Raw genomic sequence first — 57,671 nt, 5'->3', positions numbered from 1 at the left:
GCCGGCCAGCGCAACCACCTTGCGGCCGGGCGCGCGCTTTGCGCATAGCGCCTCGATCTCGTGATGCACGGGATCGGCAAGCGAGGGATCTCCCTTGACCGAGGCGCGAAACAGCGCCTCTGGCACGGCATCGTCGACCGGCAGCACGCTCAAGATCGCGTCGAGCACTGGCAGGAGATGATGGCCGTCGGCTCGGATGAGCCGGTTGGCCTGCTCTTCTGCCGGATAGTTTCCGTCGACAATGGCGATCTCGTCGCCATGGCCCATGGCGCGCAATGTCGCCAGAAGCTCCGGACCAAGCAGCGCCGGGATCCCGATCAGCATCAGGCACTCCTGGAAATTGTCGTCGAACCGATCAGGAAGCGCTCGGAGAGCGGCAGGCTGGCGCCGCCGAGCGCCCGGGCGTGGATGCCGACGGTTCCCTCGCGGACGGCCGGGAGCTTCAGGCCCTCTCCGTCGATCGTGGCGATAGCCGCGATGATGGCGTCGACCAGCCGGCGGCGCACTGCCGTCGGCATCCATCCGTCGATCACCGCTGCCTCGAAATCGATGACCGAGGATGCTGCAACGATGGCATAGGCGAGCGCCCGAGAGGCGCTGGCAATCCAGTCATCGAGTTCGGGGCCGATCTCGCCCCAGTCTTCCGGCGATGTCCACAGATGCGAAGCCTCGACGCCGCGCGCATTGAGCGCCTTTTCGAGCATGGCGATGGACGCCACATCGATCAGCTGGGTCGGCTTGCCATCCGGCCCCGGCACGGGCATCGAGCCGAGTGCTCCGGCATTGCCGGTTGGCCCGCCGAAAAGCCGGCCATTCAGCACGATGCCGCCACCGGCAAAGGCGCCGATGTAAAAATAAACGAAGTCGCGAGCAGCACCGGTCTGGCCGAAGACGAGTTCAGCGCCGCAGGCCGAAGTCGCATCGTTCTGCAGGTAAACCGGAAAATCGCACTGTGCCTGGATGTCCGCCCTGATGTCGCGATGACGCCATTCGTCCATGGCATCGCGCGGGGCGCCTGCGGTATCGGCCCAGTTCCACAATTCGAACGGCATGGCGATGCCAAGACCGGCGATGCGCTTGTCCTGCGCGGGCGTCAGCTCGCCACGCATCTTCTTCATTCCGGTGGTGACGAACTCCACCGTCTCGCGTGGCGCCGGGTAGCGGTAGGAATGCTGCAGCATCGACCGGACTTGGCCAAGGAAGTCGATCAGCACGAGTTCGGCGCTGCGGCGGCCGATCTTCAGGCCAATGAAGTAGGCGCCGTCGGGGTTGAGCGCCATCGGGATCGAGGGTTGGCCGATCTTGCCGCGCAACGGCGCCTGCCGCAGCAGGAGGCCTTCTTCCTCCAGTTCGCGCATTATGACCGAAACCGTCTGCGCCGAAAGCCCGGTCATGCGGGCGATGTCGGACTTCGCCAGGCTGCCGTGCTGGCGCACCAGCGAGAGCACCAACCGCTCGTTGTGGTCCCGCATGCCGCTCTGGTTGGTGCCACGGTGAATGAGGCTGTCATTCGCGTCGGGCGAACCGTGCCTCGCAATGGCGGTCTCCACCCTGTTCCTCCCGTCGTTTCCCGGCAATGCTTTTGAGCCAGAATGGGTGAACGAAGCGAGGCTGTCAATAATAAATAAGAGTGATTTAATTATTGACAGAGACATCGCTCTGGTGTCTGTTGGGGTGGCGTCCGCGCTGGGAGAATTTCGTTGGATGCGCTGTAGATGCCGGTTGGCCGGCATCCGGAATGGTTCCATTGGGAGGAAAGTCGTGACCAATACAAAACTTCTGAAATCGACCGTGTTTGCTGCTGCCGCGCTTGGTCTGATGGCGTTTGCGTCGTCCGCATCCGCGGCAGGTGTCGGCGCCTGCCTGATCACCAAGACCGACACCAATCCCTTCTTCGTCAAGATGAAGGAAGGCGCCACGGCGAAGGCCAAGGAGCTCGGCGTCGACCTCAAGACCTACGCCGGCAAGATCGACGGCGACAGCGAGAGCCAGGTGGCGGCGATCGAAAGCTGCATCGCCGACGGCGCCAAGGGCATTCTGATCACCGCATCCGACACCAAGGGCATCGTGCCGACCGTGAAGAAGGCGCGTGACGCCGGGCTGCTGGTGATCGCTCTCGACACGCCGCTCGATCCGATCGACGCGGCCGACGCGACCTTCGCCACGGACAATCTCGAAGCCGGCAAGCTGATCGGCGCCTGGGCCGCCGCCACGCTCGGCGACAAGGCGAAGGATGCCAAGATCGGCTTCCTCGACCTGACGCCGTCGCAGCCGACCGTGGATGTGCTGCGCGACCAGGGCTTCATGATGGGTTACGGCATCGACGTGAAAGACCCCAACAAGATCGGCGATGAGGACGATCCGCGCATCGTCGGCCACGACGTCACCAACGGCAACGAGGAAGGCGGCCGCAAGGCGATGGAAAACCTTCTGCAGAAGGACAACACCATCAACGTCATCCACACCATCAATGAGCCTGCCGCTGTCGGTGCCTACCAGGCACTCAAGGCCGTCGGCCTCGAGAAGCAGGTGCTGATCGTCTCCGTCGACGGCGGCTGCCCCGGCGTGAAGTCGGTGACCGAAGGTGTCATCGGTGCGACATCGCAGCAATATCCGCTGCAGATGGCAGCGCTCGGCATCGAGGCGATTGCCGCCTTCGCCAAGGACGGAACCAAGCCGAAGCCGACCGAAGGCAAGAACTTCTTCGACACCGGCGTCAACCTGGTGACCGACAAGCCGGCCACTGGCGTGAAGTCCATCGACACCAAGGAAGGCCTCGCCAAGTGCTGGGGCTGATGCTGGCCTGACCGACAACAGCAAAACCGAAGCGGTCGGGGCTTGATCCCCGACCGCTTAGGGTGGACGATGGTCGCATGACCGCGAACAATCCCGGCAGCAGACCGGAAAGGCGTGGACGGGCGTCAGCGCTTGGCTGAAGCCTACGGGGAGGAAACATGGCTCAAGCTCAGGAATTCGAGAAGGTTCTCTCGGGCAGCGACACAAGCGTTGCGGCTTTTGACGAGCACAAATCGGCCGTCAAGCGCATCCAGCATTTCCTGCATTCGACGCCGGCAGCGGTGCCGCTGATCGTGCTGGTTCTGGCGATCATTGTCTTCGGCATCACCATTGGCGGGCGCTTCTTTTCGTCCTACACGCTGACGCTGATCCTGCAGCAGATCGCCATTGTCGGCATTTTGGGCGCTGCCCAGACGCTGGTCATCCTGACCGCCGGCATCGATCTGTCGATTGGCGTGATCATGGTGATTTCTGCTGTGATCATGGGAAATTGCGCGGTCAGCTACGGTATGCCGAGCGTGGTCGCGGTGGCGATCGGGCTTGCCGCCGGCGCGGCCTGCGGGCTGCTCAACGGGCTGCTGGTGGCCTACATGAAGCTGCCGCCCTTCATCGTGACGCTTGGCACCTGGAACATCGTCATGGCCACGAACTTCATCTATTCGGCCAATGAGACGATCCGCGACACCGACGTCGACACCCAGGCGCCGCTGCTGCATCTCTTTGCAATGAGCTTCAAGGTCGGCACGGCGGTGCTGACGCTCGGCGTCATTGCCACGGTCGTGCTCGTGCTGATCCTGTGGTACGTGCTCAATCACACGGCATGGGGCCGCCATGTCTACGCTGTCGGCGATGATCAGGAGGCGGCGAAGCTGTCGGGCATCCAGACCAAGAAGGTGCTGGTGACGGTCTACACCCTTGCTGGGCTGATTGCCGCCTTCGCTGCCTGGGTCTCCATCGGCCGCAACGGTTCGATCTCGCCGTCAGCTGCCGTCACCGACTACAATCTGCAGGCGATCACCGCGACGGTGATCGGCGGTATTTCCCTCTTCGGCGGGCGCGGCTCGATCCTGGGCACGCTGTTCGGCGCGATGATTGTCGGCGTCGTCTCCATGGGTCTCAACATGCTGGGCGCCGATCCGCAATGGAAAGTGCTGCTTACCGGTGTGCTGATCATCGGCGCCGTGGCGATCGACCAATGGATCAGAAAGGTTTCGGCATAGTCATGACCCAGGAACCCATCCTCACCGCACGCGGTCTGGTCAAGCGCTATGGCCGCGTAACCGCGCTCGACAATGCCGACTTCGACCTCTACCCGGGTGAAATCCTTGCCGTCATCGGCGACAATGGCGCCGGCAAGTCATCGCTGATCAAGGCGATTTCCGGCGCGGCCGTGCCCGACGAAGGCGAGATCCGGCTTGAAGGCAAACCCGTCGCCTTCAAGTCGCCGATGGAGGCTCGCGAAGCCGGCATCGAGACGGTCTACCAGAACCTCGCGCTGTCGCCGGCGCTTTCCATCGCCGACAACATGTTCCTCGGTCGCGAAATCCGCAAACCGGGCTTCCTGGGACAATGGCTGCGCATGCTCGACCGTCCGGCAATGGAAAAGCGCGCCCGCGACAAGCTCACCGAACTTGGCCTGATGACCATCCAGAACATTAGCCAGGCGGTGGAGACGCTCTCGGGTGGTCAGCGCCAGGGCGTGGCGGTGGCGCGCGCCGCCGCCTTCGGCTCGAAGATGGTGATCATGGACGAGCCGACAGCAGCCCTTGGCGTCAAGGAGAGCCGCCGAGTGCTCGAGCTGATCCTCGATGTCAAGAAGCGCGGCCTGCCGATCGTGCTGATTTCGCACAACATGCCGCATGTCTTCGAGGTTGCGGATCGCATCCATATCCATCGTCTGGGCCGTCGCCTCTGCGTCATCGATCCCAAGCAATATACGATGTCCGACGCCGTCGCCTTCATGACCGGAGCGAAGGTTCCGCCGGAGGCGGCCCTAGCCGCTTGACCTGTCAAATTGGCGGCCTGAATTGTCAAATTGCCGCAGGGTAAGCTGGACAAGGCTTACCTAAATCGATTGAACATGCGGCGGTATCGGCTACCATAAGCTGGGAGGAACTATGAAAGCCGGTATGATCATGGCAACCGCACGAGAGGCAGCATGACGAGCGCGATGACATCCGAACCCCACCCGCCACTGCTCGAAAATCCTGACCCGGAGACGCTCGCAAGAGAAGTCTTGATGGCCCTCAAATACCGGGTCGGCAAGGGCACCTCCGTTGCCACGCAGCACGACTGGCTGACCGCCTCGATCAAGGTCGTGCGCGACCGCATCGTCGATCACTGGATGCAGGCGACACAGGAGGCCTACGCCCAGCAGGAAAAGCGCGTCTATTACCTGTCGCTGGAATTTCTCATCGGCCGGCTGATGCGCGATGCCTTCTCCAATCTCGGCCTGATGGACAACATGCGCAAGGCGCTGTCGTCGCTTGGGGTCGACCTCGACCTCATCGCCGCGCTCGAGCCTGACGCGGCGCTCGGCAATGGTGGTCTCGGCAGGCTCGCGGCCTGCTTCATGGAAAGCATGGCAACTGTCGACATTCCGGCGCATGGCTATGGCATCCGCTACGCCAACGGCATGTTCCGCCAGGAGATTCACGACGGCTGGCAAGTCGAACTGCCTGAGACCTGGCTTGATCACGGCAATTCCTGGGAGTTCGAACGCCGCGAACGCTCCTTCGAGGTCGGTTTCGGCGGTTCGGTGGAATCGATCACCTCGAAGGACGGCCGGCTCGAGCGCCATGTCTGGAAGCCGACCGAGCACGTCCTGGCCGTCGCCTATGACACCCCCGTCGTTGGCTGGCGGGCCAACCGCGTCAACACGCTGCGGCTGTGGTCGGGCATGCCGGTCGATCCGATCCTGCTCGACAAGTTCAATGCCGGCGACCACATCGGCGCGCTCGCCGAAAGCAACAAGGCCGATGCCTTGTCGCGCGTGCTCTATCCGGCGGATTCGCACAAGGCCGGGCAGGAGCTGAGGCTGCGGCAAGAGTACTTCTTCTCGACCGCCTCGTTGCAGGACATCCTGCAACGTCATCTCAGCCAGTATGGCGATCTGCTGTCGCTGCCCGACAAGGCGGCGATCCATCTCAACGACACCCATCCGGCCATCGCGGTGCCGGAGCTGATGCGCCTGCTGATGGACGTCCACGGCATGGACTTCGACCAGGCCTGGAGCATCACCAAGCGCACCTTCGGCTACACCAACCACACGCTGCTGCCCGAGGCGCTGGAAAGCTGGCCGGTGCCGCTGTTCGAGCGGCTTTTGCCGCGTCATATGCAGATCGTCTATGCGATCAACGCCGAGGTGCTTCTGGAGGCGCGCGCCTCCAACCAGTTCTCGGATGAGCAGATCAGCCGCATCTCGCTGATCCAGGAAAACGGCGACCGCCGGGTGCGCATGGGCAACCTGGCCTTTGTCGGTTCGCACTCGATCAACGGCGTCTCGGCGTTGCATACGGAATTGATGAAGGAGACGGTGTTTGCCGACCTCCACAGGCTTTACCCCGACCGCATCAACAACAAGACCAATGGCATCACGCCGCGGCGTTGGCTGATCCAGTGCAATCCCGGGCTGACGTCGCTCGCCCGCGAGGCGATCGGTGACCGCTTTCTCGACGACATCGACGCCATCAAGGGTCTCGATGCCTTCGCCGACGATGCCGACTTTCGCGACAAGTTCGCCGCCGTCAAGCGCGCCAACAAAGTGCGGCTGGCCAATCTCGTCGCCGACCGGCTCGGCATCAAGGTCGATCCCTCGGCGCTGTTCGATATCCAGGTCAAGCGCATCCATGAATACAAGCGCCAGCTCCTCAACATCCTCGAAGCGATCGCGCTCTATGACCAGATCCGCTCGCACCCCGAGCGTGACTGGATGCCGCGCGTAAAATTCTTCGGCGGCAAGGCGGCGCCCAGCTATCACAACGCCAAGCTGATCATCAAACTCGCCAACGACGTTGCCAAGGTCATCAACCGCGACCCGGCCGTGCGCGGTTTGCTGAAGGTGGTGTTCGTGCCGAACTACAATGTCAGCCTGGCCGAGATCCTGATGCCGGCAGCCGATCTTTCCGAGCAGATATCGACCGCTGGCATGGAAGCGTCCGGTACCGGCAACATGAAGTTCGCGCTGAACGGCGCGCTGACCATCGGCACGCTCGACGGCGCCAATGTCGAGATCAAGGAGTGCGTCGGCGACGACAACATCTTCATCTTCGGCCTGACCACGGCCGAGGTCGCCGAGCGGCGCAACAATGGCTACAACCCGCGCGCCGTGATCGAAGCATCGTCAGAGCTGGCACAAGCAGTGGCCGCTGTATCGTCGGGCGTCTTCTCGCCGGACGATCCGGAGCGTTACCGCGACTTGATCAACGGTCTCTATCAGAGCGATTGGTTCATGGTCGCCGCCGATTTCGACGCCTACGCGGCTACGCAGCGCGAAGTCGATGCCGTCTGGCGCAACAGTCCCGACTGGTATGCCAAGGCAATCCGCAACGTTGCGCGTGTCGGCTGGTTCTCCTCCGATCGCACGATCCGCCAATATGCGAAAGAAATCTGGAACGTGCCTGTCTGATGTGATTGCATGAGGCCGCGAACGATGTGGTCTCGTTGCATGTCGCCCAAAGTGCGAAGTGGTTTTGGGACAACGACATGCACAAGACAAAACATTGGTGCATGTCGCCCAAAAGTGCGCAGCGGTTTTGGGAGACATGCATAAGAACAAAGATTGGTGCCCGGGGAGGGACACTGCCTGATGAAGAAGCCGCGCGCGACCGCTGCGACAAGCGGGCCGGACGAACTGGCGGCAGCCAGCGATGTCGCGGCGATTGTTGCCGGCACGCATGGCGATCCCTTCGCGGTCCTTGGTGTCCATGAGGTCGGCAAGAGCCTGTTTGCCCGCTGCTTTGTCCCGCATGCGGAGTTCGTCACCGCCTATACGCTGACCGGCATCATCGCCGGTGAACTGTCGAGGCGCGACGACGGCGGTTTTTTCGAAGGCAAGCTGTCGATCCGCAAGCGTCAGCCGCTGCGCTATCATGCCAGGAACGCCGGCGGCGACTGGTGGCTGACTGATCCCTATTCATTCGGTCCGGTGCTTGGCCCGATGGACGACTATTACATCGCCCAAGGCTCGCACCTCAGGCTGTTCGACAAGCTCGGCGCGCATGTCATCGAGCACGAGGGCGCCACGGGCGTGCATTTCGCCGTCTGGGCTCCCAATGCGCGGCGCGTCTCGGTGGTCGGCGATTTCAACGAATGGGACGGCCGCAGGCATTCGATGCGCGACCGCCGCGACACCGGCATCTGGGAAGTGTTCATCCCCGATATCGGCGCCGCCCGGCCGTATAAATACGAGATCATCGGCCCCGATGGCGTCAGGCTGCCGCTGAAGGCCGATCCATTCGCCTTCAAGTCCGAATTGCGGCCGGCGACCGCCTCGGTGACTGCGGTGCCGCCGGCCCATCCGTGGGGCGACGAGGCCCACCGCAGTTTCTGGCGCAATGCCGATCATCGGCGCGAAGCCATCTCGATCTACGAGGTCCATGCCGGTTCCTGGCAACTTCGCGACGACGGTACGTTCCTGTCATGGGACGAACTGGCCGACCGGCTGATCCCCTATGCAGTCGAGACCGGCTTCACCCACATCGAGTTCATGCCGATCTCCGAACACCCCTATGATCCGTCGTGGGGTTATCAGACAACCGGACTCTATGCGCCGTCGGCCCGCTTCGGCGATCCGGACGGCTTTGCGCGCTTCGTCGATGGCGCCCACCGCGCCGGCGTCGGCGTCATTCTCGACTGGGTGCCGGCGCATTTTCCGGTCGACGAGCACGGCCTCGTTCATTTCGACGGCACCGCGCTCTATGAGCACGCCGATCCGCGCAAGGGCTTTCATCCCGACTGGAACACCGCGATCTACAATTTCGGCCGCCGCGAGGTGGTGTCGTTCCTCGTCAACAACGCGTTGTTCTGGGCCGAGAAATATCATGTCGACGGGCTTCGCGTCGATGCGGTCGCCTCGATGCTCTACCTCGACTATTCGCGCAAGCAGGGCGAATGGATCCCCAACGAGAAGGGCGGCCGCGAGAACCTCGAGGCGGTCAGCTTCCTGCAGAAGATGAACAAGGAGGTCTACGGCCACCATCCGGGCGTGATGACCATAGCCGAGGAATCGACCTCATGGCCGAAGGTTTCGGCACCGGTGCATGAAGGCGGGCTGGGCTTCGGCTTCAAATGGAACATGGGCTTCATGCACGATACGCTGGAGTATTTCTCCAAGGAGCCGATTTTTCGCAAGCACCACCACAATGATCTCACCTTCGGCCTGACCTACGCCTTCTCGGAGAATTTCGTGCTGCCGCTTTCGCATGACGAGGTGGTGCACGGCAAAGGCACGCTGCTCGGCAAGATGGCCGGCGACGACTGGCAGAAATTCGCGACGTTGCGCGCCTACTACGCCTTCATGTGGGGCTATCCCGGCAAGAAGCTGCTGTTCATGGGGCAGGAGTTCGCGCAGCGCCGCGAATGGAGCGAGGCACGCGCGCTCGACTGGAACCTGCTTGAGTTCCGCCCGCATCGCGGCGTCTGGCAGACGGTGCGCGATCTCAACTATCTCTACCGTTCGCGCCCGGCGCTGCATGGCCGCGATTGCGAACCGGAAGGGTTTTCCTGGCTGATCGTCGATGACAGCCAGAATTCGGTTTTTGCCTGGCTGCGCAGCGCGCCGGGCGGCAGCCCGGTGGCCGTCATCTCCAATTTCACGCCGGTGCCGCGCGACAATTATCGCGTGCCGTTGCCCACGGCCGGAAACTGGCGCGAAATCATCAACACCGACGCCGCGGAATATGGCGGTTCCGGCAAGGGCAATGGCGGCATGGTCGAGGCGCGGGCGGAGGGAGGCGGCATCTCGGCAACGATGCTTCTGCCGCCGCTGTCGACGATCATGCTCGAACTCGTTGCGGACTGACCCCCGAAACCGGGTAACATGTCGAGACTGAGTAACTTGGGAGGGTAGAAATGGCAGACTTGAAACGGACCCAGCCGCTGGCGCGCGATGCCATGGCCTATGTACTGGCCGGCGGCCGTGGCAGCCGCCTCAAGGAACTGACCGACCGACGCGCCAAGCCGGCCGTCTATTTCGGCGGCAAGACGCGCATCATCGACTTCGCGCTCTCCAACGCGCTCAATTCCGGCATTCGCCGCCTGGGCGTCGCCACCCAGTACAAGGCGCATTCGCTGATCCGCCATCTGCAGCGCGGCTGGAACTTCCTGCGGCCCGAGCGAAACGAGAGTTTCGACATCCTGCCGGCCAGCCAGCGTGTTTCGGAAACGCAGTGGTATGAGGGCACCGCCGACGCGGTTTACCAGAACATCGACATCATCGAGGCCTACGGGCCCGAATACATGGTCATCCTCGCCGGCGACCACATCTACAAGATGGACTACGAGATGATGCTTCGCCAGCACGTCGACGCCAATGCCGACGTCACCGTTGGCTGCCTCGAAGTGCCGCGCATGGAAGCCGTCGGCTTCGGCGTCATGCATGTCGACGCCAAGGACAACATCATTGCCTTCGTCGAAAAGCCCGCCGATCCGCCCGGCATTCCCGACAGGCCGGAGTTCGCCCTGGCGTCAATGGGCATCTATGTCTTCAAGACCAAGTTCCTGATGGAGCAGCTGCGCCGTGACGCGGCCGAGCCGGGTTCCAGCCGCGACTTCGGCAAGGACATCATTCCCTATATCGTCCAGCACGGTAAGGCGATCGCTCACCGCTTCGCCAAGTCCTGTGTCCGTTCGACCGCCGAGAACGAGGCCTACTGGCGCGATGTCGGAACGGTCGACGCCTATTGGGAAGCCAACATCGATTTGACCGACGTCACGCCGGAACTCGACCTCTACGACCGCGACTGGCCGATCTGGACCTACGCCGAATTGAAGCCGCCGGCAAAGTTCGTGCATGACGAGGATGGCCGCCGCGGCTCTGCCGTCTCCTCGCTTGTTTCGGGCGATTGCATCGTCTCGGGTGCTTCACTGAAGAAGAGCCTGATCTTCACCGGCGCGCGCATCAATTCCTATTCGACGCTGGAAGAAGTCGTCATGCTGCCCGACGTTCATGTCGGCCGGAACGCAAAGTTGAAGCGCGTCGTCATCGACCATGGTGTTAGGATACCGGAAGGGCTGGTGGTCGGCGAAGACCCCGTCCTCGACGCCAAGCGCTTCCGTGTTTCCGAAAAGGGCATCTGCCTGGTCACCCAGGACATGATCGACAAGCTGGCGCTTTAGAGCAATTCCAGGAAAAGTGTGAAACGGTTTTCCGTCCGGAATTGGGTCAAGACAAAAGGCTCTAGGACAGACAGGATCGGATTGTAGGCGCATGCAGGTTCTGTCGGTCACGCCCGAGATTTTTCCGCTGATCAAGACCGGCGGGCTTGCCGATGTGACCGGCGCGCTGCCCATCGCGCTGGCCGCCAAGGGCGTGACCATGCGCACGCTCATTCCCGGCTTTCCGAGCGTGATGGCGGCCTTCAAGAAAAAGAAGGCCGTTCTGCAATATCCCTTGCTGCAGGGCGCCAAGGCCTCCGTCCATTCCGTCCAGCTCGCCGGCCTCGAACTGTTCGTGCTCGACGCGCCACATCTGTTCGACCGACCCGGCGGCCCCTATGGCAATGCGAGCGGCGTCGACTGGCCCGACAATTGGCGGCGTTTTGCGGCGCTGAGCCAGGTCGGCGGCGACATCGCCGGCGGGGCCATCTCGGGGTACCAGCCCGACATCGTCCATGCCCATGACTGGCAGTCGGCGATGACGCTGGCTTACATGCGCTACGGCAAGGCGGTCGGCGTCCCCTCGATGATGACCGTGCACAACCTTGCCTTCCAGGGCCAGTTCGGCGCCGGCATCTTCGGCGAGCTTGGCTTGCCGGCGGTGGCGATGGCGCTCGACGGCGTCGAATATTATGGCGGCGTCGGTTTCCTCAAGGCCGGTCTGCAGGCAGCCTGGGCAATCACCACCGTCAGCCCGACCTATGCGCAGGAGATCCGCTCGGCGGAATTCGGCATGGGGCTCGACGGCCTCATCAACATGCGCTCCAGCGATCTCTATGGCATCGTCAACGGCATCGACACCGGCATCTGGGACCCGGAAAGCGACAAGCATCTGGTCTCCGCCTATACGGCCGCGACGCTGAAGGCGCGCGCGCCCAACAAGGCTGCCGTGGAGGACCGCTTCGGCCTTGAGCGCGACGACAGCCCGATCGTCTGCGTCGTCAGCCGCCTGACCTGGCAAAAGGGTATGGACATACTCGCAATGGTCGTCGACGGCATTGTCGCCACCGGTGCCCGGCTGGCCATCCTGGGGTCGGGCGATGCCGGCCTCGAAGGCGCGCTGCTTGCCGCCGCGGCCAGGCATCGCGGCCGTATCGGCGTCGTCGTTGGCTATGACGAAGGGCTGTCGCACATCATGCAAGGCGGTTGCGACGCCATCGTGGTTCCTTCGCGCTTCGAACCGTGCGGGCTGACGCAGCTTTACGGCCTGCGCTATGGCTGCGTGCCGGTGGTTGCCCGCACCGGCGGCCTGGCCGATACGGTCATCGATGCCAACGAGGCCGCCGTCTCGGCCGGCGTTGCGACCGGCTTCCAGTTCGCGCCCAACAATGCCGGCGCCTTGCTGCACGCCATACGCCGTCTCGTCGACGCACACGCCATTCCGGCGGTCTGGGAATCGCTGCAGCGCCAAGGCATGAAAGCCGATGTGTCGTGGGACAAGAGCGCCGAAAAATATGTCGAACTCTATCGCTTGTTGCTTTCGAAAAGGGTTGCCTGAAGCATGATACGGACCGTCCCCACCAAACCCTATTCCGATCAGAAACCCGGCACGTCGGGACTGCGCAAGAAGGTGCCGGTGTTCCAGCAGGAGCACTATGCCGAGAACTTCATCCAGTCGATCTTCGACGCGCTCGACGGGTTCAAGGGCAAGACCCTGGTGATCGGCGGCGATGGCCGCTTCTACAACCGCGAGGTCATCCAGAAGGCGATCGCCATGGCCGCCGCGAACGGTTTCGGCAAGGTGATGGTCGGGCAGGGCGGCATCCTGTCGACGCCGGCCGCCTCGCATGTCATCCGCAAATACAAGACCTTCGGCGGCATCATCCTGTCGGCCAGCCACAATCCGGGCGGCCCGCACGAGGATTTCGGCATCAAGTACAATGCCGGCAATGGCGGTCCGGCGCCAGAAAAGCTGACCGACGCGATCTTCGAAAAGACCAAGACGATTGCGAGCTTCAAGACCACCGATATCGAGGCGATCGACATCGACAAGATCGGCACGGTCAAGGCCGGCGGCATGACGGTCGAGATCATCGATCCGGTCGCCGACTATGCCGAGCTGATGGAAAGCCTGTTCGATTTCGACGCCATCCGCGCCAATTTCAAATACGGCTTTCGCATGCGCTTCGACGCCATGCACGCGGTGACCGGCCCCTACGCCAAGGAGATCCTGGAAAACCGGCTTGGCGCGCCCAACGGCACCTGCCGCAACTTCAAGCCGCTGCCCGATTTCGGGGGCCACCATCCGGACCCCAACCTCGTCCATGCCAAGCATCTCTATGACGAGATGATGGGGCCGGACGCGCCGGATTTCGGCGCCGCCTCCGACGGCGACGGCGACCGCAACCTGATCATCGGCAAGGGCATATTCGTCACGCCGTCGGATTCGGTCGCCATGCTTGCCGCCAACGCCCGCCTGGCGCCCGGCTACAGCGAAGGCCTGAAGGGCATCGCCCGTTCGATGCCGACCAGTGGCGCGGCCGATCGCGTCGCCGAAAAGCTAGGCATCGGCATCTATGAAACACCGACCGGCTGGAAATTCTTCGGCAACTTGCTCGACGCCGACATGGCGACGATCTGCGGCGAGGAAAGTGCCGGAACCGGCTCGAACCATGTCCGCGAAAAGGACGGCCTGTGGGCGGTGCTACTGTGGCTCAATATCCTCGCCGCGCGCGGTGAAAGCTGCAAGCAGATCGTCACCGAGCATTGGGCGACCTATGGCCGCAACTACTATTCGCGCCACGACTATGAGGAGGTCGAAAGTGACCGCGCCAACGCGCTGGTCGACGAACTCCGCTCCAAGCTCGGTTCATTGCCGGGGACCAAGGTGCGCGGCATGACGATCGCCAGCGCCGACGACTTTGCCTATCACGATCCGGTCGATGGTTCGACCAGCGAACACCAGGGCATAAGGGTGCTGTTCGAGGGCGGTTCGCGCGTCGTCTTCAGGCTTTCCGGCACCGGCACGTCGGGCGCGACTTTGCGCGTCTATATCGAGCGCTACGAGCCGGACACGTCGCGACACGATCTCGATACCCAGGCCGCCCTTGCCGATCTGATATCGGCGGCCGATGATATTGCAGGGATTCGCAGCCATACCGGCCGCGCCAAGCCGAGTGTCATCACTTAATGAAATCTGCGATGCCGGCCGATCAGCGGCCGCGATTTGGCGGGCTTGTTTCGGAGGGCGGCATTCGCTTTGCCGCATGGTCGCAGGCGGCCCGCCGGCTCTGGGTCTCGATTTTTGACGAGCAGGGCAACCGGGAAATCGAACGGCTTGAGCTGCAGCCGGAAGGCAACGGCGTGCACGCGCTCTTCGTCGCCGGTCTTGGCCCTGGCACCCGCTACGGGTTTCGCGCCGATGGCGACTATGCGCCTGATCGCGGCCTGTGGTTCGACCCCGAAAAAATGCTGATCGATCCCTACGCCCTCGGGATCGACAGGCCTTACGCCTATGACTGGCGGCTGACCCGGCGCCGGGGCGAGGGCCTCGATACCGCGCCGCTGATGCCAAAGGCCATTGCCGCTGCCTTGCCGAAACCCGTGCCGGCTACGCCGCCGCTGTTCCAGCCCGGCGGCCTGATCTACGAAGTGCCGGTGCGTGCCTTCACCATGCTGCATCCGGACATTCCTGAGAAGCTGCGCGGCACGGTCGCTGCTCTCGCTCATCCTGTGGTTATCGAGCACCTGCAAAGGCTTGGCGTCAGTGCTGTCGAACTGATGCCGGTGACGGCGTCGATCGATGAACGGCACCTGCCGCCGCTCGGGCTGCGAAATGCCTGGGGCTACAATCCCGTCACCTTCATGGCGCTTGATCCACGCCTTGCGCCTGGCGGCATCACGGAATTGCGGAACGCGGTCGCCGCGCTGCGGCAGGCCGGCATCGGCGTCATTCTGGATCTTGTCTTCAACCACACCGGCGAGAGCGACCGGCTCGGGCCAACGCTGTCGCTGCGCGGCTTCGACAACCAGGCCTATTACCGGCACACGCCGGACGGCAGGCTGGCCAACGACACCGGGACGGGCAACACGGTGGCATGCGACCACCCGATCGCTGGGGAGATGGTCCTCGATACGCTTCGCCATTTTGTCCGCGATGCCGGTGTCGATGGTTTCCGCTTCGACCTGGCGCCCATCCTGGGACGGGTCGAAGGGACATTCGACGCCGATGCGCCGTTGCTGAAGGCGATGGGTGAGGACGCGCTGCTGGCCGATCGCGTGCTGATCGCCGAGCCTTGGGACATCGGTCCGGATGGCTATCAGCTCGGGAATTTTCCGCCGCCTTTCCTCGAATGGAACGACAAGTATCGCGATGATATCAGGCGCTTCTGGCGCGGCGACGCCGGCATGGTCGGCGCACTGGCGACCCGGCTTGCCGGTTCGTCTGATGTGTTTGCCGCAAACGGACAAAGCGCTAGCCGCACGGTCAATTTCATCGCCGCCCATGACGGCATGACCCTGGCCGACATCGTGCGCTACGAGCGCAAGCACAACCAGGCCAATGGCGAGCAGAACCGTGACGGCCACAATGAAAACCTGTCCTGGAACAACGGCGTGGAAGGTGATGCGGACAAGCCGGCCGTAGCCATGGCGCGCCTCAACGATCAGCACGCGCTGCTCGCCACTTTGTTTGCCTCGCGGGGCACCATCATGCTGACGGCCGGCGACGAATTCGGCCGCAGCCAGCAGGGCAACAACAATGCCTATGCGCAGGACAACGCGATCACCTGGCTCGACTGGGCCGGGCGCGACCAGGCGCTGGAGCATTACACGGTCCTGCTTTCGACGCTGCGCCGAGTGGTGCCGGCATTCTCCGACACGCGCTTTCTCACGGGCCGGCCACCAACAGATTCCGACATACCGGACGTCGCATGGCTGACCGAAACAGGCGCGCCGCTCGACCAACAAAGCTGGCAGGACCCGCAGCGCCACCGCCTGGTCATGATCCTGGGCGGCGACAGCGATGACGAACGCCGTCTTGCGGTGCTCATCAACGGCGACCGCCGGGCCTGCATTTTCACCCTGCCGCCTCGCGAGGGATTTTTCTGGAAGCCGGCCATTGAAACGGCTGAGGCGGCCGACATCGAGCGGCCGGTATCGGGGCGGTCGGTGATCTTCATGATCGAATGCGCAGCTGCACAGGCCGGCACAGGGGAGAAGCGCAATGGCGGCAGGTGACCGGATCGGATGGTGGCGTGGCTGCGTCATCTATCAGATCTATCCGCGCTCCTTCCACGATACGACCGGCGACGGCAGCGGCGATCTGCGCGGCATCGCCAACCGCCTGGAGCATGTCGCCTCCCTTGGTGTCGACGCCATCTGGCTGTCGCCCTTCTTCAAGTCACCGATGGCTGACATGGGCTACGACGTGTCGGACTATTGCGCCGTCGACCCGATGTTCGGTGGCATGGAGGATTTCGATGCGCTGGTCGCCGAGGCGCATCGGCTCGGCCTGAAAGTCATCATCGACCAGGTGCTGTCGCATTCGTCCGACAAGCACGAATGGTTCGTCGAAAGCCGCGCCAGCCGCGACAACCCCAAGGCCGACTGGTATGTCTGGGCCGATACCAAGCCCGATGGCGGCGCGCCCAACAACTGGCTCTCCGTCTTCGGTGGCCCGGCCTGGGAGTGGGATTCGACCCGCCGGCAGTACTACATGCACAATTTTCTCGCTTCTCAGCCGGATTTGAATTTCCACAATCCGGAGGTCCAGGACGCGCTTCTGGAAACGGTGCGGTTCTGGCTGGAGCGTGGCGTCGACGGCTTTCGGCTCGACACGGTCAACTACTATGTCCATGACCGCTGGCTGCGCAGCAATCCACCCTTGGCATCAAGCGTCGCCGGCACCAACAGCGAGACCAACACCTACCTCTACCAGGAACATCTGTTCGACAAGACGCAGCCGGAAAACCTGGCGTTCCTCAAGCGCTTCAGGGCACTGCTCGACGAGTATGAGGACCGTGCTGCCGTCGGCGAGATCGGCGATGAAGGCCGCTCGCTGCAGACGCTCGCCGCCTACACCACCGGCGGCGACAAGCTCCATATGTGTTACACCTTTGATCTGCTTGGCCCGCAATTCTCGGCGGCGCATGTGCGTGGCTGCGTCGAAGCCTTCGAGGCAGCCGTGTCCGACGGCTGGGTGTGCTGGGCGTTTTCCAACCATGACGTGGTGCGCCACGTCAGCCGCTGGACGAGGCCGGGCAGCGATCCAGTCACGGTCGCGAGATTCTCGATCATGCTGCTCTCCTGCCTGCGCGGATCGATCTGTCTTTACGAGGGCGAGGAACTTGGCCTGGAGGAGGCGGAACTCACCTTCGAGGATCTGCGCGATCCCGTTGGCATCCGCTTCTGGCCGGGCGTCAAGGGCAGGGACGGCTGTCGCACGCCGATGGCCTGGGAGGCCGGTGCCGACAATGCGGGCTTTTCCACCGGTAAACCGTGGCTGCCGATACCGGCCAGCCATCGCGCCCGCGCGGTCGACGTCCAGAACGCCGACGCGGCCTCGGTGCTGACCTTCTATCGGACCATGCTCGCCTTGCGCAGGGGGCATCCGTCGCTGGTCGGCGGTTCGATCCGGTTTCTCGATGCGGAGGGCGAAATTCTCGCCTTCATCCGCGAAGACGGCGGTGAGAAACTTCTCTGTGTCTTCAACTTCGCCGAGGAGCCGGCGAATTGGCCGTTGCCGCCGGATACAGGAGCTGTCGTGGCTATTGATGGTGGCAGCGGGGTTTTTGAAGAGAACCAGATATCGCTGCCGGCGCTTGGCTGTTTCCTTGGTCAGCTGAACTGATTTCGCGCTTCGGCCGCTGCTGCAACGCAAGTGATCCACTTGGGCTGCAAATGCCTTATTGAACGAGAACCGCGCGCCCGCAGGTCGCACCAGTGACACGCACATCGGCCTGGCCGACGCCGACACCGAGCGCCGAAAGCACGTTGTAGAGCAGGTCGTCGACCGGCGCCGTTACGCCGTTCAGCACGGCCACGACTGCCGGCTTGACCGTTGCGAGCAGTGCGGTCAGATCGATCCCGAGACCAAGCGCATTGACCGAAAGCGACAGGTTGCCGACCAGCGATGTGGTCAGCGACTGCGATATGTTGCGGGTCGAAACGGTCTTGACCGTCTTGTTGGCGATGTCGGTCGCATTGAAGTTCAGCGTCGTCGGGCTGTTGTTGGTGATCGCGGTGGCGGCGGAACCCATCACCTGTATCAGCGGAATGTTGATCAGCAGCAGATGGAGGCTCACATCGGCGATCTCCGCGTCGGTGAACGTCTGCGGCTGACTGAAGTCGCCGAAGCCTGAACTGTTGCTGTTGGCCAGATGCAGCGAGGCGATACCCGGGTGCGCGGCGATGGAAACATTGATGCTGGAAGGCCCGGTCGGACAGGTGATGTCGGTCAGTTTGGCTTCGGCGTAAGCGACTTCCACATTGAGCGGCAGATTGACGGCCAGCAGGCTGATACCGCCGCCGATACCGGGCGTGCCGACACCGACGCTGGCGATCAGTTTGATGCGCGTCTGGGCGGTGCGCACCACGGTTCCGATGCCATCGACCGCCAGCCATGGCGAAGATTGCATCGGCTCGCCAATGGCAATGGTAAGCGCCGTGGACAGAAGCCCGGGTACGGTGGCGCCAAGATTGACCTGGGCCTGGTTGGTGCCGTTGGCCAGCACGGCGGCAGCGGTCAGCATGCCCATGGCGTTGGTGTCTAGCCCAAGGCCGGTTGGTCTTTGCCCGAGAGCCAGGCTGCCGACTGCACCGAGATCGACAAGCTTGTTGAGCGGGATCTTGCCCATGCTGGTCGATTTCGAGGCGATGGTCTGCAGCGCCAGCTTGGCCGTGTTGCCAAGCCCGGGCACGTTGGCCATGGCGGTGGCGATCTGGCCGACGGTCGCTTTCGATGCCAGCACGTCCGAATAGGTGACGCCGGTCAGGCTCAATTGTGTGGCAAGGCCGTCTATGAACGAGAGCACGCTGACATCGGCCGAGATCAACCCGTTGTAGTCCATGACGCTGAGCGAGATGTTGTCGCCGAGAAGGCCACTGAGCAGCGCGTTGAGAATGCCGCCATTGACGCTGAGCAACCTCGACCCGACCGAGAACGTCGCCTGCGGCGTCATGCTGGCGGTGGCCTCGGTGCCGATGACGGGTGAGGGGAGCAGCGAACTCGCGAAATAGCGGGCTGGGATCTTTTTCAGGGTGACACGGACGGCATTGTAGGGCGTTACGCCGGACTGGAAGCGTTGGCTGACATTGGCGGTTGATGCCGCATAGCGCCCGGGCGTGACCGACACGACGGTTTTGCCGACGGCTGGCGCGATCGTCTGTCCCGAGCCTTGAACGACGACTCCCGGCATGCCGTTGTCGGTCAGCGTGGTCACGACAGCGGTGTCGACTTTGGTGATGTTCGAGGCGGCGGTGATCGCAGCAAGGTCCACCATAGCCTGGGCTTCGCGGCGTTCGGTATAGATCGAGGCTTCGTCGATGGCCACCGCAGCCAGCGCCAGCGCAACCGGCGCGCTCAATGCGGTCATCACAGCGAAATTCGCCTGTCTGTCGGCCAGCATCAATCGGGCAAGCCGGCCGATCGCATTGCACGCCCGCAGCGGCATTCAGATGCCCCCGACCCTTATCGTTGACTGGCGCTTGATCGTGGTTCCTGGCATGGCGATGCCCGGGAAGAGGTTCCAGATCGGCAGGTTGCGGGCATCGTACTGGATGGACACCACGAACTGGCTTCCGTCGGCCGTGCTGTCGTTGGCCTGGTAGGTCAATTTGCTGGCATCCACGAAGGGATATCCGCCGGCATTGTTGGTGACGAAGCTGGCGACGAGCGTCTGGCGCTCGGTCTGGTTCAGTCCGGCAATTGCAGTGCGGGCCGCATCCGCCGCGATCTGCTGGATCGAGTTGGCGGCGCCAAAATAGATACCGTATGCAACCATTCCGAGTATCAGGAGGATGAAGATAGGCGAGAGCAAAGCGAATTCAACCGCCGAAGTACCGGATTCTTCTTGAAATTTCCGCATTACCTGGCGGATTGTTATTGATTTACTTGTCAAGGTACTCATAACTGCCACGCGTCTGAGATAGAATCGTATAGAAGGCAGCCATAATGTAACCTCTGGTTGCTTAAGAGCGCATTAACACATTCCGGCAAACTGGCGCGGCCTCAGATTCCCGGTGAAGAATGGCGTCGAGGTGAGGAAACCAAGTCAAGCTTCTGGTTTCGGCTGGTGTTTCGGCCGTCACGGCACAGCTTTCGTGCCGCCTTACTTTGGGTGACCCAGAGAGTGTGTTGAAATAAAAATTCTCCGCGTTAGTGTCTGGGGCACCAGCCGCAGGAAGGGAACCGGCGGCGCGCTCAAAGGGGTCAGACATCGGCTCCGGGGCGTCAACACTTAAGGGCGCGCCGACGGCAGCGCCGACAGGGAGAACTTCATGCTGAAAAACATGTTGAAGGCGACCGTGTTCGCCACAACGATGACGCTGGCCGCAGGCACCTTCTACACGCCGGCTTTCGCCGAGAGCGTCTATAACCGTGGTACCGCCGCCGAATCGGAATCGGTCGATCCGCACAAGACTTCGACCGTCTATGAAGCCAATGTCTTGCGCGACCTGTTCCAGGGCCTGGTCATGCAGGACCAGAAGGCCAACCTCATTCCAGGTGCCGCCGAGAGCTGGACGGTATCGGACGACGGCACCGTCTATACGTTCAAGCTGCGCAAGGACGGCCAGTGGTCGGATGGCAGCCCGGTGACGGCAGATGACTTCGTCTACGCCTTCCATCGCCTGGAAGATCCGGCGACCGGCGCCGAATATGCCTCCATGCTCTATCCCGTGAAGAACGCCGAGGAAGTCAACACCAAGAAGGGCAAGCCGGAGGACATGGGCGTCAAGGCGATCGACGCCAACACTCTGGAGGTGACGCTGAAGGCGCCGACGCCTTACTTCCTCGAGATGCTGACCCACCAGGCGACCTACCCCGTCAGCAAGGCCTCCATCGATAAGCTCGGTGCCGACTGGATCAAGCCGGGCAATCTGGTGTCCAACGGCGCCTATACGCTGGCTGAGTGGGTTCCCAACGACCACATGAAGCTGGTCAAGAATCCGAAATTCTGGGACGCCGCGAGCGTCAAGTTCGACGTGGTCAACTACATTCCGACCGAAGACCGCTCATCGGCGATGAAGCGCTTCGAGGCCGGCGAACTCGACAGCTACGACGATCTCCCGACTGAACAGCTCGCCGATCTCAAGACCAAGTTTGGCGATCAGATCCACGTCGGACCGTATCTCGGCACCTACTATTATGCGATCAAGACCGACAAGGCGCCTTGGGACAATGTCGAGCTGCGCAACGCCATCTCGATGGCGATCGATCGCGATTTCATCGCCGAAAAGGTCTGGCAGAACTCGATGCTGCCCGGTTATTCGATGGTGCCTCCCGGCATTGAAGGCTATACGCCGGCGATGGCCAAGTACGCCGACATGCCGCAGATCGACCGCGAGGACGCGGCCAAGAAGATCCTCGAAAAACTGGGCTATACGCCCGAGCATCCATTGAAGATGGAGATCCGCTACAACACCTCGGAAAACCACAAGAACACCGCGGTCGCCATCCAGGAACAGTTGAAGCCGCTCGGCGTCGACATCACGCTGCTCAACACCGACACCAAGACCCACTACTCCTTCCTCGAGCAGAAGGGCAACTATGACGTGGCGCGTGCCGCCTGGATCGCCGACTACAAGGATCCGGAAACCTTCCTCGGCATCACCCGCAAGGCCAGCGGCAACAACTATTCGGACTACAACAGCGCCGCATACGAAGCGGCCATGGACAAGGCAGCCGCTGCCGGCGGCAAGCCCGAAGAGCGCATGAAGGACCTCTCCGAGGCCGAACGCATCCTCATCGACGACGTCGGCCAGATCCCGCTGCTCTACTACAGCTACCACGACATCGTTTCCTCGAAGCTGCATGGCTTCGTCGACAACGTGATGGACGTGCATCCGTCGCGCTTCGTCAGCAAGGACTGATCCCTGGCCAAGCCGCCGCGCACTGAATGCGCGGCGGCGCTGGTTTGCCATCGCACCGGCCCGGGAACCGGAATCGCTTTTCGGCAATGTCGGTGCGAAGATTTGCAGGCTAGAGCGCAATCGTCCAGCTGGACGCGCGTTGCTCTGGATCAAGCGGGGCACCGATGCTGCGATACGTATTAAGGCGGCTGTTGACCGCCATTCCGACGCTGTTCGTCATCGTGACCATGGCGTTTTTCCTGATGCGCGTCGCGCCAGGCGGCCCTTTCAACCAGGAGCGGGGACTGAGCCCGGAGATCAGGGCCAACCTCGAAGCCCAGTTCGGCCTCAACGATCCGCTCTGGCTGCAATTTTTCCACTATCTCGGCAATCTGCTGCGCGGCAATTTCGGCCCGAGCTACAACATGCCGGATTTCACCGTCACCGAACTGTTCGCCAAGGGCCTGCCCATTTCGGTTCAACTCGGCGCGTCGGCGCTGATCCTGGCGCTGATGCTCGGTTCCGTGCTCGGCACCATCGCCGCGCTCAACCAGAACAAGCTTGGCGACTATACGGTGATTGCGCTGGCGACAGCCGGCAGCACCATCCCCACTTTCGTCATCGCGCCGGTAATCCAGCTTTTGTTCGGGCTGACCTGGAAGCTGTTGCCGATCGGTGGCTGGGGGGATGGCGCTTTCATCAACAAGGTCGGCCCGGTGCTGACGCTCGCTCTGCCGCAGATCGCCATCGTCGCCCGGCTGATGCGTGGCTCGATGATCGAATCCTTGCGATCCCATCATATCCGCACAGCCCGCGCGCTCGGCCTCTCCGACTGGTCGGTGGTGGTCAAGCACGCGTTGCGCGGCGCTATCCTGCCGATCGTCTCCTTTACCGGCCCGGCAGCCGCGGCACTGTTGACCGGCTCGGTCATCGTCGAGACGATTTTCTCCATTCCGGGCGTCGGCCGCTATTTCGTCGATGCCGCGCTCAACCGCGACTACACGCTGGTGATGGGAACAGTGGTGGTGATCGCCATCTTCACCATCGTCTTCAACCTGATCGTCGACGTCATGTACGCGGTCGTCGACCCGAGGGTGCGCTATGACTGACATTGCAGCCACGGCTCCCGCCGTCATCGGCCGCTCGCTCTGGGGGGATGCCTGGGCGCGCCTCAAGGCCAATCGGGCCGCCATGTTCAGCCTCTACTACCTTGCCGCGATTGCGGTCATCAGCGTGTTCGGGCCCTGGTTCGTGCCGCATCAGTACACCACCATCTATGCCGACTATGTGCGCATGCCGCCAAGCCTGTCGGCCTATCCGAAGGCCGAGATGATCGAGACGGCGCTCACCGAAGCGATCAAGCGCATGCGGGTCGACATCAAGGAGTGGCGGCAGGAAGGCAATCAGGTCTTCGTTACCGTCAACTCGACCAAGCCGATCGACGACCGCAATATCCGCTATCTCGATCGTTCCGACGCCTTTGACGACACCAAGATCGAGAGCAAGTCGCCCGATGGGCTCGAAGTGACGATGAGCGCCTCGGTCAAGCAGCAGTATTTCCTGTTCGGCACCGACAACACCGGCCGCGATCTGCTGTCGCGCACGCTGATGGCCGGGCGCATCTCATTGGCCATCGGTCTGCTCGCCGGCGTCGTGGCGGTGGTCATCGGCGTGGTCTATGGCGCTGCGGCCGGCTTTGCCGGCGGCAAGGTCGACGAGGTGATGATGCGCATCGTCGACGTGCTCTATTCCTTACCCTTCATCTTCTTCGTCATCATGCTGGTGGTGTTCTTCGGCCGCAACTTCGTGCTGATGTTCCTGGCCGTCGGCGCCGTGCTGTGGCTCGACATGGCCCGCATCGTGCGCGGTCAGGCGCTGTCGATCCGCCGCCAGGAATATGTCCAGGCGGCCGAAGCCATGGGCGTCGGCCAGCGCGGCATCCTCTTGCGCCACGTCATACCCAACCTGCTCGGTCCCGTGGTGATCTACATGACGCTGCTGGTGCCCCAGGTCATCATCCTGGAGAGTTTCCTGTCGTTCCTCGGGCTCGGCGTGCAGGAGCCGATGACCAGCTGGGGCGTGCTGATCTCGGTCGGCGCCAAGAACATCGGCACCGCCAACTGGCTGCTCCTGTTTCCCGCCTTCTTCCTCGTCTCGACGCTGTTCGCCCTGAATTTCGTCGGCGATGGCCTGCGCGACGCGCTCGACCCGAGGGATCGATAAACATGGGGACCGCTGAGATGGCTGCTTCCGAAACGATCCTCAGCGTCAAGGACCTGCGCGTCCGCTTCCGCACGCTCGACGGCGCGGTCGAGGCTGTGAAGGGCATCAACATCCACGTCAATGCAGGCGAAACCGTTGCCGTGGTTGGCGAATCCGGATCCGGCAAGAGCCAGACGATGATGGCGGCGATGAGCCTGCTGGCGTCGAATGGCGAAGCCACCGGCAGTGTCGACTATCGCGGCCGCAACCTTCTGACATTGAGCAAATCCGAACTAAACAAGGTCCGCGGCGCCAAGATCAGCATGATCTTCCAGGAGCCGATGACCTCGCTCGATCCGCTCTATTCGATCGGCAACCAGCTGATCGAACCGATCCGCCGGCATCGGGGCTTGAATGCCGCCGAGGCGCACGAAGAGGCGCTCAAGCTGTTGCGCCTCGTGCATATCCCCGATCCCGAGCGGCGGATGAAATCCTATCCGCACGAAATGTCGGGTGGCCAGCGCCAGCGCGTCATGATCGCCATGGCGCTTGCCAACGACCCGGACATCCTGATCGCCGACGAGCCGACGACGGCGCTCGACGTGACCATCCAGGCGCAGATCCTGATGCTTCTGGCCGAGCTGCAACGCAAGCTCGGCATGGCGATCGTCTTCATCACCCACGATCTCGGCATCGTCCGGCGCTTCGCCGATCGCGTCTATGTCATGCGCCAGGGCGAGGTCGTCGAGGAGGGGGAGGCGGAGGCCATCTTCGTCAATCCGCAGCATGCCTATACGAAAATGCTGCTGGCGGCCGAGCCGACCGGCAGCAAGGCGCCGCCGCCCGCCAATGCCCCGGTGGTGCTCGAAGGCAGGAATGTCGAAGTGACGTTCAGGATCGGCGGCGGGTTTCTTGCTGGCGAGCCGCTGATGCTGCGCGCTGTCGATCACATTTCGATCAGGCTGCAACGCAACCAGACCATCGGTATTGTCGGTGAATCCGGCTCGGGCAAATCGACGCTCGGCCGCGCCTTGCTGCGGCTGTTGCCGAGCGACGGGCTCATCCGTTTCGGCGACCGAGACATTTCCACTGCCGACCGGCAGGCGATGCGGCCGCTGCGGCGCCAGATGCAGCTCGTCTTCCAGGATCCGTTCGGCTCGCTGTCGCCGCGTATGACCGTCGGCCAAGTCATCACCGAAGGGCTTCTGGTGCATGAGCCGAACCTGTCGGGCAAGCAGCGCGATCAGCGCGCGGTCGAGGCCCTGAACGAAGTCGGCCTCGATCCCAATGCACGCAACCGATACCCGCACGAATTCTCCGGCGGACAACGGCAGCGCATCGCCATCGCCCGGGCCATGATCCTGAAGCCCAAGCTGGTGGTGCTGGACGAGCCGACCTCGGCCCTCGATCGCTCGGTGCAGAAGCAGATCGTCGAACTGCTGCGCAAGCTGCAGGCCGACCACGAACTGTCCTACCTCTTCATCAGCCACGATCTCTCGGTCGTGCGCGCCATGGCCGACTACATCATCGTCATGAAGCAAGGCAAGATCGTCGAGGAGGGGCCGACCGAGGCGATCTTCAGCAATCCGCAGCACGCCTACACACAGACGCTGATGGCCGCCGCGATCGACGTCACACGCTTCAGACTGAGCGCCTGAAGCTCAAGTTCACTGCGATGGCGAGGTGCATCTGCGTGCCCTGGCGCTGGCGAGAGCCTCTTCCTGCTGCTTAAGTCGGTCGATCCTGGCCGTTTCACGGTCGGTGACCGCGGTTTTCACGCGTGAGCCGCCCAGCAGCCAGCGCGGGACGCTTGCGTTGGCCACCTTGCCGCGGGTGACCGCGGTTTGCGAGATGTCACGAGCGATGCCTCCCAGCGCGCTGTTGAGCTCCGTGCAGCTTATGCTGTCGTATTTCGCCGGATCGACGGTTCGGCCGATCGAGGAACAGCCGGCGACGAGAAACAGCGCAATCACAAGAACGGGTGGCGAGGCTGTCGTTGAAATCAGATTCATGTCCGCACCCGGCATCGCCGCTTGATTGGCTCTATCATATGCATCGAACTACCTAGAGCCGACGGCCACCGTCGTCAAAGTTTCCGATCGCTGGGGCACCCATCGCTGAGCCGAGCCCATCGCCGCGAACACACGCCGGGTTTTCCGCAAATTCAGCAACGTTCTCGATCACTCGAAGTTGGCGTCCGTCGAGTGCTCTAAATCAATGACTGGCAAACAGGGAAAGCCCGTCCCGGCTGATGCTGGGGCGGGCTTTCCTTTTGGTCCTCGCTCTGCCCGGCAGTCGGCGATCAGTAGCCGTCGTTTTCGATCACCACGGGGTGGTGGCGATAGTGACGGTGAGTGGAAATGGAGCCCGTCACGACGACAGTGTCTGGGCGATGATGTCGGCTTACGACGACGGTGTCTCGATGATGATGCCGGCGGCCATGATCGTAGAACGCAACTTCGCCGTGGCGGCGGTGATGCAAGCGCTGACCGTCCTCGTTGATGATCCTGACGCTGTTGTGGTGTCGATGGTGGGTTCTGATAACCACATCGGCCTCGGCTGCCGAAGCTATGGCCGGCAAGCCGACGGAAAGCGCCAACGCGCACATGATCATTGTTTTCATTGTAGTTTCTCCATTTCCTGAAATTAGCCCTTCGTTTGGATAACTGCCCGCGATCACTTTGGTTCCGGCCTTCTTGGGGCCAGCCTGAAACATATGCGGCAAGTCGGAGGAACGGGTGATCGCCGCCTAGGGCTGAGAAGGGGCTGCCTCTCGCTGATGGTACTTGCAAAGAACGATGCGTCTTGACGCGTCAGTCTCGCTCACGTCGGGCAGCACAACGATCTGCCCCCAAAAATCGCAATATCTGGCTACTGCCTCCGGCAGCTCCTTACCGCTCATGCCAGAGATCGCAGCGATATCACCTTCGCTACAGTTGGTCTTTCCGGAGAGCTGCGCTGCCGCCGCTACTATCTTGCATGACCGCTCGTCGTTTGCCTGCGAGGGCGCGCAACCGCAAGCAAGTGCGATTGCTGCTGTGACAACCAATTTGCGCATGTTGGCTCCGGACCTGACCGGCATTCTGTCGCCGCCGTAACTTCAAATATGAAGCGCAGCTAATACAAAGGCAAATTCACCAAGCCATCTCTCGATTTGCCAAATGGCGGAACATTAGGCGCACCTAATTGTTCTACTACTCACAGCCGACACCCGTGTCCGCTGAAGATCAGCCGGCAAAGGTTGGTCGGCCCGCGTTCTCCGCCAGAGGCGCGGGCTTCCCCAGGCAACAGGAGAGAGATCATGAACAACATCATTTGGCTCGTTGGCGCGGTGGTCATCGTGATAGCGATATTGAGCTTCTTCGGCCTCCGATAGGTGCGACGCGAGTTCTGGCCGGTCGCCCGTTCATCGGCCCGTCGGCCTTTCGTCGACTTTCCTGTTCCTCTGAGGCTTCCGTGGGGAGGAGCGGGGGTGTTCGCATTCCGTCCCCCGGCGGCCAACCCGGCCGTAGCGCCGATGCCAAGCATGCACTAACATCCCAGCCTGACCCCGTAGGGGCTGCCCAGTGATCTGTTCAAATTGGGGACGCACCCATGACCAATCATTGCTGTGGACCGGGCTATGCTTCTCCAGCCGAGGCGATGACCGCACCTCGCGAAAAGCTGCTCTATACGATTGCCATCTACACCGGCACGGGCATTCAGAAGCCGGACTATTTGTGCACCATTGATGTCGACCCCGAGAGTTCGACCTACAGCCAAGTGATTTCACGTTTGCAAATGCCGGGGATTGGCGATGAGCTTCATCACTCGGGCTGGAATGCCTGCTCGTCGTGCCATGGCGATGCGAGCATGGAGCGGAAATATCTGATTGTGCCCGGTGTGCGCTCGTCCAATCTGCACATTGTCGATTGCGGTACCGATCCCCGCAATCCGACACTGTTCAAAGTCATAAATGGCGCTGAGATCAAAACCAGGACCAACTTGTCGGCACCGCACACGGTGCATTGCCTCGGCTCGGACATCATCGTTTCCATGCTTGGGGACGCTCAGGGCAATGCCCCGGGCGGCTATTTGCAACTCAGCAAGGAGTTCGAGATTGTCGGCCGTTGGGAAAACTCCATGGGCGGTATCAAGTTTGGTTATGATTTCTGGTACCAGCCGCGACACAACGTAATGGTCAGTTCGGAGTGGGCCGCTCCCAATACCTTCATGCCGGGTTTTGACCTGGAAGAGGTTGGCCATCTAAAATATGGCCGAGAGATCCATTTCTGGGATTTTGAGAAGAAGGAGCCGAAGCAGACATTCTATCTCGGTGAAGATGGCCTGATCCCACTGGAAGTGCGGTTCCACCACAATCCCGACAGCAGTCACGGCTTTGTTGGCGCGGCCCTTTCAGCAAATATCATCCATTGGTGGAAGGATGCGGCGGGTGATTGGCAATGGGAAAAAATTATCGATGTCGACAATGAGCCACATCCCGAATGGCCGATCCCGATTCCGGGCGTGATCTCGGTCATCCTGCTCAGCATGGACGATAGATACCTCTATTTTTGTAACTGGTTGCACGGCGACATCCGTCAGTACGACATCTCGGACCCTCACAATGCCAAGCTTACTGGACAAGTGTGGATGGGCGGACTTCTCGGCCGTGCGCCTGTGGTCAATGGGGTGAAAGTGACTGGCGGACCTCAGATGATCCAGCTCAGCCTCGACGGCAAGCGCCTGTATGTGACAACCTCGCTTTTCTCCACCTGGGACAATCAGTTCTATCCGGAAATCCGCACCAATGGCGGATGCATGCTGATGGTCAATTGCGATACGGAAAACGGCGGCATGGAAATCGATCCGCGATTTGTTGTCGATTTTGGCAAGGAACCAAATGGACCAAGCCGCTGCCATGAAACCCGTTATCCCGGCGGTGATTGCACGAGTGACATCTGGGTATGACCAGCTTCACCATCACTCTCGCCAACCAAGGCGGTGCGGCCTTTGACGTCGATCACCGCAAGCCCCTCTTGCAAAGCTTGCGCGAGCAGGGCGTGGATTTGCCCTACGGGTGCCAGTATGGCGGCTGCATAACCTGTGCGGCCAAAATAATCAGCGGCAAAGTCAATCAGCAAGCGCAGCAGGCGTTGAACAACCGCCAGATCAACAATGGCTACATAATCCTCTGCGTCGCCCGCCCTTTGAGCGACTGCACGCTGGAGGTCGGCGTTGAAAGCCACGACAAACTCTACCGCAACCCCTTCCTTGACCCCCTGGCCGCTCATGAATTGAAAGCCGATATTGCAACCCCGTTGGACGAAGAGAAATGACCCATATGAACCATGATGAGCCCTATCCGGAGGCTTATCTGCAAGGAATTCTGAAATCGGTAAAAACCATCGCGATGGTGGGGGCCAGCCCCGACAAAACCAAGTTTTCCTATGGTGTACTGCGGGTGCTGCACGAGATCGGCTACGATATGATCCCCGTCAACCCCAGTCCCGGTCTGGATGAAATTCGGGGGCTTAAGGTGTACCCGTCGCTGGCGGCCATCGACCGGCCTGTCGATATGGTCGAGGTTTTTCGCCGTTCCGAGGATCTGCTGGACGTTGCTGAGGAGGCCATCGCCATCAACGCCAAGGTTCTGTGGGGTCAGATTGGCGTGCGCGATGACGCTGCCGCTCAGTTGGCGGAGGAAGCAGGCTTGAAAGTAGTGATGAACCGCTGTCCAAAGATTGAGTTGTTCCGCCCCTTCTGGAAGCCGAAGTTGCACCTGGGAATATGATTGCGGGTCACCGAATTCCGAGGTGTCGCGGCAACCGACCTTTTCCCCTGGTCTTGGATTGAATTCTACCCAAGGTACGATGCCAGATGGGCGCTGAGATCACGCGCGTCGTCGCCAGCGCCGTCGATCAGCGCAGATTTGCGGCGGCGCAGAAACTGCATTCCCATCAGGTACAGGCCCGGATGTTCAGCAACCCCGCCGTCGTGACGGACGTAACCCTTGCGGTCGAGGACCGGCAGCTCCAGCCACGAGTAGTCCGGACGGTAGCCGGTGGCCCAAATGATCGTCCTGATCGCGCCGCTGGCGAGGTCGAGGCCGAGCGGCGGGTTGTCCTCGACATGGGTCGGCGGCGGGCGATCCGGCGGCCCGACCGTCGCGTCCAGGCCGTTGTCGCGCGCCCATTCGTCGATGAGGTCGAGCAGCCGGGCCATCTTCAGATCGGAAAGCGCGCACATGTTGCGCAACGACCCCGCAAACTGGGCCTTGCCGTCTTCGGTGATGCCGGCGAGACGACCGACGAGCCGGACCCCGAGATCGACCAGCGCATTGAGGTCGAGGGTGGTGCGGTCGGGTGTGCCGGCAAGCTGCAGCGAAGGAACCCGTCGTGCCCGCCTGATGTCGTCTACCTCGTCATAGCGCTCGTCGAGCACGCCGGCGGCGTCCATCCACCACTCCAGGTCCTTGCCGCGATAGACGCGCGGCGCCCGGATGTGCTCGCCCACCGACAGGGTCACTTGGCGCCCCGAACGCTGCAGCTCCTGAGCGATCTGGGTGCCGCTCGCCGACGCGCCCACCACCAGCACGCCACCGTTGGCGACCTGACCCGGATTGCGATAGGACTGCGCCGTCAGCATGGTGACCGACGGCGGCACGCGGATGGCGAAATCGGGCAGGCGCGCGACGTTGCACGCGCCCGACGCCAGCACCACGGTCCGGCACCGCCACTCGCCGCGATCCGTGCTCACGAGATATCCCGCCCCGTCGCTGCGAACCGAGGTGACGGTCGTGTGGGTTCTGACCGGAGCCGAGATCGCCTTGGCATAGTTCCCGAGGAAATCGATCACCTCTGGCATCGTCCGGTAGCCATCGGGGTCGTCGCCTTCGTAGCGGAAGCCCGGTAGCCGGCTCTGCCAGTTCGGGGTGAGCAACCGCAGCGAATCCCACCGCTCGGTGCGCCAGGTATGGGCAATCTCGCCGCGCTCCAGCAGCACATGGTCGATCGAACGCTCCGCGAGGCAGCGGCTCATCGCGAGCCCCGCGTGCCCTGCACCGACGATCACGGTGGTGACGGAACTAATCGCGCCCTCTCAGAGTCTACCGCTCGAAGTGCCTTTCAATTCACCACGACCGTGACGTTCGTCGGATTGGTGACAATGTCATAGACCGCCGATCGCTTCTGCGACTGAGCGACGAGAGCCTCGATGTCCTCGGGCTTGGCGTCGGCGTCGATGTTGTACTTCACCGTGATGCCGCTGAAGCCGTTGCGGACGTCGCTGTCGATGCCGAGTATGCCGGCGAGATCCATGTCGCCTTCGATTGTAGCCTTCACCGACTTCAACTGGATGTTGCGGTTCTGGGCAACCGCGGCGATGCCGGCGGTCAGGCAACTCGCCAGCCCGACCAGCACGTATTCGACAGGCGTAGCGCCCTTATCCAAGGAAGCGAAGACCTCCGGATGGTCGGCGTCGAATGCGAACGTGGTCTTGCGATGCTGGTCCTGGCCGAGACCGTAGAAGCTCTCGACTGTCGAGTGGCTGTGGGTGCCATCCTTCCATTCGCAAGCCGCACGCCACTTGAATTGCGCGGCTTCCGGGGCGTTGGAAAGCGCTTCCTTTGCGGCGAGAAGCGCCTCTACGTTAACGCCATTGTTGGCCTGTACTTCGGAAGCCATGATTATCCTCCCTACCTTGCACTGGCTCAAAAACCCGACCGATTCCACTGACCTCCTGATCAGATTTCACCATGGCCTGGCATGGTATGGGTAGCGAAGTTTTTCTTCAAGTTGTTTCCGCAGGGATACAGTCGTCCCTCGCGCACCGAGTTGCGCTTGCAGGCGAAGGAGTGCCCTGCATGTCGGTCGACGGCGACCGTGGGACTGCCACAAGGGCATGCCGCGCGTTCACGCGCCTGACCACTGTGGGCGCGGTGGATAAATAGGCGAAGCAATCTGTGGGGTATCGGGAGAAACAAATACCTAAGTATCTGTTTTTTCTGGTCGGAGTGGCAGGATTTGAACCTGCGACCCCCTCGTCCCGAACGAGGTGCGCTACCAGGCTGCGCTACACTCCGTGACCAGACCGCGGGCTTATAGCCGCCGCACTTCGTTCCTGCAAGCGGCAATGGCAGTGGTTCTGTCGCATTTCGTCGTCTTTCGTCGGGCATTCCCGGAAAGCCCGGATTTCCAACCCGGGATAAACCGGGCATAAAGCCTTGTGTGCTAGACCGCCGCCTCGATGGATCGTATTTCTGCCGTCTGGAGCTATGCTGTCTTGCCCCCAAAAATCGTTGGCGAAGCCCGCCCCAACAGCTTCGAATTCGAAACCGAGGCGCTGATCAAGGCGTCGGGTTTTCGCGAATACGACGCGCGCTGGTGGTTCGGTCATGCAGGGTCCACGCAGCCGCCGGAGCTTAATCTGATCGGAGTCCAGGCGCTCGGCATGGGGCTCGGCACGCTGATCCGCCGCCTCGGCGCCGGCCCCGACATCGTCACCGGGCACGATTTTCGTTCCTATTCGCTGTCGATCAAACTGGCGCTGGTCACGGGCCTGATGGCCACCGGTGCAAAGGTGCGGGATATCGGCCTGGCGCTGTCGCCGATGGCCTATTTCGCCCAGTTCGCGCTGGATACGCCGTCCGTCGCCATGGTCACCGCCTCGCACAACGAGAATGGCTGGACCGGCGTCAAGATGGGCGCGGCGCGGCCGCTGACCTTCGGCCCGGAGGAGATGAGCGCCCTAAAGGCGATCGTGCTGGCTGGCGACTTCGACCTCGCCGGCGGCGGTTCCTATGACTTCGTCCGAGATTTCCGTGCGACCTATCTCGATGATCTGGTCCGTGACAAGCGCATCACGCGAAAGCTGAAAGTGGTCGCCGCTTGCGGCAATGGTACCGCCGGCGCCTTTGCCCCGGAAGCGCTTCAACGCATCGGCTGCGAGGTCATCCCGCTCGATGTCGAACTCGACCACACCTTCCCGCGCTACAATCCCAATCCCGAGGACATGAAGATGCTGCATGCCATCAGGGACAAGGTGCTGGAGACGGGCGCCGATGTCGGTCTCGGCTTCGACGGCGATGGCGACCGTTGCGGTGTCGTCGACAATGAAGGCAACGAGATTTTTGCTGACAAGGTCGGCGTCATGCTCGCGCGCGATATTTCGCTGCTTCACCCGGCCTCGACCTTCGTCGTCGACGTCAAGTCGACCGGCCTGTTCAACACCGACGCGGTGCTGCGCGCCAACGGCGCGGTCACCGACTACTGGAAGACCGGCCACTCCTACATCAAGCGCCGCGTCGCCGAACTCGGCGCCGTCGCAGGCTTCGAAAAGTCAGGCCATTTCTTCTTCAATCCGCCGATCGGGCGCGGCTATGACGACGGGCTGGTCACCGCCATCGCCATCTGCCAGATGCTGGATCGCAGCCCCGCCAGTTCGATGGCCGACCTCTATCGCGCGCTGCCGCTGACCTTCGGCACGCCGACCATGTCGCCGCACTGCGCCGACGATGTGAAGTATGGTGTGGTCGAGCGGGTGGTTGCCGATTTTCAGGCGATGAAGCGCGATGGCGCGAGCTTCGCCGGCCAGAAGATCATCGATCTGATCACCGTCAACGGCGTGCGCGTGGTCGCCGAGGACGGCACTTGGGGACTGGTGCGGGCGTCGTCGAACAAGCCGGAGCTTGTCGTGGTCGTCGAAAGCCCGGTGTCGTCGCAGCGACGCCTGCAGATGTTCGAGGCCGTCGACGACGTGCTGCGCCGCAGCCCCGAAGTCGGCGCCTACAACCAGACTTTCTAAGCTTCAGGACCCGATCGCGGCGTAGCGACGCGTACTCAGCCGGCTGAAGTTAGGGCGCTCCAGTCGAACGCTCGCGCCCAGTCGGCAAAACTGTGCCAGCGGACCTCCGGGAAATCCTTGCGCAAGGCGGCGATATCGACGTCGTAGCCGACGCGGTCGAACCATTCGAACATCAGCGCCGCATCCTCGCTTTGCTGGCGCGCCACGGCGAGCGGGATTTCCTGATAGCGGATCGGGCGACCGATGGCCTCGGACAGGATTCTCGCTTGCTCTTCGCCCGACAATTCGTCCCCGGCGAAATCGAAGCGCTTGCCGAACACCTGTTCTCGCCGCTCGGCCAAGGCCGCGACGAAGCCGCCAATGTCCGCCAGCGAGACCAGTTGGAGGGCGCGTTTGGAAGGCATCGCGAAGGCATAAGTGCCCTGGCTGAGCGCGCCGATCGACCATGGCGCGACGACATTCTCCATGAAGGCGACCGGCGCGCTGATCGTGTAGGGGATACCGAGCCCGACGACATGTTTCTCGACAAGATACTTGCTTTCGAAATGCGGGATGCCGGTCTTCTTGTCGGCGTCGGCAACGGATGAATAGATCAGGTGTCCGACGCCGGCAGCCTTGGCCGCGTCGGCGGCGATGATACCCTGGCGGGTTTCCTCCTGCATGCCAGCCTCATAGCTGTTGCCCATCAGGAACATGGTCTCGACGTCTTTTGCGGCCCTGACGACAGAGGCTGCGTCAGCGAGATCGCCAGCCACGATCTCGGCGCCCACCGACGCCAGTTGCCGTGCGGCCTCACTGTCCGGCTTGCGCGTCAGGGCCTTGACGCGATGTCCCCTGGACAACAGGGCGTGCGCAACCGCGCCGCCTTGCTGGCCTGTCGCGCCGGTTACCAGAATGTTTCGTTTGCTTGCCATGGTGTGTGTTCCTTCTTGTTTGGCTGAAGCAAAGTTAGGATCTTTCACATTGATGCATAGTTAGCTATAATTGAAAAACATCGTCCCAGTTTTGGATACAATGATCGACCTCAACGATATCGTTGTGTTTGCTCGCATCGTCGAAGCCGGCAGCTTCACCGCTGCCGCGCGCCTGCTCGCCATGCCCAAGACGACGGTCAGCCGCCGCATTGCCGCGCTCGAACGCGAAGTCGGCGTCCGCCTGCTGCAGCGCACGACACGTAGCCTCAACCTGACGGATGCCGGGCGTCTATACTATGAGCAGAGCAGCCAGGGCCTGCGCGCCATCGAGGAGGCAAATCTGCGCCTGGCGGAGGCGAGGGCGGAGCCGTCGGGCACGATCCGCATTTCGGCCCCGGTCGGCTTTGGCGGCCATTTCCTGATCCGCGCCGTGGTCGACTTTCTCGCAATGTATCCGAAGACCAATGTCGAACTCCGCCTCACAGACGACAGGCTCAACCTGGTCGAGGACGGCATAGACCTCGCTTTCCGCACCGGGATGCTTCAGGATTCGACGCTGATCGCCCGCAAGCTCGGCTCCACGCACCGGCTGCTCGGCGCCAGCCCGGACTATCTCGCCCGGCACGGCACGCCGCAAAGCCCGGCGGACCTCACGCACCATCAATGCGTCATCGCAGGCGCTTCGGCCTCAGGCGCCCATTGGGTGCTGGAAGGGCCACACGGCCAGGAAACGGTCATGGTGGCAGGGCGGTTTGCCGCCAATGAAATGCAGGCGGTCGTTGCGGCCGCGCTCGCCGGCTTCGGCATCGCCCAATTGCCCCAGGCGATGGCCGAAGGGCTGATCGAGGAGGGGCGACTGCAGCGCGTTCTCGCGGATTACACGACACCGGCCGGCGGCCTGCATGCCCTCTATCCGAGCAGCCGGCACCTTTCGCCCCTGGTCAAGGCATTTATCGAGCTTGCATCCAAACGCATTTCCAAGGGCATAAACACCGCTTAAGGCTTGTGTAGTAGCACCGGCCACCAATTGCCTCCGAGCGCGAGACCCGAATGACCGAGCGGATCGTTAGTTTTGTCATGAGCGGCGGCATCGGCTCGCGGCTGTGGCCACTGTCTCGCGAGGACAACCCCAAGCAGTTCCACGATCTCTCTGGCGATGGCTCGATGCTGGCCAAGACCTTGCGTCGGCTCACGGCGAGACCGGAGGGCGAAACGCCCATCTTCCTGATCGCCTCGGAGCGTCATGCCGACCGCGTCCGTGCCGACCTTGCCGGCCTCGATCTCGCCGGCGGCGGGCCGTTGTTCGAGCCGACCGGCCGCAACACCGCCGCCGCCGTCGCGCTGGCGACGCTGCGCACGCTGTCCGAGTTCGGCGACAGCCTGGTTCTGGTGGTGCCGTCGGATCACGAGATCAACACCCCGCGCCAATTCTGGCAGAGTGTCGAAGCCGGTGCCGAGGCGGCGCGCGCCGGCCGGCTGGTGGTGTTTGGCGTCAAGCCGACGCAGCCCGAGACCGGCTATGGCTATATCGAAGTCGCGGCCGAAAGCGGCGGCACCTTCGACGTGTCGCGCTTTGTCGAAAAGCCGGACCTTGCGACGGCGCAGAGCTATCTCCAGGCCGGGAATTTCTATTGGAACACCGGCATCTTCCTGTTTCGCGCCGGCGCCATGCGCGACGCCTTCGCCGCGTTCCAACCTGACATCTGGCAGGCCACCGAAGCGGCCTACAGAGCGGCGACATCGGATCTGTCCGGTCTCTATATGCCGCTCGAACTCTATGGGGCCATCCCGTCGAACTCGATCGACTACGCCATCATGGAGCGGGCAAAAGACATCGCCATGGTGCCAGCCGGCTTCCGCTGGAACGATCTCGGCTCCTGGCAGTCGCTGCTCGATGTCGGCCCTGCCGATGACCAGGGCAATGTCGTCATCGGCGATGTCGTCGCCATTGACTGCGAGAACTCCTACATCCGCAGCGACGGCCGCTTGCTGTCCGCAATTGGCATGAAGGACGTCGCCATTGTCTCGACCACTGACGCCACCTTCGTCGCCCCGGTCAGCCACAGCCAGCACGTCAAGAAGATCGTTGAACAGCTCGAGAAATCGGGCCGGCTGGAAACCAGGTTCACGCCGGCGCATGACCGCGTCATCGAAAGCGGCGCCTGGCGGCGGCGCGTGCATCACTGGCTGTTTCAGGAGACCTTGCCGCTGTGGTCGACATCAGGCGTCGACGAACGCCATGGCGGTTTTCACGAAGCGCTCGGCCTTGATGCTTCGCCGCTGATGAAACCCAAGCGCATGCGCACCATGGCAAGGCAGGTCTATGCCTTCGCCGTCGCCAAAGCGCGCGGCTGGGACGGTCCGGCCGACCGGCTGATCAGCCACGGCATCGCGTTCATCGCCGGAAGCGGCCGCACCGACAAAGGCGGCTGGGTGCGCACGCTGAACATCGACGGCTCCGTCGCCGACGCCACCGAGGATGCCTATGATCATTCCTGCGTGCTGCTGGCTCTGGCGCATGCGCATATGTCGGGCAATCCCGACGCCTTGCGGCTCGGCGAGGAAACCTTCGCCTTTCTCGATGCGCATCTCGAGGACAGCCGTATGACCGGGTTCCTCGAGACATCGGACGGCGATGGCGAGCGTCGCTCCAACCCGCACATGCATCTGCTGGAGGCCTTTCTTGCCTGGTATCAGGCGACTGGCGACCGCGCCTATCTGCGTCGTGCCGCCCGCATCATCGACCTGTTCCGCAGTCATTTCTTCGACCCGGAAAGCTGGACACTTGGCGAGTATTTCGATGCCGAATGGAAACCGTCGGCCGGCGAGAAAGGCTCCTGGACCGAGCCTGGCCATCACTTCGAATGGGCCTCGCTGCTGGTTGATTTCGCCGGGCGCAGCGGCCAGGGCGAGCTGCGCGGCTTTGCCAGGAAACTTTATGCCTCGGCCATCGCCAACGGCCTCAACCGCGCCACCGGCCTTTCCTATGGCGCCGTCTCCAGGCAAGGCCTGCCGCTCGACCTCGTTTCACGCAGCTGGCCACAGGCCGAAGCGGTCAAGGCGGCGATTGCGCTCGACGGTGCGGGAGGGCCGGATCTCAAGCCGGAGATCGAGGCGCGGGTCGGCCGGCTGTTCCGCTGGCACATCGACCCGGCGCCGCTCGGCCTGTGGATAGACCGCATCGACGAACGCGGCCGCTCGCTGGCGACAGACGTCCCGGCCAGCATCTTCTACCATCTGGTCTGCGCGTTGACCCAGTATCTGGACAGAACGGCGGAGAAGGGGTGAGGCGTTGGAGGAGTTACGCGCATTTGTAGAGATCCCAGGCGACACAACTCTCTGGAAAACGCAGGGCATTCCTTCCCGTAGAATAAATCTCCCGTTAGATGCCGGTGGACGCTTTCGCTGGTATTATCTGATCTTCGGGATATTTGCACTATGGGCTCTATCGTCGTCTCTGAGCTCTTGTTCCTTTGCTATCCAAAACTGGGAAACGGACAATTGGCTCGACAGACTGGCGTGGGTGGCCAAGGTTCTCGGATACTTTTCCTTGGGCGTTCTTTTTGCGGGAATGTTCGCAAGGATGGTGGCCGACTCGGTGGGTTCGCTGCCGCTGCTCACTCTCACCACGGAAGCGCTGTGGGATAGGCGTCAATCAAACGAACCGATGCCATGGAGCATTATCGAGCGCATCCGGTTTCAATCCAGCAGGGGTACGGTTGTCGTTTATCTGAAACTTGCCCAACCTGTATACCTCAGGAGCGGGCTGTTTCGGATTTGGTGGCGCAATCAGAAGTGGGCTTAAATCAAATGTAATCGTGCTGATTTCAGATTTGGACAAGGATGAGGGAGATATAGCGAAGGTCATCATCGCCCTTGCCAAGAATGCCGGACCGGAATCGGGTCAATACGGGCTGGCCACATCCCCGGTCTCGACATAGATCGACTTCAGCTGCGAATAGAGTGCCAGCGCAGCGAGCGAATTCTCGCGGCCGATGCCGGACTGCTTGAAGCCGCCGAAGGGGATCTCTACCGGCGTCAGATTGTAGGCATTGATCCAGCAGGTGCCGGCCTGCAGCTCGGCGATGACGCGATGGGCGCGCGGCAGGTCGCGCGTGAAGACGCCCGCGGCAAGGCCAAACTCGGTGTCGTTGGCGCGGTCGATCACCTCGTCCTCGCCGTCGAACTTCAGCACGCTCATCACAGGCCCGAAAATCTCCTCGCGGGCGATGCGCATGGTGTCGGTGACGCCGGTGAAGACCGTTGGTTCGACGAAGAAGCCACCGTCGAACCCCTGCAGCGAAGGCACATTGCCGCCGCAGGCCAGAACTGCGCCATCCTGCTTGCCGACCGCGATATAGCCGACCACCTTCTCATGCTGCGCCTTGGAGACCAGCGGTCCCATCTGGGTTTCGGGGTCGAGCGGATCGCCGATGCGGATCTTCTTCGTCCGCTCGACAAGCCGTTCGACGAAGCGGTCGTGGATGCCGCTTTGCACGAAGACACGCGTGCCGTTGGAGCAGATCTGGCCGGTCGAATAGAAATTGCCGAGCATGGCGCCGCCGATGGCGTTCTCGATGTCGGCATCGTTGAAGACGATCAGCGGCGACTTGCCGCCAAGTTCCATCGTCGCGTGCTTCATCTTCGAACCGGCAAGCGACAGCACCTTGCGCCCGGTCGGCACCGAGCCGGTCACCGAGACCTTGGCGACGACATCATGACCGACAAGCCCGGCGCCGACATCGCCATAGCCCTGAACGACGTTGAACAGCCCATCGGGCAGGCCGGCCTCGCTATAGATTTCAGCCAGCGCGAGCGCTGACAGCGGCGTGTTTTCCGACGGCTTGAAAACCATGGCGTTGCCCATGGCCAGCGCCGGCGCTGATTTCCAGCCGGCGATCTGGATCGGGTAGTTCCAGGCGCCGATGCCGACACAGACGCCAAGCGCCTCGCGTCGGGTGTAGGCGAAAGGCCCGCCGAGGTCTATCGCCTCGCCATTGTAGGCGGCAACCGCGCCGCCGAAATATTCCAGACAGTCCGCGGCCGACGGCGCGTCCGCCACCAGTGTCTCCTGGATCGCTTTGCCGGTGTCGAGCGTCTCTATGCGAGCGAGGTCGGCGTTGCGGGCGCGCAAGATGTCGGCGGCGCGGCGCAGGATGCGTCCGCGCTCGACCGGCTTTAGCCGCGCCCAGGCAGGCTGCGCAGCACGCGCGGCCTCGACGGCGAGTTCCAGCACGTTCGGCGTCGCCGAGCGCAGCATGGCGATTGTCTCGCCGGTTGCCGGATAGATGACCGGCAGCGGCGCGCCCTGCTCATCGTCGATGTAGCGTCCGTTGACATAGTGCGATGCCGTGGGCTGGGCGCGCATGGAGGTCTCCAAATCGTCTTCGCTTGGGCGGAACGTTCGCCGGATCATGCTCTATCTGTCGGACGCCTGCCAGCGCGGATTGATCCATGGTTCCTGGTTGGACGGCGCCAGCGGCGTGCGGCCGAGAATGTGGTCGGACGCCTTCTCGCCGGTCATGATCGAAGGCGCATTGAGGTTGCCGTTGGTGACGCGCGGGAAGATCGAGGAATCGGCGACGCGCAATCCCTCGACGCCGATGACCCGGCATTCCGGATCGACGACGCTCATCATGTCGTCGGCGCGGCCCATCTTGCAGGTGCCGCAAGGATGGTAGGCGCTCTCGGCGTGATCCCGGATGAAGACATCGAGATCGTCATCCGACTGCACGTGGCTGCCCGGCGAGATTTCCTTGCCTCGGTAGCCATCGAATGCCTTCTGGCCGAAGATCTCGCGGGTCAGCCGGATGCAGTGGCGGAACTCCGTCCAGTCGTCACGGTGCGACATGTAGTTGAAGCGGATAACCGGCTTCGATTTCGGGTCCGGCGAGCGCAGCGTCACCGAGCCGCGCGACTTCGACCGCATCGGCCCGACATGCGCCTGGAAGCCGTGCGACTTCGCTGCCGCCTTGCCGTCATAGCGGACCGCCGCCGGGATGAAGTGGTACTGGATATCGGGATAGTCGACGCCGGCGCGTGAGCGCACGAAGGCGGCTGCCTCGAAATGGTTGGTGGCGCCCAGCCCGGTCTTGAAGAACAGCCACTGCGCCCCGATCAGCGCCTTCGAGAACGGATTGAGCACCGAGTTCAGCGTGATCGGCTGTGTCGACTCCTGCTGGATGTAGAGCTCCATATGGTCCTGCAGATTGCGGCCGACACCGGGCCGGTCGGCCACCACGGCAATTCTGTTTTCCCTGAGGTGCTCGGCCGGGCCGATGCCCGACAGCATCAGGATCTTGGGCGAATTGATCGACGATGCGGCGATGATCACCTCACGTCGCGCCTTAACGACCTGAATCTGTTTGTGAGCTTCGATCTCGACGCCGACGGCGCGTTGATTCTCGATGATCACCCGGCGGGCGAAACCCTTGAGCAGGCTAACATTCTTGCGGTTTAGCGCCGGCTTTAGATAGGCGCTTGCAGCCGACCAGCGGCGGCCGCCGCGAATGGTCTGCTCCATCGCCCCAAAGCCTTCCTGCTTGGAACCATTGTAGTCGTCGGTCAGTTCGAACCCGGCCTGGCGCCCCGCCTCGACGAAGGCGCCGTAAAGCGGATTGCGTCGCGAGCCGCGCTGTACATGCAATGGCCCGCCATGGCCGCGCCAGCCATCCTCGCCGCCGTCATTGTCCTCCATGCGCTTGAAGTAGGGGAGCACGTCGGCAAAGCCCCAGCCGGTCGCACCTTCTTCGGCCCAATGGTCGAAGTCGCGGGCATGGCCGCGCACATAGACCATGCCGTTGATCGAGGACGAACCGCCGATCACCTTGCCACGCGGCGTCGCCAGCACGCGGCCGCCGAGATGCGGCTCGGGTTCGCTGGCAAAGCCCCAGTCGTAGAGGCTCATATTGAGCGGGATCGACAGCGCCGACGGCATCTGGATCAGCGGCCCGACATCGGTGCCGCCGAATTCGACGACGATCACCGAATGCTTGCCGTCTTCCGACAGCCGATAGGCCATGGCCGAGCCGGCCGAGCCGGAGCCTATGATGACGAAATCCGCTTCAAGCATGGTTCATTTCAGCCCATCGTTCATATGCGTAATGAAATCGGCGAGCGAGACGTTGCCGCCAGTTGCCATCACGAGCACGGTCTTGCCCTTTACATCCACCTTGCCGCCGAGCAGCGCCGCCAGCGAGGCAGCCCCTGACGGTTCGAGCACCAGCTTCATGCGCTCGAAGGCGATCCGCATGGCGCGCCGCACCGATTGATCGTCGACGGTGATGCCACGAACACCTGCGGTCTTGACCGCCGCGAACGGAGCGTCGCCGGGCCGTCGTGACATCAACCCGTCGCAGATCGACTTCGGGCCGATCGGCATCGTCTCGATGCTGCCATGCGCCAGCGACGAGCCCATGCCGTTGAAACCTTCCGGCTCGACGCCGATGATCTCGGTGGCGGGCGACAGATAATGGAAGGCGAGCGAAACGCCGCCGATCAGTCCGCCGCCGCCGACCGAGCAGAACAAAAGGTCGGCGCTGGCGTCCTTGGCGGCAAGCTGGTCGAGCGCTTCGAGGCCGGCGCCCGCCTGACCGGCGACGATCTCCGGATCGTCGAACGGATGCAGAAGGGCCAGCCCTTCGGTCTCGGCGATCTCGCGCGCCTTGGCGGCGGCGACTTCCTCACGTGCGCGCTCGCCATGGTCGGTCAGCACGACACGGGCGCCATAACCTGCGGTGGCGTCGCGTTTGGCGACGGGTGCATCGATCGGCATGACGATGGTGACCGGAATGCCGAGTGTCTGGCCGGCCGCCGCCAGCCCTTGCGCAAAATTGCCGGAGGAATAGGCGACGACGCCTTTCTTCGCCTCGTCGGCCGAAAGCTGCTTCAGCCGCCAATAGGCGCCGCGTATCTTGAACGAGCCTGCCCATTGCAGCGATTCCGGCTTGATGAACACGCGGGCGGCGCCCGTCTCGCGCGCAAGTGCCGCCGATTCCAGCAGCGGCGTAATCTGTGTCGCCCGCGAGGTGACGGCATAGGCCTGCCTGAGATGGTCGAGGGAGGGGACGAGTAGGTCTGCCATCATTCGCCTCGTGGATACCGTTTGCTCTCCTCGAGATTGTCGAGGTTCATGTGATTGCGCATGTAGCGTTCCGACGCCTTTTGCAGCGGCTGGAAATCCCATGGGTAATAGGCGCCGTTGCGCAGCGCCGGATAGACGACCCAGCGGCGCGCCTGGCTCTCGCGCACGGCGGCGTCGAAGCCGGCCATGTCCCAGCGCGCGCGGACCTTGCTCATGAATGCCGCCACCAAGTCTGCATTGGCCGGGTCGCCGGCCAAATTGTCTCGCTCGAGCGGATCGGTCTCGAGATCAAACAGTTGCGGCGGGTCGAACTCGCAATGGACGAATTTGTATCTGCCGTCGCGGATCGCAACGAGTGGTGCGCAGGAGCCCTCCGCCGCATACTCCATCAACACAGGCGCGGCGCGCTGCCCTCCATTGGCAAGCGGCAGCAGCGACTGGCCGTCGGTCCACGGTGCGATCGCCCCGATGTCGATGCCGGCGAGGTCGCAAAGCGTCGGCGCTACATCGAGATTGGAGACGGGCGCTTCGATCAGTCCGGCGCGAACGCCCTTGCCGGCAATCATCAGCGGCACCCGCGCCGAGCCTTCGAAGAAGCTCATCTTGAACCACAGGCCGCGCTCGCCGAGCATGTCGCCATGGTCCGAGCAGAACAGGATGATGGTCTCGTCCAGCATGCGCGTTCGCTGCAGGACGTCCAGAAGCTCGCCGAGCTTGTCATCGACATAGGAGATGTTGGCGAAATAGCCGCGCCGGGAACGACGTACTTGTTCAGGGGTGATCTCGAAAGACGGATAGTCGCTGGCGTGGTACAGCCGCTGCGAATGCGTGTCCTGCTCGTCATGCGCGATGAACCCGGTTTCCGGGTCCAGCGCCTGGCAGTGTTCGTAGAGATCCCAATACTGCTTGCGGGCCACATAGGGATCGTGCGGGTGCGACAGCGAAACGGTGAGGCACCAGGGCCGATGGTTCGCATCGTCCTGCTCGCGCGAAAGCTGATAGAGTTTCTGCGTGGCCAGGAACACGACCTCGTCGTCATATTCCATCTGGTTGGTGGTCTCGGCGACGCCAGCGCCGGTCACCGAGCCCAGATTGTGATACCACCATTCGATGCGCTCGCCGGGATTGCGGTAATCCGGCGTCCAGCCGAAATCGGCCGGATAGATGTCGGTGGTCAGCCGCTCCTCGAAGCCGTGCAACTGGTCCGGTCCGACGAAATGCATCTTGCCCGACAGGCAGGTGTAGTAGCCGGCGGCGCGCAGATGATGGGCAAAGGTCGGGATCGACGAGACGAATTCAGCGGCATTGTCATAGACCCCGGTGCGAGACGGCAACTGCCCGCTCATGAACGAGGCCCGCCCTGGCGCGCAAAGTGGCGATGCGGTGTAGTTGTTGGCAAAGCGCGCCGAGCGGGCGGCCAGAGCCTTGAGATGCGGCACATGCAGGAAGTCCGCTGGCCCATCCGGGAACAACGTACCGTTGAGCTGATCGACCATGACGATCAGGAAATTGGGTCGCTTCGTTATCACTGTTTGCGCCGCTCGCCGAGTTTGGTTTCGAGATAGTCTTCGACCAGCGCGACCGCGGTCGCGGCGTTGGGCACGCCGTCCTTCAGCGCCCGCCTTATGTAGAGCCCGTCGATCAGCGCCGCGGTCGCTTCGGCGACGCGATCGGCCTCGGCTCTCGGCAAGATGCCGGTCAGCCCGCTCAACAGGTTGGAGTGCAGGCGTCGCGCATAGACCTTGAGTAGCCGGCGCAGCGCCGCCGATTTCTGCGCCTCGACATAGAAGGCGAGCCAGGCGGCGATGGTTTGCGGTTGGAACTGGAGGTCGGAGAAGTTGACGGCCACGACCGCCGAAACGCGCTCGCGCGGGCTGCCGGCGGCACCAAGGGCGCGCCGCGTGTCGATGGTCAGTTCGGCCAGGATGTGGCGCATCGTCGCCAGCAACAGTTCGTCCTTGGCGCCGAAATAATGATGGGCAAGGGCCGAGGACACGCCGGCGCGGCCGGCGATCTCGGACATGGTCACGTCGAGCGAGCCGCGTTCGCCGATCGCCGAGATCGTCGCGTCGATGAGCGCCTTGCGGCGCAGGGGTTCCATTCCGACTTTCGGCATCTCGCTAGGGTCCTTTGAAGCAGGATTATTTTTTATTGACGGGTCAATCAACAAAAAAATCGGTGGTCGCTAGCCTGCACCAAGCGATTGTCCAGTTCCGGCCCTTCCCGGCACGGGCATGATTGTTTATATTTGAACAATAAAGGCGAAGTGCGCCATGAGCCCTCATGCTAGGCTGGCGCCAAGGATGGAGACCGCCATGACCGCATGCATCGTTGGCTGGGCGCATTCGCGCTTCGGTAAGCTCGAGGGCGAGACGCTCGAAAATCTTATCGTCAAGGTGGCGACCGACGCACTCGACCATGCCGGCATCGGGCCGGACGAGGTCGACGAGATCGTGCTCGGCCACTTCAACGCCGGCTTTTCGGCGCAGGATTTCACCGCAAGCCTGGTGCTTCAGGCCGACGACCGGCTGCGCTTCAAACCGGCGACGCGCGTCGAAAACGCTTGCGCCACCGGTTCGGCGGCGGTCAGGCAGGGCATCCGTGCCATCGACGCCAACGCTGCTCGCATCGTGCTGGTGGTCGGCGCCGAGCAGATGACGACGACGCCGGGACCCGAAATCGGCAAGAACCTGCTCAAGGCTTCCTATCTGCCCGAGGATGGCGAGACGCCGGCGGGTTTCGCCGGGGTCTTCGGCAAGATCGCGCAGGCCTATTTCCAGCGCTATGGCGACCAGTCGGACGCGCTGGCGATGATTGCCGCCAAGAACCACAAGAACGGCGTCGACAATCCCTACGCGCAGATGCGCAAGGATTTCGGCTATGAGTTCTGCCGCCAGGAAAGCGAAAAGAACCCCTTCGTTGCCGGCCCGTTGAAGCGCACCGACTGCTCGCTGGTCTCCGACGGCGCCGCGGCCCTTGTCCTTGCCGACACCGCGACGGCACTGAAGATGCGCCGCGCCGTTGCCTTCCGCGCCAACGAGCATGTGCAGGACTTCCTGCCGATGTCGAAGCGCGACATCCTGACCTTCGAAGGCTGCGAACAAGCCTGGACACGTGCGCTGAAGAATGCCGGCGTGACGCTCGACGATCTGTCCTTCGTCGAGACGCATGACTGCTTCACCATCGCCGAACTGATCGAGTATGAGGCGATGGGCCTGGCCAAGCCGGGCGAGGGGGCAAAGCTCGCCATGAGCGGCGAGACCGCCAGGGATGGCCGCCTGCCCGTCAATCCGTCGGGCGGGCTGAAGGCCAAGGGCCACCCGATCGGCGCCACCGGTGTTTCCATGCATGTTCTGACCGCCATGCAGCTTGTCGGCGAAGCCGGCGGCATCCAGGTGCCGGGCGCAAAACTCGGCGGCATCTTCAACATGGGTGGCGCGGCGGTCGCCAACTACGTTTCCATTCTCGACCGGATCAGATAAACCGCCCGCATTACAGCGCCGCGCACCTTTTGAGGCGCGCAAAGGACGCTGTAACACTTTGATTCTGCGCATGACCTCGAAGATTGGTTCCGATCTTCGAGGTCATGCGCAAGCGGGAGGGTTCATGACAAATCCGGTTCTGATCGAAGTCTTGCGCGGCGCGATCGTCGAGAGCGCCCATCGCGGTGCTGTCGCGGTCTTCGATGCCGACGGCAAGCCGGTCCTGGAGATCGGCGACACCTCGAGGCCGGTGTTTCCGCGCTCCGCGGTCAAGGCGATCCAGGCATTGCCGCTGGTCGAAAGCGGCACGGCCGATGCCTATGGCTTCGGCAACCGCGAACTGGCGCTTGCCTGTGCCTCCCATTCGGGCGAGCCGGCGCATGTAGAGTTGGCGCGTTCCATGCTGGCCAGGGCCGGGCTGGACGGGACGGCGCTGGAATGCGGCGCGCATTGGCCCTCCAGTCATGACGCGGAGATTGCGATGGCCCGCGCCGGCGGTTCGCCGAACGCGCTGCACAACAACTGCTCCGGCAAGCATTCCGGCTTCCTCTGCACCTGTGTCCACGCTGGCATTGGACACCGCGGCTATGTCAAGCCGGAGCACGCCTTGCAGGAGATGGTGCGCGACGTCATGCAGGCAGTGACGGGCGCTGTCCATGGTGCCGATGAACGAGCGACCGACGGCTGCTCGATCCCGACCTACGCGGTGCCGCTCAGGAGCTTCGCCCTCGGCTTTGCCCGTATGGCCACGACAAATGGTTTTGGTCCCGAGCGAGCCAAGGCCGCAAAGCGTCTGATGACCGCCTGCATGGCAGAACCGTTCTTCGTCGCTGGCACCGGCCGTGCCGATGTCGCTCTGATGGAGGCCGCGCCCGGGCGGATTTTTGCGAAAGGCGGCGCCGAAGGTGTTCACTGTGCCGCAATTCCGGAAATTGGCCTCGGCATCGCGCTCAAATGCGATGACGGTGCCGGCCGCGCCGGCGAAGCCATGGTTGCCGCCGTCCTTGCCAGGCTGCTGCACGCGGACGAGGCTTTGGCGGCGAAGCTGCTCGAACTGGCCAACGCTCCGATTGAAAGCCGGATTGGCGCCAAGGTCGGGGCGCTGAGGCCGACAGTGGCCTTGGACTAGAAGTCCAGCATTCAGCTGACGTGATTGCGCTCGACGGTCAGGTGCGCGTAACCGCTCTTGTCCAATGATGTCAGGTCGCCTGTCGCCGGCTCGGCCCAGCGCTGGCCGACAACGGCGCCGTTCAGCGCGCCATCGATGACATTGTCCGAGATGACGGCCGTGCCGGCGCCCTCGACCACGCTGACGACGATGCCGGTTCCAGTCTTGCGGATGATGTTGCCGGTCGCCACGATATTGCGCAGGTACGGCCCCCAGCCGATCTGCATGCCATAGAGCGGTGCGTTCTCGATGACATTGTTGGAAACGGTGGTGTCGGCCTCGACGCCAATGCCGACGCCAAAGCCGGGCGCGTCAGCGGGGTAGGGACCGCTGGTCGACAGATTGCGCACGATGTTGCCCGAGCAGACACCCATGCGGCCACCTTCGTTGAAGTTGACGATCGAGATGCCGTTGGCGGCGCCGTCGACGATGTTGTTGCTGATGATGGCGCCTTCGAACGAGAATTCGGAATAGACCGCGGTCTCGCCCGAGTGCGAGCAGGTGTTGCCTGAAATCTGCAGATTGCTGGCGCTGTTGGCGCGGATTGCCGAGAAGGCGCAGTCCGAGACGATGTTGCCCGAAATGACGACATTGCCGGCCCGGAAGGCGTTGATGCCATTGCCGTTCTGCCCGGTGCCGCCACTGCGCGCCTGGATGCGCTCGACGCGGTTGCCGGTGACCATGGTGCCATCTTCCGCCGCCCGCCAGCGGTGCACCAGGATGCCGCCATTGGCGCAGTCGGAGACGGTGTTGCCCGTGATTGCCAGCCCATCAGCCTCGACCGAATAGATGCCGGCATCGGCAGCCCCTGATATGTCCGAGCGCTCGATCCGGCCCGCCGCGTGTTCCAGCGCCAATCCGTTCTTGCCGCTGCCGGTTATCTGGCAATTGTCGACAACGAGGTGCGCGACCCGGCGCAGATCGAGCAATCCTTGCGCGTAGTCGCCCATCGAGCGGTTGCTGCCATCGAAGACCAGCCCGCTGAGTTCGATATGGTCGGCCTGTTCGGCCATGAACAGGTGGCCATCACCGCCATAGACGATCCGCGTTGCGCCCGGCACGCCGGAAAGACGCACGCGGCTGGGCAGCGAGAGGTTGGACACCACATAGGTGCCGGGCGGGAGGAACACCGGCATGTCGCGGTCGTTGGCATCACGCAGGAGCTTGGCGAAGGCCTTGCTCTGATCATCGAAGGTGCCAGGTGAGACGCCAAGTTCGGTGGCGTTGATCGAACCGCGCATCGAGGCTTTCTCGATGCCGCTCAGGTTGGCAGCTGCCGCTCTGCCAAGCGAGAGGCCCAAGACGGCAAAGCCGGCGGTTCCGGTTAAAAACGTTCGTCTGTTCAACATCGGCACAGGATCCCAGCGTTCCACCCAGACACCGCAGGATTCGTGCCAGACGGTCTGTCGCTGCTTGCCAGCGCAGCGACAATGGCTTGTCGAGCAGCCTCTCCGCGCCTAAGCTCAGCGGATGAGCAGAGCTTTTACCCGAGAGGAAGACAGCGAAAACGCCATCGCCGGCATCGGCGAGCGGCCGATCAGCCAGCACCGCAACCTGGTGACGGAGACCGGCCTGGCGATGATCGAGGAGAATCTGGCCGATCTGCGCGACATATTGGCGCAGGCCGAAAGGAAGGCGGACCGCGAGCGCATTGCGGTGGTGTCGCGCGACTTGCGCTATTGGACCGCCCGGCGCGAAAACGCCGAACTGTCCGTGCCGGAGCCGGGCAGCGATCTGGTGCGCTTCGGCATGGGCGTCACGCTCGAGGGCGATGACGACAGGAAGGTGCACTGGAAAATCGTCGGCGAGGACGAGGCCGACCCGGCCAAGGGCACCATTTCCCACGTGTCGCCGATGGCCGTCGCCCTGTTCGGCAAGAAGGTCGGCGACGTGGCTGTGGTCAACGGCAAGGAATGGGAGATCGTCAAGCTCTCCGACAGTTAGTCTTCGAGCTTGACGACATGGTCGCGGAAGAAAGCCGCGGCTCCGGCTTCATCGATTTCGCCGGAAGCGACGGCCATGACGAATTCGTAAAGCGTGCCGTTGTCAGCTGTCAGAACATGGCCGTTCACAATCAAAAATGCGCCGGCGGCCACGATGGCTGTACGCTTGTTACCGTCGACAAAGGCATGATTCCTGGCAATGCCAAAGACATAGGCAGCGGCGGGATCCTCGACCGACGGGTCCCCATAGTTCGCCTTGTTTTCAGCGCGGGCGAGCGCCGATTCGAGCGCATTTTCATCTCTCAAACCTTGCGCTCCGCCGTGCCTGCGCAATTGCTCGGCATGCATCGCTTCGACCGCGCGACGTGATAGAAACTCCCAGCTCATTCGGCGAGTTTCTGTAGTGCGACCTTGTACTTGTCCATGACCTTGCGAGCTGCTTCCATCTGCCGCTCGAAACTGTCGTCCACCGCCTTGAGGACGATGTCCTTATCCGTTTCGAGAATCTGAAGCTGGTCGCCGGCTTTGAGGTTCAGACGTTCAAGCAGCTCCTTGGGCAGGATTACACCTTCGGAATTGCCGATCTTGCGAATGGTCGTGTTCATGATGGATCATCCTGTTGCAACGCCGATTATAACCAGAGCGAAGTGTTGTTGCAACAGAGATTATAACAGCTCCCGTCAGGCCTTCAGCAGACGGTCCAGCAGGCGATCCGCCGCTTCCGGAATGACCGTGCCCGGCGGGAAGATTTCCGCAGCACCGGCTTGCAGCACCGCGTCATAGTCTTGTGGCGGGATGACGCCGCCGGCGACGATCAGCATGTCGCCGCGGCCGAGCTTCTTCAGCGCATCGCCCAATTCCGGGATCAGCGTCAGATGTCCCGCCGCCAGTGAAGAGGCGCCGATGATATGAACGTCATGTGCGACCGCCAGCCTGGCGATCTCATCCGGTGTCTGGAACATCGCACCGACGGTGACGTCGAAGCCGAGATCGGCGAAGGCGGTGGCGATGACTTTCTGTCCACGGTCGTGGCCGTCCTGTCCCATCTTGGCAACGAGGATGCGCGGCTTGCCACCAGATTTCTTCTCAAAGGCTTCAAGCTTGTCCTGCAACCCTTCGACCACGGAATTGTCGCCGAGCGCCTTTCGATAGACACCGGAGATCGTCTGCACCGTAGCGACATGGCGGCCGAAGGTTCTTTCCAGGGCGAACGAGATTTCGCCGACCGTGGCATTGGCGCGCGCGGCGCGGACGGCGAACTCCAGCAGGTTTTCATTGCCTTCAGCGGCACGGGTCAGCGCATCGAGCGCGCTCTCGACCGCGCCGACATCGCGTGTGCCTTTCAGCCGCTGCAGCTTCGACAATTGCCGCGCCCTGACTTCGGCATTGTCGATCTTCAGCACGTCGACCTTGATGTCGGTCTCGGGGCGATGCGCATTGACGCCGACCAGCATCTGCTCACCGGAATCGATGCGTGCCTGCGTGCGGGCCGCCGCTTCCTCGATGCGCAGTTTGGGAATGCCTTGTTCGGTCGCCGCGGCCATGCCGCCGAGCGCCTCGATTTCTTCGATATGGGAAAGCGCGCGCGCAGCCAGATCATGCGTCAGCCGTTCGAGATAGGCCGAACCGCCCCACGGGTCGATGATGCGCGTGGTGCCGGATTCCTTCTGCAGGATCAGCTGCGTGTTGCGGGCGATCCGCGCCGAATGGTCGGTCGGCAGCGCCATCGCCTCGTCGAAGGAATTGGTGTGCAGCGACTGCGTGTGGCCCTGCGTCGCCGCCATTGCCTCGATCATGGTGCGAATGATGTTGTTGTAGGGGTCCTGCGCCGTCAGCGACCAGCCCGAGGTCTGGCAGTGTGTGCGCAGCGACAGCGACCGCTCGTCCTTGGGCGAAAAATTCTTCGCCATCAAGGTCGCCCACAGCAGGCGCGCGGCCCGCAGCTTGGCGACTTCCATGAAGAAGTTCATGCCGATCGCCCAGAAGAAGGACAGGCGCGGGGCGAAGCGGTCGATATCCAAGCCCGCCGCAACGCCGGCGCGGGCATATTCGATGCCGTCGGCGATCGTATAGGCGAGCTCCAGGTCGGCCGTCGCTCCGGCCTCCTGCATGTGATAGCCGGAGATCGAGATCGAATTGAACTTCGGCATGTTCTTCGACGTATACGAGAAGATGTCCGAAACGATCCGCATCGAGGGCTTCGGCGGATAGATGTAGGTGTTGCGGACCATGAACTCCTTCAGAATGTCGTTCTGAATGGTTCCGGCGAGATCCTTCTGCGCAACGCCCTGTTCTTCCGCCGCCACGATGTAAAGCGCCATGATCGGCAGCACCGCGCCGTTCATGGTCATCGACACCGTCATGTCGCCGAGCGGAATGCCGTCGAAGAGCTGCCGCATGTCGAGAATGGAATCGATGGCGACGCCCGCCATGCCGACATCGCCGGCGACACGCGGATGGTCGCTGTCGTAGCCGCGATGCGTGGCGAGATCGAAGGCGACCGACAGTCCTTTCTGGCCGGCGGCAAGATTGCGCCGGTAGAAAGCGTTGGACTCCTCCGCCGTCGAGAAGCCGGCATATTGCCGGATCGTCCAGGGCTGCTGGACATACATGGTCGGGTAGGGGCCGCGCACGAAGGGCGGCAGGCCGGGATAGGTGTCGAGATGTGGCAACCCCTTGAGGTCGCTTTGATTGTACAGATGCCTGGCGACAAGGCCTTCCGGCGTGATCCGCTGGCCTTTGACCTCGACGGGTGCGCGGCGTGGCGATACCCAGCCGATCTGGCTGAAATCCGGGATCAAGAGGCGGCTCCGATCGATTGGTCTATGCGGACCGGAAAAAGGGGTTCGCAGACGGCAACGCCTTCGGTGAAGGCGGGCCGCCGTTCCGCTGCCAGCGTCTCGACGGGACGTTCGCTTTTCGACGGGTAGAGCGTGGTGCCGATGATGACCCGCTCGCCAGCCTGGTAGGCTGCGTTGCGTCGCGCCGCCGCGGCGTGAACGCGCTTCTGGATATGTCCGTCCTGAAGGCTGGACAGGACGCCACCCTCGGCCTCGATCGTCTGTAGTTCCGCCCACGCCATCTCGCACAGTTCCGCGGTCAGCGCTTCGACCCCGCCGGAGCCATAGGCTGGATCGGCGACATGATCGATATGGCTCTCATGGGCCATGATCAGCTGCGCGTTGCGGGCGACGCGGCGGGCAAAACCCGCCGGCAAGCCATGCGCGATCGTGTGCGGCAGGATGGAGATCGAATCGGCGCCGCCGGATGCCGCGGCAAAGCAGGCAATCGTGGTGCGCAGGATGTTGGTTTCCGGATCCATGGCCGTCATCATGCGAAACGACGTCTCGGCATGGATATTGGCGGTGGAATTGGGGATCGAGCAGGCCTCCTGCAGCCGTGCCCAAAGCCTGCGCAGCGCCCGCACCTTGGCTACCGACAGGAACTGGTCCTGGTCGACGCTGAGCGCGAAGCCGATATGGGGTGCGGCATAGACAAGCGGCTGCCGCGCCGTCTCGAACATTCTCAGGTAGGACACGGCGGAAGCCAGCATGATGCCAAGCTCTTGCGCCTCCGTGGCGCCGGCGTTGTGGAACACGCGCCCGTCCGCCTCCAGGAGCACGCCCGGAACGCCCATCGAGAAGAAATGCGCCAGCGACTGCGGCATCGAGGCCCGTAGCGCCTCGATCGACATGCGCAGCCGGCCGGTTCCGGCGAAGATCGCCGCCGGATCGATGCCGAAGGAGAGGTTGAGCTTTGCCGGATCCGAACGGCGCTTGCTCAGGAACGCCACCAGCCAGTCGGCCACGGCGCGGCTCCACGGATGCGCATCGATACGGACCTGGATGCGGTTGAGCGGTACGCCGTCCAGCACTGTCTCCAGCGCCTGCGCCGTTCTCGGCAGGCCGTAGCCGAATGCGTTCGGCGCGCCTTCGAAGACAAGCGACAATCCCGTCGCGCCTTGGGCTACGTCTTCCAGGGCCTGGGTTCTGGCGCGCTCGATGTCCGGGTCATCGATGCGCTGGCTGACGATCCAGGGCAATTTCGGGTTTGCGCGCACGATCGGTTCCGCTGCGATGCTGCGGTCGTAGAGCGGTTCGATACGGATGTTGTCGTCGGTGTGCGAGACCAGCTTTTCCTCGAAGGATGCGCCAGCCAACGCCTTTTCCGCCAGGGCCAGCCATCGCTGGCGCTCGGCATTCTCGGGTTCAACGTCCTGGATCAAGGCTCCAGCGCCCATCCGTCTTCCTCACTTTCATGCGGCCGCACCAGCCTGGAGCAGTTCAGTCTATGGTCCACCGTCCGATATCGCAATGCAATGCGCTTTCAGGGTCGGAATTCAATCCATCAGATATAGGTAGCGTGCATGGACGAACCATGAACGATTGCCAAACACCGGCAAAATCCGCAAGCTCCAAAAAACCGATTTGGACGATTGGCCCCCACTTGGACGATTGGCCCCACTTGAACGATTGGCCCCCACTTGAACGATTGGCATTGTCGCTGTGCAAGGGCCTCACTATACCTGCGGTAAGCCCACTGGCTTAAACACATCAGTTTGCGGAGACCCGACTTATGGCTGACGACACCAGCATTTTCATCGGCGCCAGCCGCAAGCCGGACGACAGCTATCAGCGTGCCGAGCACCTGCTGCTGCAATATGGAAATCGTCACGGCCTGGTGACCGGCGCCACCGGCACAGGCAAGACCGTCAGCTTGCAGATCTTGGCCGAAGGTTTTTCCAATGCCGGCGTGCCGGTGTTCTGCGCCGACATCAAAGGCGACCTGTCCGGCATCGCCATGATGGGCACGGCACAGGATTTCCTCGTCAAGCGGGCCGAGCAGGTCAAGCTAGACCCGTATGACTTCCAGGAATTTCCGGTCATTTTCTGGGATCTGTTCGGCGAGCAGGGCCACCCGATCCGCGCCACCGTTTCCGAAATGGGGCCGTTGCTTCTGTCGCGCCTGATGAACCTGACCGAGGCACAGGAAGGCATCATGAACATCGCCTTCCGGCTGGCGGACGAGGAAGGCCTGCTGCTGCTCGACATGAAGGACCTGCAGGCGCTGCTGGCCAACATCGCCGAGCGCGCGGACGAGTTGGGTTCGCGTTACGGCAATGTGACCAAGCCTTCCGTGGGAGCCATCCAACGCACGCTGCTGGTTTTGGAGCAGCAAGGCGCGGCGCATTTCTTCGGCGAGCCGGCCTTGCGCATCGCCGACATCATGCGCACCACCCGTGACGGGCGCGGCGCCATCAGCGTGCTTGCCGCCGACAAGCTGATGATGAATCCGCGGCTCTATGCGACCTTCCTGTTGTGGCTGATGTCGGAGCTGTTCGAGGTGCTGCCTGAAGTCGGCGATCCCGACAGGCCGAAGCTGGTGTTCTTCTTCGACGAAGCGCACCTGCTTTTCGAGGACGCACCGAAAGTGCTGATCGACCGGGTCGAACAGGTGGTTCGGCTGATCCGCTCGAAGGGCGTTGGCGTCTATTTTGTCACGCAAAACCCGCTCGATGTTCCAGAAACGGTTCTCGCCCAGCTCGGCAACCGGGTGCAGCATGCGCTGCGCGCCTATACGCCGCGCGAGCAGAAGGCGGTGAAGACCGCAGCCGAGACCTTCAGGCCGAATCCCGACTTCGATTGCGCCACCGCGATCACCCAGCTTGGCACCGGCGAGGCGCTGGTCTCGACGCTCGAAACCAAGGGTGTTCCATCCATGGTGCAGCGAACGCTGATCCGCCCGCCGGCCTCGCGCCTTGGGCCGATCACCCCTGCCGAGCGGCAAAAGCTGATCCAGGAAAGCCCGGTCGCCGGCCAGTACGATCAGGTCATCGATCGCGAATCGGCTTTCGAGATGCTGCAGAAAAAGGCCAGGGAGGCGCAGGACGCCGAAGAGCAGGCGCAGCAGGCGGGAGGCGGCGGTTCGCGCTGGACCATTCCCGGCTTCGGCAATGACGACCCGGCACCGCAATCGGGTGGTAGGCGCGCACCGGCGCCGCGCCCGTCCAATCGCCAGACGGTGGCGGAAGCCGCGATCAAGTCGGTGGTGCGCTCTGTGGGTTCGTCGGTCGGCCGGGCGATCGTGCGCGGGATATTGGGAAGTTTGTCGCGGGGGCGGTAAGGAGCGGCAGCTATGCGACAGAAGCGGTCATCCACGGTTCCCGAATGACCGCAGTTGGGCCGACAACGGACCGGCCGCTTCGAGCCCGCGGATATCGAAGCGGACATTCGCGTCGACGTGGGCATGATCATGATCTGACCCAGAACAGGCCGGGAGCGAGGTCCCTTCAACGTCGACGGGCGATTTAGGTCAGATCAGACGATCCTCGTTATGACATCGATGTTGCCCCGTGTCGCTTTGGAGTAAGGACAGATCTCGTGCGCTTCATCCACCAGAAGTTGTATGACATCACGCTCCAGATCCGGCACGGCAATATCCAGTTGGACGCTGAGAAAGTGGCCGTTTTCTCCGTAGTTCAGATTCACCTCGGCCTTGATGCTCACCCCTGCAGGCAGCGCGATTTTTCGTTCGTGGGCCGCAGATGCGATTGCGCTTGCGAAGCTGGCCGACCAGCCGGCCGCGAGCAACTGCTCCGGATTGGTGCCTATGCGCGCCGATCCGGGCGCCGAAAGCCAGATGTCCAGAAGGCCGTCGGAGCTGCGCGAGGCGCCATTTTCGCGGCCGCCCGTAGTTGCGGTCCTGGCCGTGTAGACAACCCTTGCGATGCGGCTCATGGGCATTCTTTTTGCTGGCAGCGGTAACCGCCGGGGGCGGTTACCGTGAACTCGATCAGGCGTCGACCTCGACAACGGCATCAGCGAAGGCCTGCGGCGCTTCCTGGGGCAGGTTGTGCCCGATGCCTCCGGTGACAACCCGATGCGCGTATCTCCCTGAGAACATCTTGGCGTACGCGCTGGCGTCCGGATGCGGCGCCCCATTGGCGTCGCCCTCGAGCGTGACCGTCGGCACGCCGATGACTGGTGCCTGCGCGAGTCGCTCCTCAAACGCGTCATATTGCTGCTCGCCAGCGGCCAGTCCGAGCCGCCAGCGATAGTTGTGGACCACAATGGCCACGTGATCGGGATTGTCCAAGGCCGCGGCGCTGCGCTCGAATGTGGCATCGTCGAAGTTCCACTGGGGGGACGCGAGTTGCCAGATCAGCTTGGCGAAATCTCGCGTGTATTTCTCGTAGCCAGCGCGGCCGCGATCGGTGGCGAGGTAATATTGATACCACCATTGCAACTCGACCTTGGGTGGCAGCGGCAGCTTGCCGGCTTGCTGGTTGCCGATGAGGTAGCCGCTTACCGAGACCAAAGCCTTGCAGCGTTGAGGCCATAGCGCGGCAATGATGTTCGCGGTGCGGGCGCCCCAGTCGCAGCCGCCAATCGTCGCCTTTTCGATGCCCAGTGCGTCCATCAGGGCGACAATGTCGGCGGCGATCGCCGACTGCTGGCCGTTGCGAATCGTATCGTGCGACAGGAAACGAGTCGGCCCGTATCCGCGCAGGTACGGCACGATCACGCGGTGGCCTTTCGCCGCCAGCCGAGGCGCGACATTGGCATAGGTGTGGATGTCATACGGCCAGCCATGCAGCAGGATGACGGGCGGGCCGTCGGCGGGTCCAAGCTCGGCATAGCCGACGCTCAACAGGCCGGCATCGATCTGCTTCAAGGGTCCGAGGGACGCCCCAACGGGCTCTCCCGTCGCCTCTTGCGCTTGTGCCGGGCCCATCAGGCCGAACTGAGTGGCGGCGAGAGCCATCGCGGTGGCGCCAAAGAACCGTCGGCGTTCTTGGTCGATCTCATCCGGGATATTGAACGAATGCATTTGAGAACCTCTAGTGTTGTCCGGACGATCAGCCAAACGTGAAGGCAAAGACCTCCACGCCCGAGTCGAGAAACTCGATCTCGA

Annotated in this window: 45 protein-coding genes, 1 tRNA gene and 1 pseudogene (2 of these 47 cut by a window edge); 25 read left to right on the top strand and 22 right to left on the bottom strand. The window is 62.6% G+C overall.

Annotated elements, in window-relative coordinates; genetic code table 11:
- Positions 1-324, bottom strand: the 5' portion of a protein-coding gene (locus AC07FD_RS03105) for an RbsD/FucU family protein (RefSeq protein WP_095089731.1). Its footprint begins 123 nt before the window's first position; the window shows 324 of its 447 coding nt (coding positions 1-324); it begins with the start codon at positions 322-324; its stop codon lies beyond the left edge, outside the window.
- A complete protein-coding gene (locus AC07FD_RS03100) occupies positions 324-1,550 on the bottom strand; it encodes an ROK family transcriptional regulator (RefSeq protein ID WP_478348599.1) in 1,227 nt (408 codons plus the stop codon). The genes AC07FD_RS03105 and AC07FD_RS03100 overlap by 1 nt, the downstream gene beginning before the upstream one ends.
- A 268-nt stretch (positions 1,551-1,818) precedes the next feature.
- On the opposite strand from AC07FD_RS03100, the gene AC07FD_RS03095 reads away from it, so the two are divergent.
- From AC07FD_RS03095 to bglA, 10 genes are all read left to right on the top strand, one after another.
- The gene (locus AC07FD_RS03095) at positions 1,819-2,796 is read left to right on the top strand and encodes a substrate-binding domain-containing protein (protein WP_478348926.1); all 978 of its coding nucleotides are present in this window, start codon (positions 1,819-1,821) and stop codon (positions 2,794-2,796) included.
- Positions 2,797-2,954: 158 nt separating this feature from the next.
- Complete coding sequence (locus AC07FD_RS03090; protein WP_478348598.1) at positions 2,955-4,016, top strand: ABC transporter permease; 1,062 nt, start codon at positions 2,955-2,957, stop codon at positions 4,014-4,016.
- A 2-nt stretch (positions 4,017-4,018) separates the two neighbouring features.
- Positions 4,019-4,801, top strand: coding sequence for an ATP-binding cassette domain-containing protein (locus AC07FD_RS03085; protein WP_478348597.1), 783 nt, complete (start codon positions 4,019-4,021; stop codon positions 4,799-4,801).
- 153 nt (positions 4,802-4,954) lie between these two features.
- Complete coding sequence (locus AC07FD_RS03080) at positions 4,955-7,423, top strand: glycogen/starch/alpha-glucan phosphorylase (protein WP_478348596.1); 2,469 nt, start codon at positions 4,955-4,957, stop codon at positions 7,421-7,423.
- Positions 7,424-7,603: 180 nt separating this feature from the next.
- Complete coding sequence (glgB, locus tag AC07FD_RS03075; RefSeq protein WP_478348595.1) at positions 7,604-9,817, top strand: 1,4-alpha-glucan branching protein GlgB; 2,214 nt, start codon at positions 7,604-7,606, stop codon at positions 9,815-9,817.
- A gap of 50 nt (positions 9,818-9,867) precedes the next feature.
- Complete coding sequence (gene glgC / locus AC07FD_RS03070; RefSeq protein WP_478348594.1) at positions 9,868-11,133, top strand: glucose-1-phosphate adenylyltransferase; 1,266 nt, start codon at positions 9,868-9,870, stop codon at positions 11,131-11,133.
- Between the two features lie 91 nt (positions 11,134-11,224).
- The gene (glgA, locus tag AC07FD_RS03065) at positions 11,225-12,670 is read left to right on the top strand and encodes a glycogen synthase GlgA (protein ID WP_478348593.1); all 1,446 of its coding nucleotides are present in this window, start codon (positions 11,225-11,227) and stop codon (positions 12,668-12,670) included.
- A 3-nt stretch (positions 12,671-12,673) separates the two neighbouring features.
- Positions 12,674-14,302, top strand: coding sequence for an alpha-D-glucose phosphate-specific phosphoglucomutase (locus AC07FD_RS03060; protein WP_478348592.1), 1,629 nt, complete (start codon positions 12,674-12,676; stop codon positions 14,300-14,302).
- A gap of 11 nt (positions 14,303-14,313) precedes the next feature.
- Entirely contained in the window at positions 14,314-16,350 is a 2,037-nt protein-coding gene (gene glgX, locus AC07FD_RS03055) for a glycogen debranching protein GlgX (RefSeq protein ID WP_478348591.1), read from the top strand.
- A complete protein-coding gene (gene bglA / locus AC07FD_RS03050; protein ID WP_478348590.1) occupies positions 16,337-17,962 on the top strand; it encodes a beta-galactosidase BglA in 1,626 nt (541 codons plus the stop codon). The genes glgX and bglA overlap by 14 nt, the downstream gene beginning before the upstream one ends.
- Positions 17,963-18,017: 55 nt before the next feature.
- Here bglA and AC07FD_RS03045 read toward each other — a convergent pair whose 3' ends face one another.
- Together AC07FD_RS03045 and AC07FD_RS03040 are read right to left on the bottom strand one after the other, a co-directional pair.
- Entirely contained in the window at positions 18,018-19,784 is a 1,767-nt protein-coding gene (locus AC07FD_RS03045) for a hypothetical protein (RefSeq protein WP_478348589.1), read from the bottom strand.
- Complete coding sequence (locus AC07FD_RS03040; protein WP_478348588.1) at positions 19,785-20,240, bottom strand: TadE/TadG family type IV pilus assembly protein; 456 nt, start codon at positions 20,238-20,240, stop codon at positions 19,785-19,787.
- Positions 20,241-20,610: 370 nt separating this feature from the next.
- Here AC07FD_RS03040 and AC07FD_RS03035 point away from each other — a divergent pair.
- The 4 genes and pseudogenes from AC07FD_RS03035 to AC07FD_RS03020 all read left to right on the top strand — a co-directional run.
- Positions 20,611-21,951: pseudogene (locus AC07FD_RS03035) on the top strand (peptide ABC transporter substrate-binding protein); the annotation flags it as partial.
- Positions 21,952-22,367: 416 nt separating this feature from the next.
- On the top strand, positions 22,368-23,291 hold the full coding sequence (locus AC07FD_RS03030; RefSeq protein WP_478348587.1) for an ABC transporter permease subunit: 924 nt from the start codon (positions 22,368-22,370) through the stop codon (positions 23,289-23,291).
- Complete coding sequence (locus AC07FD_RS03025) at positions 23,284-24,405, top strand: ABC transporter permease (RefSeq protein WP_478348586.1); 1,122 nt, start codon at positions 23,284-23,286, stop codon at positions 24,403-24,405. Before AC07FD_RS03030 ends, AC07FD_RS03025 begins: the two co-directional genes overlap by 8 nt.
- A gap of 17 nt (positions 24,406-24,422) precedes the next feature.
- A complete protein-coding gene (locus AC07FD_RS03020; RefSeq protein ID WP_478348585.1) occupies positions 24,423-26,042 on the top strand; it encodes an ABC transporter ATP-binding protein in 1,620 nt (539 codons plus the stop codon).
- Positions 26,043-26,051: 9 nt separating this feature from the next.
- On the opposite strand, the gene AC07FD_RS03015 is transcribed toward AC07FD_RS03020, so the two are convergent.
- Complete coding sequence (locus tag AC07FD_RS03015) at positions 26,052-26,396, bottom strand: hypothetical protein (protein WP_478348584.1); 345 nt, start codon at positions 26,394-26,396, stop codon at positions 26,052-26,054.
- 260 nt (positions 26,397-26,656) lie between these two features.
- Between AC07FD_RS03015 and AC07FD_RS03010 the strand changes: the two genes are divergently transcribed.
- The 4 genes from AC07FD_RS03010 to AC07FD_RS02995 all read left to right on the top strand — a co-directional run bounded on the left by AC07FD_RS03010 (position 26,657) and on the right by AC07FD_RS02995 (position 30,157).
- Complete coding sequence (locus AC07FD_RS03010) at positions 26,657-27,028, top strand: hypothetical protein (protein ID WP_478348583.1); 372 nt, start codon at positions 26,657-26,659, stop codon at positions 27,026-27,028.
- A gap of 950 nt (positions 27,029-27,978) precedes the next feature.
- Positions 27,979-29,334, top strand: coding sequence for a selenium-binding family protein (locus AC07FD_RS03005; RefSeq protein ID WP_478348582.1), 1,356 nt, complete (start codon positions 27,979-27,981; stop codon positions 29,332-29,334).
- Complete coding sequence (locus tag AC07FD_RS03000; protein ID WP_478348581.1) at positions 29,331-29,702, top strand: 2Fe-2S iron-sulfur cluster-binding protein; 372 nt, start codon at positions 29,331-29,333, stop codon at positions 29,700-29,702. The genes AC07FD_RS03005 and AC07FD_RS03000 overlap by 4 nt, the downstream gene beginning before the upstream one ends.
- Positions 29,703-29,707: 5 nt before the next feature.
- Positions 29,708-30,157 carry a CoA-binding protein gene (locus AC07FD_RS02995; protein ID WP_206073782.1) on the top strand — a complete coding sequence of 150 codons (450 nt, stop codon included), beginning with the start codon at positions 29,708-29,710 and terminating at the stop codon, positions 30,155-30,157.
- A 65-nt stretch (positions 30,158-30,222) separates the two neighbouring features.
- Here the strand turns inward: AC07FD_RS02995 and AC07FD_RS02990 are convergent, their stop codons facing one another.
- The 3 genes from AC07FD_RS02990 to AC07FD_RS02980 all read right to left on the bottom strand — a co-directional run bounded on the left by AC07FD_RS02990 (position 30,223) and on the right by AC07FD_RS02980 (position 32,446).
- Positions 30,223-31,437, bottom strand: a complete 1,215-nt coding sequence (locus AC07FD_RS02990; RefSeq protein ID WP_478348580.1) for an NAD(P)-binding domain-containing protein — start codon at positions 31,435-31,437, stop codon at positions 30,223-30,225.
- 53 nt (positions 31,438-31,490) lie between these two features.
- Complete coding sequence (locus tag AC07FD_RS02985; protein WP_095089778.1) at positions 31,491-32,048, bottom strand: OsmC family protein; 558 nt, start codon at positions 32,046-32,048, stop codon at positions 31,491-31,493.
- 321 nt (positions 32,049-32,369) lie between these two features.
- A tRNA-Pro gene (locus tag AC07FD_RS02980) sits at positions 32,370-32,446 on the bottom strand.
- Positions 32,447-32,646: 200 nt separating this feature from the next.
- On the opposite strand from AC07FD_RS02980, the gene AC07FD_RS02975 reads away from it, so the two are divergent.
- Positions 32,647-34,167: a phosphomannomutase/phosphoglucomutase gene (locus AC07FD_RS02975; protein ID WP_478348579.1), complete on the top strand. Its 1,521-nt coding sequence runs from the start codon at positions 32,647-32,649 to the stop codon at positions 34,165-34,167.
- 35 nt (positions 34,168-34,202) lie between these two features.
- Here the strand turns inward: AC07FD_RS02975 and AC07FD_RS02970 are convergent, their stop codons facing one another.
- A complete protein-coding gene (locus tag AC07FD_RS02970; protein ID WP_478348578.1) occupies positions 34,203-35,081 on the bottom strand; it encodes an NmrA/HSCARG family protein in 879 nt (292 codons plus the stop codon).
- A 100-nt stretch (positions 35,082-35,181) separates the two neighbouring features.
- Here AC07FD_RS02970 and AC07FD_RS02965 point away from each other — a divergent pair, with 100 nt between their 5' ends.
- Together AC07FD_RS02965 and AC07FD_RS02960 are read left to right on the top strand one after the other, a co-directional pair.
- A complete protein-coding gene (locus tag AC07FD_RS02965) occupies positions 35,182-36,081 on the top strand; it encodes a LysR family transcriptional regulator (RefSeq protein WP_478348577.1) in 900 nt (299 codons plus the stop codon).
- 50 nt (positions 36,082-36,131) lie between these two features.
- On the top strand, positions 36,132-38,369 hold the full coding sequence (locus tag AC07FD_RS02960) for a mannose-1-phosphate guanylyltransferase/mannose-6-phosphate isomerase (RefSeq protein ID WP_478348576.1): 2,238 nt from the start codon (positions 36,132-36,134) through the stop codon (positions 38,367-38,369).
- Between the two features lie 616 nt (positions 38,370-38,985).
- Here the strand turns inward: AC07FD_RS02960 and betB are convergent.
- From betB to betI, 5 genes are read right to left on the bottom strand one after another with little or no spacing between them, the layout of a single operon-like run.
- Positions 38,986-40,449 (bottom strand): betaine-aldehyde dehydrogenase, encoded by a 1,464-nt coding sequence (betB, locus tag AC07FD_RS02955; RefSeq protein ID WP_478348575.1) that lies wholly within the window; start codon positions 40,447-40,449, stop codon positions 38,986-38,988.
- A gap of 51 nt (positions 40,450-40,500) precedes the next feature.
- The gene (betA, locus tag AC07FD_RS02950; protein WP_478348574.1) at positions 40,501-42,153 is read right to left on the bottom strand and encodes a choline dehydrogenase; all 1,653 of its coding nucleotides are present in this window, start codon (positions 42,151-42,153) and stop codon (positions 40,501-40,503) included.
- 3 nt (positions 42,154-42,156) lie between these two features.
- A complete protein-coding gene (locus AC07FD_RS02945; RefSeq protein WP_478348573.1) occupies positions 42,157-43,167 on the bottom strand; it encodes a threonine/serine dehydratase in 1,011 nt (336 codons plus the stop codon).
- The gene (betC, locus tag AC07FD_RS02940) at positions 43,164-44,693 is read right to left on the bottom strand and encodes a choline-sulfatase (RefSeq protein WP_478348572.1); all 1,530 of its coding nucleotides are present in this window, start codon (positions 44,691-44,693) and stop codon (positions 43,164-43,166) included. The genes AC07FD_RS02945 and betC overlap by 4 nt, the downstream gene beginning before the upstream one ends.
- A complete protein-coding gene (gene betI, locus AC07FD_RS02935; RefSeq protein WP_478348571.1) occupies positions 44,690-45,280 on the bottom strand; it encodes a choline-binding transcriptional repressor BetI in 591 nt (196 codons plus the stop codon). The genes betC and betI overlap by 4 nt, the downstream gene beginning before the upstream one ends.
- Positions 45,281-45,479: 199 nt before the next feature.
- Here betI and AC07FD_RS02930 point away from each other — a divergent pair, with 199 nt between their 5' ends.
- Together AC07FD_RS02930 and AC07FD_RS02925 are read left to right on the top strand one after the other, a co-directional pair.
- Positions 45,480-46,646: an acetyl-CoA acetyltransferase gene (locus tag AC07FD_RS02930; protein WP_478348570.1), complete on the top strand. Its 1,167-nt coding sequence runs from the start codon at positions 45,480-45,482 to the stop codon at positions 46,644-46,646.
- Between the two features lie 124 nt (positions 46,647-46,770).
- Entirely contained in the window at positions 46,771-47,775 is a 1,005-nt protein-coding gene (locus AC07FD_RS02925; protein WP_478348569.1) for an asparaginase, read from the top strand.
- 11 nt (positions 47,776-47,786) lie between these two features.
- On the opposite strand, the gene AC07FD_RS02920 is transcribed toward AC07FD_RS02925, so the two are convergent.
- Positions 47,787-49,163, bottom strand: a complete 1,377-nt coding sequence (locus tag AC07FD_RS02920) for a TIGR03808 family TAT-translocated repetitive protein (RefSeq protein ID WP_478348568.1) — start codon at positions 49,161-49,163, stop codon at positions 47,787-47,789.
- Between the two features lie 121 nt (positions 49,164-49,284).
- Between AC07FD_RS02920 and greA the strand changes: the two genes are divergently transcribed.
- Positions 49,285-49,758 (top strand): transcription elongation factor GreA, encoded by a 474-nt coding sequence (gene greA / locus AC07FD_RS02915; protein WP_478348567.1) that lies wholly within the window; start codon positions 49,285-49,287, stop codon positions 49,756-49,758.
- Here the strand turns inward: greA and AC07FD_RS02910 are convergent.
- The 4 genes from AC07FD_RS02910 to AC07FD_RS02895 all read right to left on the bottom strand — a co-directional run bounded on the left by AC07FD_RS02910 (position 49,755) and on the right by AC07FD_RS02895 (position 53,997).
- On the bottom strand, positions 49,755-50,144 hold the full coding sequence (locus AC07FD_RS02910) for a type II toxin-antitoxin system death-on-curing family toxin (RefSeq protein WP_478348566.1): 390 nt from the start codon (positions 50,142-50,144) through the stop codon (positions 49,755-49,757). The two genes, greA and AC07FD_RS02910, sit on opposite strands and share 4 nt — an antisense overlap.
- Positions 50,141-50,362 carry an AbrB/MazE/SpoVT family DNA-binding domain-containing protein gene (locus tag AC07FD_RS02905; RefSeq protein WP_184871302.1) on the bottom strand — a complete coding sequence of 74 codons (222 nt, stop codon included), beginning with the start codon at positions 50,360-50,362 and terminating at the stop codon, positions 50,141-50,143. The genes AC07FD_RS02910 and AC07FD_RS02905 overlap by 4 nt, the downstream gene beginning before the upstream one ends.
- A gap of 75 nt (positions 50,363-50,437) precedes the next feature.
- A complete protein-coding gene (gene scpA / locus AC07FD_RS02900) occupies positions 50,438-52,558 on the bottom strand; it encodes a methylmalonyl-CoA mutase (protein ID WP_478348565.1) in 2,121 nt (706 codons plus the stop codon).
- Positions 52,555-53,997 carry a methylmalonyl-CoA mutase subunit beta gene (locus tag AC07FD_RS02895; protein ID WP_478348564.1) on the bottom strand — a complete coding sequence of 481 codons (1,443 nt, stop codon included), beginning with the start codon at positions 53,995-53,997 and terminating at the stop codon, positions 52,555-52,557. Before AC07FD_RS02895 ends, scpA begins: the two co-directional genes overlap by 4 nt.
- A gap of 335 nt (positions 53,998-54,332) precedes the next feature.
- Here AC07FD_RS02895 and AC07FD_RS02890 point away from each other — a divergent pair, with 335 nt between their 5' ends.
- Positions 54,333-55,880, top strand: a complete 1,548-nt coding sequence (locus AC07FD_RS02890; protein WP_478348563.1) for a helicase HerA-like C-terminal domain-containing protein — start codon at positions 54,333-54,335, stop codon at positions 55,878-55,880.
- A 194-nt stretch (positions 55,881-56,074) separates the two neighbouring features.
- On the opposite strand, the gene AC07FD_RS02885 is transcribed toward AC07FD_RS02890, so the two are convergent.
- The 3 genes in view from AC07FD_RS02885 to AC07FD_RS02875 are tightly spaced (at most 55 nt apart) and all read right to left on the bottom strand, a layout consistent with a single transcriptional unit that may run on beyond the window.
- Positions 56,075-56,494 (bottom strand): Ohr family peroxiredoxin, encoded by a 420-nt coding sequence (locus AC07FD_RS02885; RefSeq protein ID WP_478348562.1) that lies wholly within the window; start codon positions 56,492-56,494, stop codon positions 56,075-56,077.
- A gap of 55 nt (positions 56,495-56,549) precedes the next feature.
- The gene (locus tag AC07FD_RS02880; RefSeq protein ID WP_478348925.1) at positions 56,550-57,572 is read right to left on the bottom strand and encodes an alpha/beta fold hydrolase; all 1,023 of its coding nucleotides are present in this window, start codon (positions 57,570-57,572) and stop codon (positions 56,550-56,552) included.
- Between the two features lie 43 nt (positions 57,573-57,615).
- Positions 57,616-57,671, bottom strand: the 3' portion of a protein-coding gene (locus AC07FD_RS02875) for a redoxin domain-containing protein (protein WP_478348561.1). Its footprint extends 1,063 nt past the window's final position; the window shows 56 of its 1,119 coding nt (coding positions 1,064-1,119); its start codon lies beyond the right edge, outside the window; it ends in the stop codon at positions 57,616-57,618.

Source organism: Mesorhizobium waitakense (assembly GCF_056431085.1).
Note: the sequence above shows the minus strand (reverse complement) of the source record. Positions and strands in the feature narration are given on the sequence as shown.

Bases quoted from the DNA above. Each gene is read 5' to 3' on its own strand.
- AC07FD_RS02910 (WP_478348566.1), bottom strand. From the start codon at position 50,144: ATGAGCTGGGAGTTTCTATCACGTCGCGCGGTCGAAGCGATGCATGCC.
- AC07FD_RS02890 (WP_478348563.1), top strand. From the start codon at position 54,333: ATGGCTGACGACACCAGCATTTTCATCGGCGCCAGCCGCAAGCCGGAC.
- AC07FD_RS02925 (WP_478348569.1), top strand. From the start codon at position 46,771: ATGACAAATCCGGTTCTGATCGAAGTCTTGCGCGGCGCGATCGTCGAG.
- betI (WP_478348571.1), bottom strand. From the start codon at position 45,280: ATGCCGAAAGTCGGAATGGAACCCCTGCGCCGCAAGGCGCTCATCGAC.
- glgX (WP_478348591.1), top strand. From the start codon at position 14,314: ATGCCGGCCGATCAGCGGCCGCGATTTGGCGGGCTTGTTTCGGAGGGC.
- AC07FD_RS03080 (WP_478348596.1), top strand. From the start codon at position 4,955: ATGACGAGCGCGATGACATCCGAACCCCACCCGCCACTGCTCGAAAAT.
- AC07FD_RS03020 (WP_478348585.1), top strand. From the start codon at position 24,423: ATGGCTGCTTCCGAAACGATCCTCAGCGTCAAGGACCTGCGCGTCCGC.
- AC07FD_RS02995 (WP_206073782.1), top strand. From the start codon at position 29,708: ATGAACCATGATGAGCCCTATCCGGAGGCTTATCTGCAAGGAATTCTG.
- AC07FD_RS02970 (WP_478348578.1), bottom strand. From the start codon at position 35,081: ATGGCAAGCAAACGAAACATTCTGGTAACCGGCGCGACAGGCCAGCAA.
- AC07FD_RS03095 (WP_478348926.1), top strand. From the start codon at position 1,819: ATGGCGTTTGCGTCGTCCGCATCCGCGGCAGGTGTCGGCGCCTGCCTG.
- betA (WP_478348574.1), bottom strand. From the start codon at position 42,153: ATGCTTGAAGCGGATTTCGTCATCATAGGCTCCGGCTCGGCCGGCTCG.
- AC07FD_RS03015 (WP_478348584.1), bottom strand. From the start codon at position 26,396: ATGAATCTGATTTCAACGACAGCCTCGCCACCCGTTCTTGTGATTGCG.
- greA (WP_478348567.1), top strand. From the start codon at position 49,285: ATGAGCAGAGCTTTTACCCGAGAGGAAGACAGCGAAAACGCCATCGCC.
- glgC (WP_478348594.1), top strand. From the start codon at position 9,868: ATGGCAGACTTGAAACGGACCCAGCCGCTGGCGCGCGATGCCATGGCC.
- AC07FD_RS02985 (WP_095089778.1), bottom strand. From the start codon at position 32,048: ATGGCTTCCGAAGTACAGGCCAACAATGGCGTTAACGTAGAGGCGCTT.
- AC07FD_RS02965 (WP_478348577.1), top strand. From the start codon at position 35,182: ATGATCGACCTCAACGATATCGTTGTGTTTGCTCGCATCGTCGAAGCC.
- AC07FD_RS03000 (WP_478348581.1), top strand. From the start codon at position 29,331: ATGACCAGCTTCACCATCACTCTCGCCAACCAAGGCGGTGCGGCCTTT.
- AC07FD_RS02930 (WP_478348570.1), top strand. From the start codon at position 45,480: ATGACCGCATGCATCGTTGGCTGGGCGCATTCGCGCTTCGGTAAGCTC.
- AC07FD_RS03005 (WP_478348582.1), top strand. From the start codon at position 27,979: ATGACCAATCATTGCTGTGGACCGGGCTATGCTTCTCCAGCCGAGGCG.
- glgA (WP_478348593.1), top strand. From the start codon at position 11,225: ATGCAGGTTCTGTCGGTCACGCCCGAGATTTTTCCGCTGATCAAGACC.
- AC07FD_RS02905 (WP_184871302.1), bottom strand. From the start codon at position 50,362: ATGAACACGACCATTCGCAAGATCGGCAATTCCGAAGGTGTAATCCTG.
- betB (WP_478348575.1), bottom strand. From the start codon at position 40,449: ATGCGCGCCCAGCCCACGGCATCGCACTATGTCAACGGACGCTACATC.
- AC07FD_RS03090 (WP_478348598.1), top strand. From the start codon at position 2,955: ATGGCTCAAGCTCAGGAATTCGAGAAGGTTCTCTCGGGCAGCGACACA.
- AC07FD_RS03040 (WP_478348588.1), bottom strand. From the start codon at position 20,240: ATGAGTACCTTGACAAGTAAATCAATAACAATCCGCCAGGTAATGCGG.
- bglA (WP_478348590.1), top strand. From the start codon at position 16,337: ATGGCGGCAGGTGACCGGATCGGATGGTGGCGTGGCTGCGTCATCTAT.
- AC07FD_RS03030 (WP_478348587.1), top strand. From the start codon at position 22,368: ATGCTGCGATACGTATTAAGGCGGCTGTTGACCGCCATTCCGACGCTG.
- AC07FD_RS03085 (WP_478348597.1), top strand. From the start codon at position 4,019: ATGACCCAGGAACCCATCCTCACCGCACGCGGTCTGGTCAAGCGCTAT.
- AC07FD_RS02895 (WP_478348564.1), bottom strand. From the start codon at position 53,997: ATGGGCGCTGGAGCCTTGATCCAGGACGTTGAACCCGAGAATGCCGAG.
- AC07FD_RS03025 (WP_478348586.1), top strand. From the start codon at position 23,284: ATGACTGACATTGCAGCCACGGCTCCCGCCGTCATCGGCCGCTCGCTC.
- AC07FD_RS03060 (WP_478348592.1), top strand. From the start codon at position 12,674: ATGATACGGACCGTCCCCACCAAACCCTATTCCGATCAGAAACCCGGC.
- glgB (WP_478348595.1), top strand. From the start codon at position 7,604: ATGAAGAAGCCGCGCGCGACCGCTGCGACAAGCGGGCCGGACGAACTG.
- AC07FD_RS02960 (WP_478348576.1), top strand. From the start codon at position 36,132: ATGACCGAGCGGATCGTTAGTTTTGTCATGAGCGGCGGCATCGGCTCG.
- AC07FD_RS03045 (WP_478348589.1), bottom strand. From the start codon at position 19,784: ATGCCGCTGCGGGCGTGCAATGCGATCGGCCGGCTTGCCCGATTGATG.
- AC07FD_RS02920 (WP_478348568.1), bottom strand. From the start codon at position 49,163: ATGTTGAACAGACGAACGTTTTTAACCGGAACCGCCGGCTTTGCCGTC.
- AC07FD_RS02885 (WP_478348562.1), bottom strand. From the start codon at position 56,494: ATGAGCCGCATCGCAAGGGTTGTCTACACGGCCAGGACCGCAACTACG.
- AC07FD_RS02945 (WP_478348573.1), bottom strand. From the start codon at position 43,167: ATGATGGCAGACCTACTCGTCCCCTCCCTCGACCATCTCAGGCAGGCC.